The 48,983-nt window shown below is 73.7% G+C and carries 36 protein-coding genes; 12 read left to right on the top strand and 24 right to left on the bottom strand.

The window, feature by feature from the left end:
- Positions 1–152 precede the first annotated feature (152 nt).
- The 3 genes from prfB to ACZ55U_RS31115 all read right to left on the bottom strand — a co-directional run bounded on the left by prfB (position 153) and on the right by ACZ55U_RS31115 (position 4,755).
- A complete protein-coding gene (prfB, locus tag ACZ55U_RS31105) occupies positions 153–1,265 on the bottom strand; it encodes a peptide chain release factor 2 (protein WP_465531427.1) in 1,113 nt (370 codons plus the stop codon).
- Between the two features lie 81 nt (positions 1,266–1,346).
- Positions 1,347–2,600, bottom strand: coding sequence for a serine/threonine-protein kinase (locus ACZ55U_RS31110; RefSeq protein ID WP_465531429.1), 1,254 nt, complete (start codon positions 2,598–2,600; stop codon positions 1,347–1,349).
- 235 nt (positions 2,601–2,835) lie between these two features.
- Positions 2,836–4,755, bottom strand: a complete 1,920-nt coding sequence (locus ACZ55U_RS31115; RefSeq protein WP_465531431.1) for a serine/threonine-protein kinase — start codon at positions 4,753–4,755, stop codon at positions 2,836–2,838.
- A gap of 404 nt (positions 4,756–5,159) precedes the next feature.
- On the opposite strand from ACZ55U_RS31115, the gene ACZ55U_RS31120 reads away from it, so the two are divergent.
- On the top strand, positions 5,160–7,985 hold the full coding sequence (locus tag ACZ55U_RS31120) for an FtsK/SpoIIIE domain-containing protein (protein WP_465531433.1): 2,826 nt from the start codon (positions 5,160–5,162) through the stop codon (positions 7,983–7,985).
- A 776-nt stretch (positions 7,986–8,761) separates the two neighbouring features.
- On the opposite strand, the gene ACZ55U_RS31125 is transcribed toward ACZ55U_RS31120, so the two are convergent.
- On the bottom strand, positions 8,762–9,313 hold the full coding sequence (locus tag ACZ55U_RS31125; protein ID WP_465531435.1) for a hypothetical protein: 552 nt from the start codon (positions 9,311–9,313) through the stop codon (positions 8,762–8,764).
- A gap of 17 nt (positions 9,314–9,330) precedes the next feature.
- Entirely contained in the window at positions 9,331–9,759 is a 429-nt protein-coding gene (locus tag ACZ55U_RS31130; protein WP_465531437.1) for an ATP-binding protein, read from the bottom strand.
- A 200-nt stretch (positions 9,760–9,959) separates the two neighbouring features.
- Between ACZ55U_RS31130 and ACZ55U_RS31135 the strand changes: the two genes are divergently transcribed.
- Together ACZ55U_RS31135 and ACZ55U_RS31140 are read left to right on the top strand one after the other, a co-directional pair.
- The gene (locus ACZ55U_RS31135) at positions 9,960–11,258 is read left to right on the top strand and encodes a tetratricopeptide repeat protein (RefSeq protein ID WP_465531487.1); all 1,299 of its coding nucleotides are present in this window, start codon (positions 9,960–9,962) and stop codon (positions 11,256–11,258) included.
- A 127-nt stretch (positions 11,259–11,385) separates the two neighbouring features.
- The gene (locus ACZ55U_RS31140) at positions 11,386–12,438 is read left to right on the top strand and encodes a tetratricopeptide repeat protein (protein WP_465531439.1); all 1,053 of its coding nucleotides are present in this window, start codon (positions 11,386–11,388) and stop codon (positions 12,436–12,438) included.
- 188 nt (positions 12,439–12,626) lie between these two features.
- On the opposite strand, the gene ACZ55U_RS31145 is transcribed toward ACZ55U_RS31140, so the two are convergent.
- The 11 genes from ACZ55U_RS31145 to ACZ55U_RS31195 all read right to left on the bottom strand — a co-directional run bounded on the left by ACZ55U_RS31145 (position 12,627) and on the right by ACZ55U_RS31195 (position 28,074).
- Entirely contained in the window at positions 12,627–13,508 is an 882-nt protein-coding gene (locus tag ACZ55U_RS31145) for an enoyl-CoA hydratase/isomerase family protein (RefSeq protein WP_465531489.1), read from the bottom strand.
- Positions 13,509–13,567: 59 nt separating this feature from the next.
- Complete coding sequence (locus ACZ55U_RS31150; protein ID WP_465531491.1) at positions 13,568–14,701, bottom strand: cytochrome P450; 1,134 nt, start codon at positions 14,699–14,701, stop codon at positions 13,568–13,570.
- A 369-nt stretch (positions 14,702–15,070) separates the two neighbouring features.
- Positions 15,071–16,558, bottom strand: a complete 1,488-nt coding sequence (locus tag ACZ55U_RS31155; RefSeq protein ID WP_465531441.1) for a cytochrome P450 family protein — start codon at positions 16,556–16,558, stop codon at positions 15,071–15,073.
- 142 nt (positions 16,559–16,700) lie between these two features.
- Positions 16,701–17,291: a GTP-binding protein gene (locus tag ACZ55U_RS31160; RefSeq protein WP_465531443.1), complete on the bottom strand. Its 591-nt coding sequence runs from the start codon at positions 17,289–17,291 to the stop codon at positions 16,701–16,703.
- Complete coding sequence (locus tag ACZ55U_RS31165) at positions 17,266–17,640, bottom strand: DUF742 domain-containing protein (protein WP_465531445.1); 375 nt, start codon at positions 17,638–17,640, stop codon at positions 17,266–17,268. The genes ACZ55U_RS31160 and ACZ55U_RS31165 overlap by 26 nt, the downstream gene beginning before the upstream one ends.
- Complete coding sequence (locus ACZ55U_RS31170) at positions 17,637–18,038, bottom strand: roadblock/LC7 domain-containing protein (protein ID WP_387756852.1); 402 nt, start codon at positions 18,036–18,038, stop codon at positions 17,637–17,639. The genes ACZ55U_RS31165 and ACZ55U_RS31170 overlap by 4 nt, the downstream gene beginning before the upstream one ends.
- A complete protein-coding gene (locus tag ACZ55U_RS31175; RefSeq protein WP_465531447.1) occupies positions 18,035–19,333 on the bottom strand; it encodes a histidine kinase in 1,299 nt (432 codons plus the stop codon). Before ACZ55U_RS31175 ends, ACZ55U_RS31170 begins: the two co-directional genes overlap by 4 nt.
- Positions 19,334–19,732: 399 nt before the next feature.
- Positions 19,733–24,679, bottom strand: coding sequence for an NAD-glutamate dehydrogenase (locus ACZ55U_RS31180; RefSeq protein WP_465531449.1), 4,947 nt, complete (start codon positions 24,677–24,679; stop codon positions 19,733–19,735).
- A gap of 286 nt (positions 24,680–24,965) precedes the next feature.
- Positions 24,966–26,591, bottom strand: a complete 1,626-nt coding sequence (pruA, locus tag ACZ55U_RS31185; protein WP_465531494.1) for an L-glutamate gamma-semialdehyde dehydrogenase — start codon at positions 26,589–26,591, stop codon at positions 24,966–24,968.
- 162 nt (positions 26,592–26,753) lie between these two features.
- Positions 26,754–27,410, bottom strand: coding sequence for an HAD family hydrolase (locus ACZ55U_RS31190; RefSeq protein ID WP_465531451.1), 657 nt, complete (start codon positions 27,408–27,410; stop codon positions 26,754–26,756).
- 154 nt (positions 27,411–27,564) lie between these two features.
- Positions 27,565–28,074, bottom strand: coding sequence for a DUF6912 family protein (locus tag ACZ55U_RS31195; protein ID WP_465531453.1), 510 nt, complete (start codon positions 28,072–28,074; stop codon positions 27,565–27,567).
- A 402-nt stretch (positions 28,075–28,476) separates the two neighbouring features.
- Here ACZ55U_RS31195 and ACZ55U_RS31200 point away from each other — a divergent pair, with 402 nt between their 5' ends.
- Positions 28,477–28,947 carry an Rv3235 family protein gene (locus tag ACZ55U_RS31200; protein ID WP_465531455.1) on the top strand — a complete coding sequence of 157 codons (471 nt, stop codon included), beginning with the start codon at positions 28,477–28,479 and terminating at the stop codon, positions 28,945–28,947.
- A 149-nt stretch (positions 28,948–29,096) separates the two neighbouring features.
- Here the strand turns inward: ACZ55U_RS31200 and secA are convergent, their stop codons facing one another.
- Positions 29,097–31,859 (bottom strand): preprotein translocase subunit SecA, encoded by a 2,763-nt coding sequence (secA, locus tag ACZ55U_RS31205; protein ID WP_465531457.1) that lies wholly within the window; start codon positions 31,857–31,859, stop codon positions 29,097–29,099.
- 242 nt (positions 31,860–32,101) lie between these two features.
- On the opposite strand from secA, the gene ACZ55U_RS31210 reads away from it, so the two are divergent.
- On the top strand, positions 32,102–32,665 hold the full coding sequence (locus tag ACZ55U_RS31210; RefSeq protein ID WP_465531459.1) for a GNAT family N-acetyltransferase: 564 nt from the start codon (positions 32,102–32,104) through the stop codon (positions 32,663–32,665).
- A gap of 58 nt (positions 32,666–32,723) precedes the next feature.
- Positions 32,724–33,959 carry a winged helix-turn-helix domain-containing protein gene (locus ACZ55U_RS31215; protein ID WP_465531461.1) on the top strand — a complete coding sequence of 412 codons (1,236 nt, stop codon included), beginning with the start codon at positions 32,724–32,726 and terminating at the stop codon, positions 33,957–33,959.
- Positions 33,960–33,981: 22 nt separating this feature from the next.
- On the opposite strand, the gene ACZ55U_RS31220 is transcribed toward ACZ55U_RS31215, so the two are convergent.
- Complete coding sequence (locus ACZ55U_RS31220; protein ID WP_465531463.1) at positions 33,982–34,734, bottom strand: response regulator; 753 nt, start codon at positions 34,732–34,734, stop codon at positions 33,982–33,984.
- Positions 34,735–34,937: 203 nt separating this feature from the next.
- Complete coding sequence (hpf, locus tag ACZ55U_RS31225) at positions 34,938–35,630, bottom strand: ribosome hibernation-promoting factor, HPF/YfiA family (RefSeq protein WP_465531465.1); 693 nt, start codon at positions 35,628–35,630, stop codon at positions 34,938–34,940.
- Positions 35,631–35,996: 366 nt separating this feature from the next.
- Between hpf and ACZ55U_RS31230 the strand changes: the two genes are divergently transcribed.
- Entirely contained in the window at positions 35,997–36,725 is a 729-nt protein-coding gene (locus ACZ55U_RS31230; protein ID WP_465531467.1) for a ComF family protein, read from the top strand.
- Between the two features lie 114 nt (positions 36,726–36,839).
- On the opposite strand, the gene ACZ55U_RS31235 is transcribed toward ACZ55U_RS31230, so the two are convergent.
- From ACZ55U_RS31235 to mtrA, 3 genes are read right to left on the bottom strand one after another with little or no spacing between them, the layout of a single operon-like run.
- The gene (locus tag ACZ55U_RS31235) at positions 36,840–38,705 is read right to left on the bottom strand and encodes an LpqB family beta-propeller domain-containing protein (RefSeq protein ID WP_465531469.1); all 1,866 of its coding nucleotides are present in this window, start codon (positions 38,703–38,705) and stop codon (positions 36,840–36,842) included.
- Positions 38,680–40,785: an MtrAB system histidine kinase MtrB gene (mtrB, locus tag ACZ55U_RS31240; protein WP_465531471.1), complete on the bottom strand. Its 2,106-nt coding sequence runs from the start codon at positions 40,783–40,785 to the stop codon at positions 38,680–38,682. The genes ACZ55U_RS31235 and mtrB overlap by 26 nt, the downstream gene beginning before the upstream one ends.
- Before the next feature lies 1 nt (position 40,786).
- Positions 40,787–41,464: an MtrAB system response regulator MtrA gene (gene mtrA, locus ACZ55U_RS31245; RefSeq protein ID WP_030247322.1), complete on the bottom strand. Its 678-nt coding sequence runs from the start codon at positions 41,462–41,464 to the stop codon at positions 40,787–40,789.
- 287 nt (positions 41,465–41,751) lie between these two features.
- Here mtrA and ACZ55U_RS31250 point away from each other — a divergent pair, with 287 nt between their 5' ends.
- Genes ACZ55U_RS31250 through ACZ55U_RS31270 form a run of 5 tightly spaced genes read left to right on the top strand, consistent with a single transcriptional unit; the run spans position 41,752 to position 47,185 of the window.
- Complete coding sequence (locus ACZ55U_RS31250) at positions 41,752–42,927, top strand: DUF7847 domain-containing protein (protein WP_465531473.1); 1,176 nt, start codon at positions 41,752–41,754, stop codon at positions 42,925–42,927.
- Positions 42,928–42,932: 5 nt separating this feature from the next.
- Entirely contained in the window at positions 42,933–43,622 is a 690-nt protein-coding gene (locus ACZ55U_RS31255; RefSeq protein WP_465531475.1) for a DUF4129 domain-containing protein, read from the top strand.
- A complete protein-coding gene (locus ACZ55U_RS31260; protein WP_465531477.1) occupies positions 43,619–44,827 on the top strand; it encodes a DUF4350 domain-containing protein in 1,209 nt (402 codons plus the stop codon). Before ACZ55U_RS31255 ends, ACZ55U_RS31260 begins: the two co-directional genes overlap by 4 nt.
- Positions 44,824–45,834 (top strand): AAA family ATPase, encoded by a 1,011-nt coding sequence (locus ACZ55U_RS31265; RefSeq protein WP_465531479.1) that lies wholly within the window; start codon positions 44,824–44,826, stop codon positions 45,832–45,834. The genes ACZ55U_RS31260 and ACZ55U_RS31265 overlap by 4 nt, the downstream gene beginning before the upstream one ends.
- Before the next feature lie 40 nt (positions 45,835–45,874).
- The gene (locus ACZ55U_RS31270; RefSeq protein ID WP_465531481.1) at positions 45,875–47,185 is read left to right on the top strand and encodes a DUF58 domain-containing protein; all 1,311 of its coding nucleotides are present in this window, start codon (positions 45,875–45,877) and stop codon (positions 47,183–47,185) included.
- Between the two features lie 12 nt (positions 47,186–47,197).
- Here ACZ55U_RS31270 and ACZ55U_RS31275 read toward each other — a convergent pair whose 3' ends face one another.
- Both ACZ55U_RS31275 and ACZ55U_RS31280 read right to left on the bottom strand, forming a co-directional pair.
- A complete protein-coding gene (locus ACZ55U_RS31275; RefSeq protein ID WP_465531483.1) occupies positions 47,198–48,355 on the bottom strand; it encodes an RNA polymerase sigma factor in 1,158 nt (385 codons plus the stop codon).
- Between the two features lie 8 nt (positions 48,356–48,363).
- On the bottom strand, positions 48,364–48,771 hold the full coding sequence (locus ACZ55U_RS31280) for a YciI family protein (RefSeq protein WP_465531485.1): 408 nt from the start codon (positions 48,769–48,771) through the stop codon (positions 48,364–48,366).
- Positions 48,772–48,983 lie beyond the last annotated feature (212 nt).

Here is a 48,983-nt window from a genome sequence, read left to right on the forward strand (position 1 = left end):
GCTCCCTCAAGCCCGAAAGATCATCGCGTCCAACGGCCACGGTCCTCGCAACTCCCACAGATCGCGGGTGTTGCGAGGACCGTTAGAACCCAAGCTCTGCGGTCGGGGGCCTTCCGTGTGTCCGGGTGCCTGCTCGGCGGTGTCCGGGTCGCTTACTCGGCGCTGGTCTCGCGCTGCTTGCGCCAGCGGATGCCGGCCTCGATGAAGCCGTCGATGTCGCCGTCCAGCACGGCCTGCGGGTTGCCCGCCTCGAACGCGGTGCGGACGTCCTTGACCATCTGGTACGGGTGCAGCACGTAGGAGCGCATCTGGTTGCCCCAGGAGCTGCCGCTGTCCTTGAGCGCGTCCATCGCCGCCTTCTCCTCCTGGCGGCGCCGCTCCAGCAGCTTGGCCTGGAGGACGTTCATCGCGGACGCCTTGTTCTGGATCTGCGAGCGCTCGTTCTGGCAGGAGACCACGATGCCGGTCGGGATGTGCGTGATGCGCACCGCCGAGTCGGTGGTGTTGACGCCCTGGCCGCCGGGGCCGGAGGCGCGGTAGACGTCCACCCGCAGGTCGCCCTCGTCGATGTCGACGTGATCGGCCTGCTCGACGACCGGGAGGACCTCGACACCGGCGAAGGAGGTCTGCCGGCGGCCCTGGTTGTCGAACGGCGAGATGCGCACCAGGCGGTGGGTGCCCTGCTCGACGGAGAGGGTGCCGTAGGCGTACGGCGCCTTCACGGTGAAGGTCGCGGACTTGATGCCCGCCTCTTCGGCGTACGAGGTGTCGTACACCTCGGTGGGGTACCCGTGCCGCTCGGCCCAGCGCAGGTACATGCGCATGAGCTGCTCGGCGAAGTCGGCGGCGTCCACGCCACCGGCCTCGGCCCGGATGTTGATCAGCGCCTCGCGGGCGTCGTACTCGCCGGACAGGAGGGTGCGGACCTCCAGCTCCTCGACCGCCTTCTGGAGGGCGACGAGTTCGGCCTCGGCCTCGGTGCGGGTGTCCGCGTCGTCCTCGGCCTCGGCGAGCTCGAACAGCACGCCCAGGTCGTCGATGCGGCTGCGCAGGCTCTCGACCCGGCGCAGTTCGCCCTGGAGGAAGGAGAGCCGACTGGTCACCTTCTGCGCGTTCGCGACGTCGTCCCACAGGGTGGGGGCGGCTGCCTCCTCCTCCAGGACCGCGATGTCGGCCCGGATCTTGTCCAGGTCGAGGACGGCCTCGATCGACCCCATGGTCGTATCGAGGTTCTTGAGCTCTTCGGAAGGATCGACGGCTGCCACGCCCCCAGCGTAATGGTTCCGGGGGTGGTCATGACGACACCCCCGGCTCCCCCGGGCCCCGGGCGGGGGTCAGGGCGGGGGTCAGGGCGCCCGCGGGGCAGTGCCCGTCACCGCCGGACGGTCCGGGTGGCCGCCGTCCGGAGCGGTGGCCGCGAAGGCCGTCCAGGCCGCGGCGGCGCCCGCCAGCAGCAGCACGGTGGCGATCAGCACGGCCAGCAGCCGGCGGCGGCGCAGCAGCGCCTGGCGGTCCCGGCGGTGGCCCGGGGCGACCCGCTGGGCCCGGGACTCGACGGCGTACGCGGCCAGTTCGTCGGCGGAGGGGCGGCGCAGGCTGGTGTGGGTGTCCCGGGTGGAGTCCGGGGCGGCGCCGGGCACCAGCGGCACGGCCGGGCCGCGGCGGCGCTTGTGGACGCCCGGTCCGGCGTCGATCTCGGCGTAGACGGCCTCGCCCGGGGTCAGCTGCTCCTCGGCCGGGGCGCGGCCCTGGCCGGGCACGGCCAGCACCGGCAGGCCGGCCAGCGAGGGCAGCTGCTCCCGCAGCCGGGCGGCCAGCTCGGCGGCGCGCAGCCGGGAGGCCGGGGCCTTGGCCAGGCACTCGGAGATGACCCGCCACAGCCCGTCCGGCAGGCCGGGGATCGGCGGCACCTGCTCGGTGACGTGCCGGCGCAGCACCGCGCCGGTGTGGCCGCCGCCGAACGGGGTGGAGCCGGCCAGCAGCTCGTACAGCACGGTGGCGAGGGCGTAGATGTCGACGGCGGCGCGCGGCTCCAGGCCCTCGATGATCTCGGGGGCCAGGTAGTCGGGGGTGCCGATGATCCGGGTGGCCCGGGTGCGGCGCGGGGCGTCGACCAGGCGGGCCACGCCGAAGTCGGTGAGCTTGGCGCGCGGGGCGCCGCCCGGGCCCGGGGCGGCGGCGAGGTCGAGCAGGACGTTCTCCGGCTTGACGTCGCGGTGGACGATCCCGGCCGCGTGCGCGGCGGCCAGGCCGTCGGCGACGTCGGCGATGATCGAGGCGGCGGTCTGCGGCGGCAGCGCGCCGTCCCGCTCCAGCCGGGAGCGCAGGTCGGTGCCCTGGACCAGCTCCATCACCAGGGCGAGGTCGCTGCCGTCCACGACCATGTCGCGCACACCGACCACCCGGGGGTGGTCGAGGCTGGTCAGCGCGGTGCGCTCCTGGACGAAGCGGCCGACCAGCACCTGGTCGGCGGCAAGGTCCTCGCGCAGCAGCTTGACCGCCACCGGGCCGTCGGGCCCCTCACCGAGCCAGACCGTCCCGGCCGAACCCCGGCCGATCACCTGGTGGACGGTGTACCGGCTGCCGATCTTGCGTGCCAATGCTGCTCCGTGGGCGGCGCGGGAGCGCTCCGGGGGTCCGGCGCGCTCGGTGGGGCGGGACAACAGCGACCAACCTACGCGCCCGGAGGCCCTCCGGGAGCCGCCTGAGGGGCCCGGAGCGGGAGTCTCGGCCGAGAAATCCGCTGAATTGTCGACAAAGCGCCAATATGGCCGTCCCGGACGGGCGGAGCCCCGATCGGCTCCGGAGGGGCCCGGAACGGCCCCGGCGGGCGCGCTAACCGAGGACGCTGTTCACCCAGTCGCGCGCCGAGTCGAACCAGCCCACGGCGTCGTCCCAGTACTGCGGCAGCGACGTGAAGTTCCACAGCGCCACTCCGGCCAGGCCCAGCACCAGCAGCACCATCAGGCAGCCCTTGAGGCAGCCGAGGCCCGGGATGTACATCCGGTTGCGGCTGCGCGGGCGCGGCTCGCGGGCCGGGGCGGGCTCGCGGCGGGCCGGGGCCGGCGGCTCCTCGCGGCGCTGCGGCGGGGCCTCCCGGTACTGCGGCGCGGGCGGCTCGGGACGGCGCGCCACCGGCGCGGGCGCGGGCGGCGGCGGGTAGCCGCCCTGCGGCCGGCCGTACTCGGCCGGGGCCTGCCGGTAGCCGCCGGGCGGCTGCGGTCGGGCGCCGCCCTGGCCGCGCTGCCCGCCCGGACCACCCTGGCCACGGCCCTGGCCGGCCTGGTAGGGCGGCGGGGCCGCCGGCGGGCGCTGGGCGTAGCCGGGCGGGGGCGGGGACTGGCGGTAGCCGCCGGGCGGCTGCTGCGCCCCCGGCCGGCCGCCCGGGGCGCCCTGGCCGGGTCGGCCGGCCTGGCCCCCCTGGCCACGGCCCTGGCCGGCCTGGAAGGGCGGCGGGGCGACCTGCGGCTCCGGGTGGTCCGCGTAGTCCTCCGGGCCGAAGTAGCCGACCTGGGTCTGCTGGTTGCGGTCCCGGGCAGCGCGCAGCTGGGTCTGCCACGGGTGCGGCGCCTCCTCCTTCGGCACCGGCGGCCCGGCGGGCGGGGGCGGCGGTACGGCGGCGGGCGGCATCACCCGGGTGCGGTCCGCGGCGCCCGGCGAGGACGGCGGCGGGGTCTGGGTGCCCATCACCCGGGTGGCCGCGGCCGGGTCGTACTGCGGCCCGCCCGGGGTCGGCGGCAGCAGCTGGGTGCGGTCCTCGGTACCGGGGGCCGGCGGCAGCAGCTGGGTACGGTCCTCGGTGCCCGGGGCCGCCGCGGGCGGCGGCGGCACGGCGGTCGGCTGCGGGTCCGGCAGCAGCAGGGCGCCGACCGCCAGCGCCTCGTCCACCGCCGCCGGGGAGGCGTGCACCCCGACGCCGGCCGCGACCACCCGCAGGGCGCGGGCCAGCGAGGTGGCGCTCGGCCGCTGCGACGGGTCCTTGCGCAGGCAGCGCTCGATCACCGTCCAGAGCGGCTCGGGCATGGTGCCGGGCCGCTGCGGCTCCTGGGCCAGGTGCGCGTGGAGGAGGGCGATCGCGCTGTCGCCCTCGAACGGCTGGCGGCCGGTGACCAGCTCGTACAGCATGATCCCGGCGCCGTACACGTCCACCGCGGAGGTCTGCGGGCGGCCCTCGGCGGACTCCGGCGCCACGTAGGCGGGGGTGCCGACGAACTCGTGGGTGCGGGTGACGCCCGGGGAGTCGGCGAGCCGGGCGATGCCGAAGTCGGTCAGCAGCGGGTGCATCCGCTCGGTGCCGTCCACCACGGTGGAGGAGAGCATCACGTTGGCCGGCTTGAGGTCGCGGTGGACGATCCCGTCCGCGTGGCTGGCCGCCAGCGCGTCCGCGACCTGGGCCATCAGCAGCGAACCCGCGATCGGGCTGAACGGGCCGTTGGCGCGCAGGTACCGGGCCAGGTCGGGGCCGTCCACCAGGTCCATCACCAGGGCCAGCAGCTCGCCCTCGACGACCAGGTCGCGGACCCGGACGATGTTGGGGTGGGACAGCCGCAGCAGCAGCGAGCGTTCGCGCAGGAAGCGCATCACCACGTCGGGGTCGGCGGCCAGCTCCTCGCGCAGCACCTTGATCGCCACCCGCTGCCCGGGCTCGAAGCCCGGCACCCGGACGTCCTCGCGCACCACACCGCGCCAGACGGTGCCGGTCGCCCCCCGCCCGAGGGTCTCATCCAGCAGATACTTGCTGCCGACTGGCCGCACCTGTCGCACTCCTCGCCGTGCCGCCCGCGCGGGGCGCTCCTCCGCCGGTGCGGTGAAGCCTGCCGGGCCCGTGTCTGCGGCCACTCTAACGGTGTCCGTTCGGGTTTTCGGGGGGACTGGCAGGCCATCCGAGCAGGGTTGGGGGACATCCCCTAGGGGAGTGCCCGGAGCCCGTCGCCGGGCCCGCCCGTGGGCCGGACCACCGGCTCCCGGAGCGGCGGTTGACCTGACCCCCCGTCGCCCCCAACATGGCGATGATCGCAAGATCGTCAAATCCGGTACGGTGCGCGGACCGTCCGTGACGGATGGCAGGATGGACACTCGCCACTCGTGTGGCCCAACGGTGCCCCGGCACCGGGAAGCGGCACCAGGCTTCACATCAGCAGAAGGGACCCGCGGGCGAGATGCAGATCCGGCTGACCGTCCTCCGACCGCGCAGCGGCCCGTCCGCCGCCGGCTCCGCCATTCCCTACGTGGACGTGCTGGTCACCGCGCCCGTCGGCACCGCGCTCGGCGCCATCGCGGGCGCGCTCGCCGGCGCCGTGGGCGTGCGCGGTCCACGGGCCGCCACCCACGTGCACCTGTACGCCGGGGCGCACCGGGTCGACGAGCACACCCTGATCGGCCACCCCCCGCTGCTCGACGGCGCCGTCCTCAGCCTGAACGAGCCCGACCCGACCGCCGACGACCCCGACGACACCCCCGCCGCCGCCGAACTGCGCGTGGTCGGCGGCCCCGACGCGGGCGGCGTGCACCGGCTGCACGGCCGGGAGATCCGGGTCGGCCGCTCCGCCGAGGCCGACGTCCCGCTCGACGACCCGGACGTCTCCCGGCTGCACCTCTCCCTGCACCTCGGCGAGGACGGCCGGGTCACCGTCCGCGACCTCGGCTCCACCAACGGCACCACCCTGGACGGCCGGCTCGTCCCGCCCGGCCCGCCGGAGGCCGCCGTCCCGCTGGAGCCCGGCGCGGTGCTGCGGATCGGCGAATCCGCCGTGCAGCTCTTCGAGCCGGTCGCGGAGCCGCCCCGCGCCGCCCTGCCCGACGGCCACGGCCACCTCCAGCTCGCCGCCCCCGGCCCGGCCCGGCCCGCGCCGCCCGTGGTCGAGCCGCCCGCCGCCCCCGAACCCGCGCCCGGCCGCAGCCGCGGCCTGTTCTCCCTGCTGCCCGGACGCGCCGCCGAACCGGCCGGCCACGAGAGCGCCGAGCGCCACCACACCGCCGTACGGCTGCGCCAGACCGCCAACCAGCGCGAGCGCTGGCCCGACCTCGCCACCCTGCTACTCAACGCCGTCGGCCCCGGCCCCCGGCTCTGGGAGCGCGGCCCCGGCCACCCCGACGCGCTCACCCTGCGGCTCGGCACCGCCGACCGCCCCGGCGGCCCCGGCACCACGCCCGGCACCATGCTGCCCTCCGTACCGGTCACCCTCGACCTCCAGACCGCCGGCAGCCTCGGCCTCAGCGGCCCGCGCGAACGCCTGGACGCGCTCACCCGCGCCGTCGTCGCCCAGCTCGCCGCGCTGCACCCGCCGACCGGGCTGAGCCTGGTCGTGGTCGACGCCGACCCCGCCCGCGCCGTCGAGGACCGCGTCGACACCTGGGCCTGGGCCCTGTGGCTGCCCCACCTGCGCCCGGTCGACGGCCAGGACTGCCGACTGCTGATCGGCCTCGACGACGAGCAGGCCACCGCCCGGCTGACCGAGCTCACCGCCCGGCTCAGCGGCCCGAGCGGCCTCACCGGCCACTCCGCCACGGTGGTCGTGGTGGACGGCCGCCCGGCCACCGAGGCCGCCCGGCAGGCGCTCGACCTGCTGCTGCGCCAGGGTCCGGCGGTCGGCATCTTCCCGATCTGCCTCGCCGAACAGCCCGAACTGCTCCCCCGGGGCCTCGGCGCCACCGCCCTGATCACCGGCGAGGTGGGCACCCAGCTCTCGCTGAACCGCCCGGTCGCCCGCGGCCGGGAGACCCTGCACGAGGTCTCGCTGGACGCCGTCTCGGACGCCTGGGCCGAACGGCTGTCCCGCGTCCTCGCCCCGCTGCGCGAAGCCACCCCAGCTGCCCGCGGCCCGCTGCCCGACGCGCTGCGGCTGCTCGACCTGCTCCAGCTCGACACCGTCACCCCGGCCAAGCTGTCCGCCCGCTGGGAGGCCCACGCCGGAGGCATCGGCGCCGCCACCGCGCTGCTCGGCACCACCCGGGACGAGCTCTGCACCCTCGACCTGGCCGACCCCGAACTCACCCTCCCCTCCCCCGACCCGGGCGGCCCGCACCTGCTGATCGGCGGCGCCCGCGGCTCCGGCAAGACCGAGCTGCTGCGCACCCTGGTCGCCTCGCTCGCCGTCTCCGAGCGGCCCGAGCGGCTGGCCGTCACGATCATCGAGGGCCGGGCCACCGACGACGGGCTGGACGGCTGCACCGAGCTGCCGCACGTCACCGGCCGGGTCAACGCCGCCGCCGAACCGCGCGCCGCACTGCTCGCGGCCGAGGCACTGGAGGACGAACTCGCCCTCCGGGAGCGGCTGTTCGACGGACTGGACTTCGCCTCCTGGCACGCCGCCCGCATCCTGGACGGGCAGGGCCTGGACGAACCGGCCCTGGACAGCCGGGGCGTGGGCGCCGTGCCGGTGCCCGCCACCGTGGGCGCCGCGCCGGCGATCCCGGCCCCCCGGGTCATCCCGCCGCGCGGCGCCGAGGCCCCCCGGCCGGGCGGCGCGCCCGCCCCGGCCCCCGCCCGGCTGGTCGTCGTCGTCGACGACTACGACGCGCTGCTCTCCCCGACCTCCCCGGCCGGCCGGCCGCTCGCCCGCGCGCTGGCCGCCGTCGCCCGCCGCGGCGGGCCGCTCGGCATCCACCTCGCCGTCGCCACCGGCCGCCCGGAGGAGAGCGCCGGCACCGAGGTCGACGAGGCCGCCCTGCTGCGGATCGCGCTGCGCACCGACGACCCGGCCGACTCCGACCTGCTGATCCACCTCGGCGACGCGGCCGCCCTGCCCGAGGACACCCCCGGTCGCGGCTATCTCCGGCTGCCCGACGGCGGCGTCAGCGCCTTCCAGACCGCCCGGATCAGCGGCCGCATCCCGCGCACCGCCACCCTGCGGCCCACCGTGGTCGCCATAGACCCCCTCCAGCTCGGCGCCCCGCCGGCCCGCCGGCCGGTCCGTGAACTCGGCAACGGCCCCACCGACCTCGCCCTCCTCGCCAGCGCCCTCCAACGCGCCGCCTCCCGCTGACCCCCACGGGCCCGCCCGCGCAGAGGGCAGCCACAGCACCGGCGGCCGAGCCCCCGCGCGCCGCCGCCCCACCCGTCGCCACAGCCCTCCCCGCACAGGAAGTCGACCGGACCGACTTCCTGTGCGGAGAGCCGGCACCACCGCGTTCCGCAAGGCCGGCCACCGGATCTCCGCTCCCACCGGGACACCAGCACCCGGGCAGCCCGGACCGGAACGGCCGGGCCGCCGAAACCACCGCCGAGCAGCCCTCACGCCGCCCCGCGCCGCCCCCGTCGCCGTGCGGCACAGCCGAAGCGGCGACACACCGCGCACCGTCACGCCCTGCGCGGGAAGCCGGCCGAGCCGGGTTCCCGCGCGGGGAGAGCCGACACCACCGCGCTCCGCAACGCCGCCCACCGGATCTCCGCTCCCACCGGGACACCAGCACCCGGGCAGCCCGGACCGAACGGCCGGGCCGCCGAAACCACCGCCGAGCAGCCCTCACGTCACCCCGCACCGCCCCCGTCGCCACCCCGGCACAGCCGAAGCGGCGACACACCGCGCACCGTCACGCCCTGCGCGGGAAGCCGGCCGAGCCGGGTTCCCGCGCGGACGATGAACGAACCAGGTCGAGGCCACGGTGAACACGCGGCCCCCGCGCAAGCACACGGGCCCGCCCCGGAGATCCCGCGCCGGCCCACCTCCCCCTTCCGCGGAAGCCATGGGCGGCGGCCCGGCGGTCGTCTCGTCCTCCCGGTCCGTGGCACGTCGCGCCGGGTGGAGCCGACTTCCCACGCTCAGAGGTGAGTTGCGCGGGTGCGGCAGTGGGCGAGGGCGTAGGTGATGCGGCGGTCGGACGGGAGGACGGTGGTGAGGAGTTCTCCGGCGGTGACGAGGGTGGACCAGTACAGGGCGGGGTCGCCGGTGCGGGGCAGGGGGTGGGCGGCGGCCAGGGAGAGGTAGGCGGCGGTGAGGTTGCCGGTGGTGAACCAGCGCTGGAGGCCGTGGTGGTGGCCGGGGCGGATGCCGCCCATGGCGTCGACGGCGGTCAGGAAGTGGGCGACGACGGTGCGCTCGGTGGGGGTGAGCTCCTTGGGGACGTCGAAGACGCCGAGGGCTTCGAGGAGTTCACCGACGTCCGCCTCGGAGTCGGGGCGGGGGTCGGCGAGGAGCGCGTCGTGGCACTCCTCCAGGCGGCGGCCGGCCTCGTCCGGGGGGATGGCGAGGGCGGCGCACACGGCCTGGGCGCAGGGCAGGGGCTGGTGGCCGAGGCGGGCGAGGAGGGCGTACGTGGCGGCGGGGGTGGCGCCGCGCGAGAGGGTGTGGCGGGCGAGGGTGACGAGGTGCATGAGGGAGGTCCGGGCTTTCAGGCGGCGGCGGAAGTGGGGGCGGGGGCGATGAGCACCCAGACGAACTTGCCGATACCGCCCGCGCGCGGGCAGCAACCCCACCGCTCCGCCAGCTCGTTGACGAGGAACAGGCCACGCCCGTACTCGTCGTCCGGCGCGGCGGCACAGAGGGAGGGGCGGCCGCTCCCGGCGTCGTGGACCTCCAGCCGGAGACGGGAGTCGACGAGCGCGAAGCGGACCTCGATGTGCCGGTCGTCGGGAGCGTCGCAGTGCCGAACGGCGTTGGCGAACAGCTCGCACAGGAGCAGCTCGGCGGTGTCGGCGTAGCGCTCACCGGCGGGCAGCCCGGAGAGGTAGGCCCGGAGCAAGTACCGGGCGAGGGGCGTGGATTCAGTCCGCGAGTCGAGGCGCGCGACGAACGCGCGGGGCCGGCGGCCAATGAACATGGGGGCTACCTCAAGGGCGCAGAGGGAACCAGCCGCGCCACGTACGGCTGGTGATTGAATGGTGACGAACAGTCAACTATCCCTCCCCGAGGTCGGCTATGGCCGAGGCGGGCCGGGACGTTGAAACCCTTGAAACCCGACCGCAAGGGGGAACCGCCGTGCGAACCGACCGCGCGCCGAACCGCAAGCTCGCCTCGCTGATGACCGAAGCCGCCTGGGGGAACGGCGAGTTGGCGCGGGCCGTCAACCGAACCGGAACCGAGACCGGGCAGCGGTTCAGGTACGACGCCTCGGCCGTCTCCCACTGGCTCGGCGGCACCTCGCCCGCGGCGAAGGCCCTGCCGGTGGTCCTGGAGACGCTGGCGCGCAGGCTCAAGCGGCCGATCACCGCCTTCGAGGCCGGATTCCGCCGGACGCCTACCCCCGCCGACCAGTCGACGGATACGGTGGCAGGACTGGTCGACCTGGGGAGCCTCGACATGGACCCGTCCCGGCGTGGAGTGCTCACGGCAGGCCTGTACTCGGTGGCCCTCACCATTCCGGGCTGGCCCGAGCTGGTGGGCCGCTTCGAGAGACTGCGAACGGACCCCCACCTGCGGATCGGCATGGCCGAGGTCCAGGCGGTCACCGCGATGACCGAGCGGATCAGCGCCCTGGACGACCAGTTCGGCGGCCGGATGGCCCGCCCGATGGCCGCCTCGTTCCTGGTCAACACGATCGTCCCGTACCTGCGCGCGGACGCCACCGAGGACGTCCGCAAGGCCATGCTGTCGGCCGCCGCCGACCACTGCTACCTGACCGGCTACATGGCCGTGGACGAACGCCACGACTCCCTGGCCCAGCGCTACTACCTGAAGGCCCTGGAGCTGGCCGGGCACGCCGACGACCACCTCGGGTACTGCACCACCCTGCGCGGCATGAGTGTCCAGGCCGTCGACCTCGGCCACGGCAGCGCCGCCCTGCGGCTCGCGGAAGCAGCCTCGGCCGCCTCCCCCAAGGCCGGCCCCCGCATGAGGGCCTTCCTCGCCGGCCAGCAGGCCCACGCCCTCGCCCAGACCGGAGACAGGACCGGAGCCCTGCACCACCTGCGGACAGCGGAAGTCGCAATGGAGCAGGCCGAATCCAAAGAAAAGACGTTCGGCTCCTACGATCCCGCCACGCTCTCGTACCACATCGCCCAGGTCAAGTACGAGTTCGGCGACCGTGAAGGCGCGATCCGCGCGCTCCAGCACTCCGCGAAGATCCGACCTGCGGGCTATCGCCGGGGCCGCATGCGCCACCGCTCCATGCTCGCCGAATGGCAGCTGGGAGCAGGCCGGTTGGAAGAAGCCGTCCAGAACTGGCACCTCGCCCTGGACGACTACCCGCACATCCAATCCGGCCGGGCCGACGACCGCTTCCGCTCGATGCTCTCCGCGACCCGGCCGCACCACCGCAACCCCCACGTACGCGGGCTCCTCGAACGCGCCCGCCCCATGGCGCGCAGCCGCCTCGCCTGACCTGAGCGCGGTCGAAGACCCACTGGTCTCGGCGGAGACGCTGGCGCGCAGGCTCAAGCGGCCGATCACCGCCTTCGAGGCCGGATTCCGCCGGACGCCTACCCCCGCCGACCAGTCGACGGATACGGTGGCAGGACTGGTCGACCTGGGGAGCCTCGACATGGACCCGTCCCGGCGTGGAGTGCTCACGGCAGGCCTGTACTCGGTGGCCCTCACCATTCCGGGCTGGCCCGAGCTGGTGGGCCGCTTCGAGAGACTGCGAACGGACCCCCACCTGCGGATCGGCATGGCCGAGGTCCAGGCGGTCACCGCGATGACCGAGCGGATCAGCGCCCTGGACGACCAGTTCGGCGGCCGGATGGCCCGCCCGATGGCCTCCTCGTTCCTGGTCAACACGATCGTCCCGTACCTGCGCGCGGACGCCACCGAGGACGTCCGCAAGGCCATGCTGTCGGCCGCCGCCGACCACTGCTACCTGACCGGCTACATGGCCGTGGACGAACGCCACGACTCCCTGGCCCAGCGCTACTACCTGAAGGCCCTGGAGCTGGCCGGCCACGCGGGCGACCACCTCACGTACTGCACCACCCTGCGCGGCATGAGCGTTCAGGCCACCAATCTCGGGCACGGCAGCGCCGCCCTGCGGCTCGCGGAAGCAGCCTCGGCCGCCTCCCCCAAGGCCGGCCCCCGCATGAGGGCCTTCCTCGCCGGCCAGCAGGCCCACGCCCTCGCCCAGACCGGAGACAGGACCGGAGCCCTGCACCACCTGCGGACAGCGGAAGTGGCGATGGACCAGGCCGAGTCGAGCGCGAAGGTCGTCGGCCGCTACGATCCGGCCGCCCTCGCGTACCACGTCGCCCAGGTCAACTACGAGCTCGGCGACCGCGATGGCGCGATCCGCGCGCTCCAGCACTCCGAGAAGCTCCGCCCCTCGGTGTACCGCGGATCCCGCGTGCGCGCCCTCTCCATGCTCGCCGAATGGCAGCTCGGAACCGGCCGGTTGGAAGAAGCCGTCCAGACCTGGCACCTCGCTCTGGACGACTACCCGCACATCCAGTCCGGCCGGGCCGACGACCGCTTCCGCTCGATGCTCTCCGCGACCCGGCCGCACCACCGCAACCCCCACGTACGCGGGCTCCTCGAACGCGCCCGCCCCATGGCGCGCAGCCGCCTCGCCTGACCTGAGCGCGCTCGCCGGAGAGGCGCGGCCGGCACGGCCTTCCCACCGGTACACGGCGCCTGGCCCCGACGAACCCGGCGGCCGTCGGGGCCCGGCCGAGCCGTCAGGGCGTCAGACGCGCCCACAGTCGTTTCCCGTGCCCGGGGAAGGGGCCCGTGTCCGACGACGCGGGCCCCTTCCGGCGCTGGTCAGTGCGCGGGGGGCCGGTCGGCGAGACTACGGGTGTAGTGGGCGGCCGCGAGTACGGAGGCCATCAGCTCGGAGTCGAGCACGGAGGCGTCGGCCATCCGGTTCGCCGCCGCGTGGGAGGCCAGCAGCGTCTTGGTGACCCGCAGCGCGGCCTCGGGGCGGCGCGCGATCGGCCTGGTCCACTCGGCGACCGCCGCGTCCAACTCCTGCTCCGGGACGACGCGTTGGAGGACGGCGAGCTCACGCGCCTCCACCGCGCCGACCGGGCGGCCGGTGAGGATGATCTCGCGGACCCGGGCGGCGCCGACCTCGTTGATCAGCCGGGGCAGCAGGCCGCCCCAGGCCACGGGCAGACCGAGGGTCAGCTCGGGCAGCCGGAAGACGGCGTTGTCGGCGCCGGCCCGCAGGTCGCAGGCGAGCGCCAGGGCGAAGCCGGCGCCGGTCGCCCGGCCCTGGACCCGGGCGACGGTCACGGCGCGGCTGTTGGTGAGGGCCTCGCAGACCTTGCGGGCCTTGTCCCCGTACCTCCGTATGCCGCCGCCGGTCGGGTCCTCGCCGAGGCCCGCGGCGAGTTCCCCGCGGTCGCCGCCGAGGCAGAAGTCCCGGCCGGCTCCGGACAGCACGATCACCCGCACCGTCGGGTCGGGTTCGGCGAGAACGGCGAGGAGTTCGTCCAGCATGGCCGTGGTGACGGCGTTCCCGGTGCCCGGGCTGTCCAGCTCGACGTGGAGCACCGGGCCGCGCTGCTCGGCGCGGACCGTACGGGCCACAGCGGGCTCGGGAGCGGCGGGCTCGGGGACGGCCGGCTCGGGAGCGGCGGGCTCGGGCTGGGTGTACCAGCCGCCGGGCGGCGTGGGGTGCGTCAGGTACGGCGGCTGCATCGCGGAGCCGGACGGCAGCGTCGCGGGCGCGGGGTACTGGGAGGCCTGAGGCGAGACGTTCATGCGGTCACTCTCAGGGACGTCACCCGGTGGAAGACCATCCGGGGTGCGTACTCGGGCCGACTGGCCGCCCGCAGGGCCGGGAAGCGCTCCAGCAGCTGCCCCAGCAGGGCCCGCGCCTCCATCCGGGCCAGGCCCGCCCCCAGGCAGTAGTGGGCGCCGCCGCCGAAGGTGAGGTGGCTGCCCCGGCGGAGCACGTCGAAGGTGTGCGGGTCCGGGTTGCGGCGGGGATCGCGGTTGGCGGCGCCGTACATCACGTGGACCATGGTGTCCTTGGGCAGGAACGTTCCGGCCAGCACGATATCCTCCCCCGCCACCCGGCTGTTGACGCGGATCGGCGGGTCGTAGCGCAGCGCCTCCTCGATCGCGTCGTCGATGTGCTCCGGGTGCTCCCGCAGCCACTGCCACCGGCCGGGCGCGCTGAGCAGCAGCCACACCATCGAGGAGAGCAGCGTCGCCGTGGTCTCCAGCGAGGCGATGGTGACGAACATGGTGAGCTGGTAGACGACCCGGTCGGTGGCCTCGCGGTCGGACTCCAGCGCGTCCCAGGTGCGGATCCAGCGGGCGATCAGGTCGTCGCCGTCCCGTTCGCGGCGCTCCCGGACGAGGCGGGTGAAGTACTCGCGCAGGTCCATGGTGGCCTGCTCGGAGATCGCCAGCTGGCTCTTGGTGGGGAGCAGTTCCTGGGCGTGCACCTGGTTGTGGGTCATCGTCAGGATGTGCGGGTAGTCCTGCGGCCCGATGGACAGCCAGCGCCCGACGGTGTTGATCGGCAGCCGCTCGCTGACCACGGTGGCGAAGTCGGCCTCGCCGTCCGCCTGTATTCGCTCGGCCAGGCGGTCGAGCAGCTCGGTGACGTCCGCCTCGATGCGCGGCTCCATGTCCCGGAGGGTGTTGCGGTCGAAGAGGTTCCCGAGGCTGCGCCGCTGCCGGGTGTGCTCCGGGGCGTTGAGCCGGGACAGGGTGCCGCTCATCTCGCGGGTGGCGACGGCCTCCCAGCGCTCCGTCCGGGTCTGCCGCGCCTGCCAGGCGAAGTCCGGGACGAGCCAGTTCCGGCCGCGCAGGACCTGGTCGCACGCGTCGTACCCGGTGACCAGGTAACCGCCCCAGGGCGCCGGGACGAGGTCGCCCAGCGCCCGCAGCCCGTCGTAGACCGGACGCGGATCGGCGAGCCCCTCGGCCGACCGCAGCCTCCGCAGCAGTGGCACGGCGGCACGGCGGTCCACGCTTCCGTCCGGGGTCTCCGGATCCGCGGGGCGGGCTTCCAACATGGCGGTCACACGGGGCTCCTTGCGCGCGGGCGGTCAGTACGGCGGCGATCTACCCAGCAACAGCGCGCTCAAGCGTCGATCAGTGTTGCCCCCGTCACGTACAGCACCGCAAACGGAACCCGTCCCTCGCTTTGTCGGCAGGACGGAACCGGAGGGCGCGTCGGATGCCGACGGCCCGTCCGGTCCGGACCGGCGGCCCGCCCCGGAGCACGAGGGCGGGCCGCCGGGCACTCAGAGCCGGAAGACGTCCAGGAAGGAGCTCCACCACCCCTTCTTCTGCGGATGCTGCGGGTGCTGGGGGTGCTGCTGCGGGTGCTGCGAGTGCGGGGAGTGCTGCGGGTGCTGCTGCGGAGCCCGGACGGACCCGGCGGCACCGGCGGACCCGGCGACGCCGCCCTGCGGGTACCCCGGAGCCGGCTCGGCGCCACCGCGCGCCCAGCCGGACGGCGACCCGCCCGGGGCCGGGTCCGCGCCCACGGCCGACGCCGTGGTGCGGGCGGGCGCCGGGCTGAACCGCACCGGCAGCGCGACCAGGCCGCGCTGGAACGGCCCCGGCCGCCACTCCACGCGCTCCGCCGGCACCGCGAGGGTGATGTCCGGGAGCGCGTTGAGCAGGCACTCGATCGCGCTCAGGGCGATCAGCTGGGCCGGGGACTTCGCGGGGCAGGCGTGCGGGCCGGCGCCCCAGGCCAGGTGGGCCCCCTTGCTGAGGGTCAGCCGGGCGTCGGTCAGCGCCGGGTCGCTGTTGGCGGCGGCGAAGCTGATCACCACCGGACTGCCCGCGTCCACCGGGACGCCGCCCATGTCAAGGTCCTGCATCGGGTAGTGCGTCGCGTAGTTGGCGATCGGCGGGTTGTTCCACAGCACGTCGTCGAGGGCGTCCTCGATCCGCAGCCCGGAGCCGCCCTCGCCGGACAGCAGCAGGAGCAGCGCGTTGCCGATCAGGTTGCGCTCGGGCTCGACGCCGGCGCCCATCAGCATCACCAGCTGGTCCTTGAGCTCCTCGTCCCGCAGCCCCGCCGGGTGCTGGACGAGCCAGGAGGTGATGTCGTCGCCCGGCTGGCGGCGCTTGAGCGCGACCAGGTCCATCAGGCAGGAGGTCAGCTCCTCGTTGGCCTCGATCACGTCCTGGCCGTCGAAGAGCGCGGACATGCTGCGGGTCAGCCGGTCGCCGATGTCGGCCGGGCAGCCGAACAGCTGGTTGAACAGCAGCAGCGGCAGCAGCTTGGCGTAGTCGTTGATCAGGTCGGCCCGGCCCAGCGGGCTGAACTGGTCGATCAGGTAGCCGGCGATCCGCTCGACGTGCCGGTTGAGCCGGTTGTCGTTGAGCCGCTCCAGGCTCTCGGTGACGGCCTTGCGCAGCCGCAGGTGCTCGGCGCCGTCCGTGAAGAGGCAGTTGGGCCGGTAGAACATCATCGGCAGGACGGGGCTGTCCATCGGCACCCGCCCCTCGTTCAGCGCCGCCCAGCGCCGCGAGTCCCGGGCGAACATCCCCGGGTTCTGCAGCACCCTCAGCGCGGCCTCGTGCGAGGTGACCAGGGTGGCGTCCACACCCGGGGCCAGCTCCACCGGCGCGGCGGGGCCGTGGGCCCGCAGCTTGTCGTAGACCGCGCCGGGATCGGCGGAGAAGAGGTCCCCGTAGAGCGGTGTGCTCACGCCGGCGTGCATCGGGCAGCCCGGCGGAGACGACTGGGAGGCGGATCGCTGCGGAGATTCCATGGGTCGTTCCTTGGAGGTGGCCCCGGGCGGATGCGGCCCCGGGAGACGTGAGGGGAGGGAGGCGTGGGGGAGGTCGGGGCGCCCCGGGGCCGGGAGACCGAGGCCGCGAGGCCGGCAGACCCGAAGCCGGGAGGCCCCGAGGTCAGGAGGCCCTGTCGAGCAGGTGCCGGACGAGCGTCAGCAGGGCGTTGGCCGAGGAGCGCTGGTCCCGCGCGTCGCAGAACACCACCGGCGTGTGCGGCAGCAGGTCGAGCGCCTCGCGCAGCTGGCCCTCGGTGTAGTCGCTCCGCTGGTCGAAGCTGTTGACCGCCACCGCGTAGTCCAGGCCGTACTGCTCGATCAGGTCGATGACGGGGAAGGTGTCCGCGAGGCGGGTGGGGTCGGCCAGCAGCAGCGCGCCCAGCGCCCCCCGCGCCATGTCCTCCCAGAGCTGCATGAACCGCTGCTGGCCCGGCGTGCCGAACAGGTACAGCACCAGGTCGTCGCCGAGCGTGAGCCGGCCGAAGTCCAGGGCGACGGTCGTGGTCTTCTTGTCCGGTACGCCGTGGAGGTCGTCGACGCGGACGGACGCCTGCGTCATGCTCTCCTCGGTGCTCAGCGGGGCGATCTCCGACAGCGCCCGGATGAGCGTGGTCTTGCCGACCGCGAAGTGCCCGACGACGAGGATCTTGACGGCGGTCGTCACCGCGCCCGGGACGTAGATGTCCTCAGGCGAACCGTCGTTGAAGTCCATGCAGTACCTTCTCTAGAAGTCTCGGATCCGGGGCCTGGGCCGGGGGCGGGGCCGAGCGGCGCAGCAGCCGCCCCTCGTGGATCAGGTCCGTCAGCAGCAGCCTCACGACCCCCACCGGCAGTTCCAGCCGCGCCGCGACCTCGGCCACCGAGAGGTAGCCGCCGGAGCACAGCCGCCAGATCGCCTGGGTCTCCGGGCTCGCCAGGGCGGGAAGGTCCTGGTCGGGACCGACGGTGACCAGGGTGATCAGAGACAGGTCCTCCGCACGCGGTAACTCGCGGCCGCCGGTGATGACGTAGGAGCGGATGAAGCCGCCGGTGACCCGCTGTTCCTCGCCGCCCGCCGTCATGAGCCGCTGAGTGTGCTCTGGCGCGGCGCCGCCGACATCGCCCGTCCGAGCGCGCCCACCTGCTGCTGCATCCGGAAGGACATCGCTTCCATGTCGACGTCGGGCGCGGTGGAGGCCGCCAGGTACGCGCCGCTGCCGGCCGCGATCAGGAAGATCCAGCCGTGGTCGTACTCCAGGAGGGTCTGGCGCCAGGCGCCGCCCCCGCCCCCGACGAACGGCGCGACCGCGCGGCTCAGCGACTGCATCGAGCTCATCGCGGCGGCGTTGGTCTCCGCCTCGTCCCGGCCTATCTCGCTGGAGCGTTCGAGCAGGAGGCCGTCGGCGGAGACGAGGATAGCGTGCCGGGCGCCGGGTACCTGGAGTACGTCGTTGAGCACCCAGGAAAGATCGCGGCTCACTGGATCTCGGTTCCTTCCGTGGTCATGGTGTTGCGCCCGGACAGCGTGCCGCGCTGGAACGCGCCGAGACGGGACGGCGTGTTCTGGCCGAGGCCGCGCACCGGGTCCGCGGCCCGGGCGGGCTCCTGCGGGGAGGGGACGACCGACACCGGGCGCTGGCGGCGGCGCCGGGGCAGCTGTCCGTCCGAGGTCATCTCCGGCTCCGCCGGCGGGGCCGGCACCGGGGCCAGGGCCGGCCCCGGCTCGGGCAGCGACACGAGCCGCTGTCCGGGGGCCTGCGTCCAGGCCTGGGCGGGCTGTTGGGCGGGGTTCTGCGTCCAGGCCTGCGCGGGCTGCTCGGCCGGCGCGACCTGGTAGTCGGTGTGCTCGGCGGCCGGCGGGGCCGCGACCTCGCTGCTGAGCAGCTCGGCCGGCAGCAGCACCACGGCCCGCACGCCCCCGTACGGGGAGACCGAGTCGACGGAGACCCGGAAGCCGTAGCGGGCGGCCAGCATGCCGGAGACGGCGAAGCCGAACTTCGGGGGGTTGCCCAGCTCGGTGAGGCTGATCGGCGCGCCCGGGTTCAGGAGCACCGCCGCGCGGTCCTTCTCCTCCTGGCCCATGCCGAGGCCGGCGTCGTCGATGATCAGGCAGACGCCGGTGGGGACGGCCTGGACGCTGACCTCCACCGGGGTGTCCGGGGCGGAGTAGTTGGTCGCGTTGGCGAGCAGCTCGGAGAGGACGACGGCGACCGGCTCGACGACCTTGCTGGCGAGCGAGACGCTGACCCGGGAGTGGATCCGCACCCGGTCGAAGTGCCGGATCCGGCCCTGGGCGCTGCGGACCACGTCGAAGACCGAGGCGACGTTCTCCCGGCGGCCCAGCCAGCCGCCGCACAGCACCGCGATGCCCTGGGCGCGCCGGCCGAACTGGCTGTTCGTGTGGTCGATCGTCATCAGGTCGGCGAGGATCTGCGGGCTGTCGCCGTACTTGCGCTGCACCCGGTCGATGACGATCTGCTGCTCGTCGGCCAGGCCCTGGAGGGTCCGCATCGCCGCCTTGAGGACGGCCTTGGTGTCCTCCTCGGCGTCCCGGCGGACGTCCGTCAGCTCGGCCGCGTGCTGGTTCCGCAGGTGCTCGTGCAGAGCGGCGAGCTCGTCGCGCTGCCGCTGGGCGAGGGCGCTCGCCTCCTCAAGGGAATCGTTTCGCCGCCGCAGGGCGAGGTTCGTCCTGCGGGCTTGGAGGGCCGCTCCGACGGCTACGAGCATCACCACGATGAAGACCCAGAAAAAGGGTTCCTGCACAAATGACGTCATGAAACTCTCTTCAGGTGGCATCGCGTGGAGCCGCTCCGGGCCCCGAAACGCGAATGGGACTGGCGGCCTGAACCTCCCCGAAAGGCACCTGATGCCACTACGCATCGGGGTGCGCTCCGGTACGAGACCTGCGGCGACGCCTATCGCGGAGTCAGCCTACTGCAACTCCCGGCAGGTCAGAACAGCCGTCAAAAAGGGCAGTTGGGGCGAAATTCCACGACTCGTCGGCAATCCTGGTGAGAAATGGCGAAGCTCGTGACGCGAAGCCGACCAGACGTGCACATCCTGCGCACACCCGGCGGGCCGCCCCCGGGGGCCGTCCCGCCGCCACCGTCCGCGCGCACGACGACGGCGGGCCCGCGTCCGGATGGACGCGGGCCCGCCGTGCTCACGGAGCCGTCAGCGCATCGAACCGGTGCGCAGCAGGGTGCGGATGACGCGCATCGCGACCGAGAGGCTGGACAGCTCGTAGTTGTCCGAACCCCTTATGTCGTCGAGGGTGGTCTTGGCGCGGTTCAGCAGGGTCGCGTTGAGCTCGGCCCAGGCGGTGTACCGCTCCTCCGGGGTGGCGCCCTCGGGGCCGCAGGCCAGGATGTCGGCGGTCAGCGCCGCGTGCGCCGCGAAGAGGTCCTCGCGGATCGCGGCCCGGGCCATCGACGACCAGCGGTCGGTGCGGGGCAGCTCGATGATGCGGTCGAGCAGGTGCGAGATCTGGAGGCGGTCGCCCAGGTCGTAGTAGAGGTCGGCGACCTCGGCGACGTCCTTGCCGGAGCGGTCGGCGACCTCGGCGATGTCCAGGGTCGGGAAGACCGAGGAGAGGCCGGCGATCCGGGTGGCCAGCTCCTGCGGCACCCCGGCCGAGGCGAGCTCCTCGTACACCGACTCGAACCAGGCCAGGTCATCGCCGCGCAGCGGCTTGGGCAGCGAGGCCCAGACCTGGTTGACCCGGTCGTGGAAGAACTCGATGGTGCCGGCGATGTCGAGCGGCTGGCGGCGGTTGTTGAGCATCCACCGGGTGGCGCGCTCGACCAGGCGGCGCGAGTGCAGGCGCATCTTGGTCTGCACCCGGGCCGGGACCTTGTTGTCCAGGTCCTCGATCTCGGCCCAGATCGGCTCCAGGTCGAAGACGGCCCGCGCGGCGGTGTGCGTCCGGGCGATCTCCTCGTAGGTCGCGCCGGTCTCCTCCTTCAGGCGGAAGGCGAAGGTGCAGCCACCGCGGTTGATCGTGTCGTTCACGATCAGGGTGGTGATGATCTCGCGGCGCAGCGCGTGGTTGTCGATCGCGTCGGCGAACCTCGTCCGCAGCGCGGTCGGGAAGTACTCGTGCAGCGAGGCGCGGAAGTACGGGTCGTCGGGCAGCTCGGTGGTGAGCAGCTCCTCGGCCAGGATGATCTTGGTGTACGCGAGCAGGACGGACATCTCGGGCTGCGAGAGGCCTCGGCCGTTCTGCTGGCGCTCCCGGATCTGGCGCTCGGTGGGCAGGAACTCCAGCCCGCGGTCGAGCCGGCCGGCCGCCTCGAACCGGTTGATCATCCGGGCGTGGACGTTGACCATGCTGTGCGCCTGGGCGACGGCGTTGGCCAGCACCACGTTCTGCGCGTAGTTGTTGCGCAGCACCAGGCGGCCGACCTCGTCGGTCATCTCGGCCAGCAGGGCGTTGCGCTGCTTGACCGTCATGTCGCCCTCGGCGACGACCTGGTTGAGCAGGATCTTGATGTTGACCTCGTGGTCCGAGGTGTCCACACCGGCGGAGTTGTCGATCGCGTCGGTGTCGATCCAGCCGCCGGTGCCCTCGGGGCCGCCGCTGGCCGCGTACTCGATGCGGCCGAGCTGGGTGCAGCCGAGGTTGCCGCCCTCGCCGATGACCCGGGCCCGGACCTGCTCGCCGTTGACGCGGATGGCGTCGTTGGACTTGTCGCCGACCTCGGCGTTGGTCTCGGTGGAGGCCTTGACGTAGGTGCCGATGCCGCCGTTCCAGAACAGGTCGACCGGCGCCTGGAGCACGGCCCGCATCAGCTCGGCCGGGGTCAGCTTGGTCGCCTCGACGCCCAGCGCGGCCCGGACCTGCGGGGTCAGCTGGATCGACTTCGCGGAGCGCGGGAACACCCCGCCGCCGGCCGAGATCAGCGACTTGTCGTAGTCGTCCCAGGAGCTGCGCGGCAGCTCGAAGAGGCGGCGGCGCTCGGCGTACGAGACGGCCGCGTCCGGGTTCGGGTCGAGGAAGATGTGGCGGTGGTCGAAGGCGGCGACCAGGCGGATGTGCTCGCTGAGCAGCATGCCGTTGCCGAAGACGTCGCCGGACATGTCGCCGATGCCGATGACGGTGAAGTCCTCGGTCTGGGTGTCGACGCCGAGCTCGCGGAAGTTGCGCTTGACCGACTCCCAGGCACCGCGGGCGGTGATGCCCATGCCCTTGTGGTCGTAGCCGGCCGAGCCGCCGGAGGCGAACGCGTCGCCCAGCCAGAAGCCGTAGGACTCGGCGACGCCGTTGGCGATGTCGGAGAAGGTCGCGGTGCCCTTGTCGGCGGCGACGACCAGGTAGGTGTCGTCCTCGTCGTGGCGCACCACGTCGGCCGGGTGCACGACCTCGCCGCCGACCAGGTTGTCGGTGATGTCCAGCAGCGCCGAGATGAAGGTCTTGTACGAGGCGACGCCCTCGGCCAGCCAGGCGTCACGGTCCACCGACGGGTCCGGCAGCTGCTTGGCGACGAAGCCGCCCTTGGCGCCGACCGGGACGATGACGGTGTTCTTGACCATCTGCGCCTTGACCAGGCCCAGGATCTCGGTGCGGAAGTCCTCGCGCCGGTCGGACCAGCGCAGACCGCCTCGGGCGACCTTGCCGAAGCGCAGGTGCACGCCCTCGACCTGCGGCGAGTAGACCCAGATCTCGAACGCCGGGCGCGGGGCCGGCAGGTCCGGGATGGCCTTCGGGTCGAACTTCACCGACACGTAGGAGTGCCACTCGCCGGAGGCGTCGCGCTGGAAGAAGTTGGTCCGCAGGGTGGCCTTGATGAGGTGCAGGAAGGAGCGCAGGATGCGGTCCTCGTCCAGCGACACGACCTCGTCGAGGGCGCCGGACAGCTCCTCCAGGATGCCCTCGGTCAGCTCCAGGGCGCCCGAGCGGTGGCTGGGGCTCAGCCGGGCCTCGAACAGGTTGACCAGCAGACGGGTGGTGTGGGTGTTGTTGCGGAGCGCGTCCTCCATGTAGTCCTGGGAGAACGTGGAGCCCGCCTGGCGCAGGTACTTGGCGTACGCGCGCAGCATCATCGCCTGGCGCCAGGTCAGCCCGGCGGTCAGCACCAGCTCGTTGAAGCCGTCGTTCTCGGCCTTGCCGGTCCAGGTGGCGGCGAAGGTCTCCTGGAAGCGCTCGCGGGCCTCGTCGGTGAGCTCGGTGGCCTCGCGCAGCTTCAGGCCGAAGTCGTAGACCCACGCGGTGGTGCCGCCGGAGCGGCGCAGCGCGTACGGGTGCTCGTCCAGCACCTCGACGCCCAGGCGCTGGAGCACCGGCAGGACCTCGGTGAGCGAGATCGGGCCGCCGACCCGGTAGATCTTGAAGCGGCGCTCGTCGTCGCCGGCGCCGACCGGCTGGTACAGGTTCAGGCGGAAGTCGCCCTCGCCGTGCAGCGACTCGATCTGCTTGATGTCGGCGACGGCGGTGCGCGGCGGGAAGTCGGCGCGGTAGCCGTCGGGGAAGGCGTTGGCGTACTTGTGGCCGAGTTCGGCGGCCTTCTCCTCGCCCAGCTCGATGTGCAGCTGGTCGTGGAAGCCGTCCATCCAGAACCGGGCGGCCTCGGCCAGCCGGTTCTCGATCCGCTCGATGTCCGTGTCGGTGAGCTTCGGCAGCTCGGTGCCCGGGGCGACCCGGACGACGAAGTGCAGGCGGGTCAGCACCGACTCGGTGGCGTACACCGTGTAGTCGATGGTGGCGCCGTTCAGCTCCTCCTTGAGGATGTCGGTGATCAGCAGCCGGATGCGCGTGGTGTAGCGGTCGCGCGGCAGGTAGATGAAGGCCGAGAAGTAGCGGCCGTACTCGTCCTGGCGCAGGAACAGCCGCAGCTTGCGGCGCTCCTGGAGGTAGAGCACGCTCGTCGCGATGGAGAGCAGCTCGGAGGCCGGGGTCTGGAAGATCTCGTCCCGCGGGAAGGTCTCCATGATCTGGAGCAGGTCGCGGCCGTCGTGGCTGTCGCTGGAGAAGCCGGACTCCTCCAGGACCGCCTGGACCTTGCGGCGCACGACCGGGATGCGGGTGACCGACTCGGTGTACGCGGCGGAGGAGAACAGGCCGAGGAAGCGGCGCTCGCCGATCGGCTCGCCGGCGGCGTTGAACTTCTTCACGCCGACGTAGTCCAGGTAGGCCGGGCGGTGCACGGTGGCGCGGCTGTTGGCCTTGGTCAGGACGAGCAGCTTCTTCTCGTGGGCCTTGGCGCGGACCGGCGCGGAGAGCCGGCCGAAGGCCTCGCTGACCGCGTGGTGGGCGTCGTCGTGGCCGTGCGGGTCGGAGCGCAGGATGCCCAGGCCGGTCCCGGCGACGGCCTTGAGGACCTCCTCGCCCTCGTGCTCGACCAGGTCGTACTCGCGGTAGCCGAGGAAGGTGAAGTGGTCGTCGGCGAGCCAGCGCATCAGCTCCCAGGCCTCGCCGACCTCCTGCTCGGGCAGGCCGGCCGGGGGCTGCTCGGCCAGTTCGTCGGCCAGGCGCAGCGCGCTCTCGCGCATCTTGCCCCAGTCCTCGACGACCTCGCGGACGTCGCCGAGCACCCGGCGCAGGTCGGACTCGATGGCGCGCAGGTCCTCGCGGTCGGTCTCGCGGTCGATCTCGATGTGCATCCAGGACTCGACGGTCGCGTCGGCCGGCCACTCGGCTCCGGCGGCCTGGCTGCGCGAGCAGGCGTCGATGTCCAGGATCTCCAGCAGCTTGCCGGTGATGTCACGGCGGACCAGCAGCTGGGGGTGGATCACGATGTGGATCGCGCGGTCCTGGCGGGACAGCTCGTTGGTGACGGAGTCGACCAGGAAGGGCATGTCGTCGGTGACGACCTCGACCACGGTGTGGCCGCAGGACCAGCCGTTCTCCTCGACCGAGGGGGTGTGGACCCGGACCTCGGCGGTGCCCTGCGGGCGCTTGAGGCCCAGGCGGTAGTGGGAGGCGGCCGCGCCGTAGACGTCGACCGGGTCGCGGTCGACCAGGTCCTCGGGCGCGGTGTGCAGGTAGTAGTGGTGCAGGTACGCGGTCAGAGCGCCGTTGCTCAGGCCCTCTCCCGGCGCCGCTCCCCCCACCTGGCTGTTCTCAGCGGCTGCGGCTGCCTTCTTGAGCAGCTCGGCCTTGGCTGCGTCCAGCTTGGTCTGCATGACTTCTTGGCTCCTGTCGCGCGCCGTTGCGTGACTCGGTGGTGTGTGGATGTACACCGACGGGTCACCGCAATCCTGCCGCACCATCCGACTGAAAGGGGCTCATGGCGACGCATGAAATGTCCTCCCAGCGGGTAGGACGACACGTTCGCCCTGCAAGCCACCCGACGACGCCAGCCAGCCTAACCGGATCAATCGAAGGTGGACAGGGACAGCGAGGCGCAAAGTCGTAGCAAGTCAGGTCCGTCCTGGACAGCATGTCCAATCCGGAGCCCGATGTTCACTCTCAGCCCAGATGCGGGTATCCGTGGTGGGTCGGAGGGACGAAGGTTTCCTTGATCGACCGGGCCGAGGTCCAGCGCAGCAGGTTCTGGGCGGCGCCCGCCTTGTCGTTGGTTCCGGAGGCCCGGCCGCCGCCGAAGGGCTGCTGGCCGACGACGGCTCCGGTGGGCTTGTCGTTGATGTAGAAGTTCCCGGCGGTGAAGCGCAGCGCCTCGACGGCCTGGGCGATGGCGTAACGATCCTGCGCGATCACCGAGCCGGTCAGGCCGTACGGGGCGCCCTCGTCGACCCGGCGCAGCACGTCGTCCCAGCGGGAGTCCTCGTAGACGTGGACGGCGAGGATCGGGCCGAAGTACTCGGTCCGGAAGATCTCGCCCCGGTGGTCGGAGGAGACCAGGACGGTCGGCCGGACGAACCATCCGATCGCGTCGTCGTACTGCCCGCCGGCCGCCAGTTCGATCGTCGAGTCCGCCTTCGCGCGGTCGATGGCGTCCCGGTTCTTCTCGAAGGCGCGCCGGTCGATCAGGGCGCCCATGAAGTTGGACAGGTCGGTCACGTCGCCCACCGCGAGCGCGTCCACCTGGGACACGAAGTCGTCCTTGATCTTCAGCCAGAGGCTGCGCGGCAGGTAGGCGCGGGAGAGCGCCGAGCACTTCTGGCCCTGGTACTCGAAGGCGCCGCGGATCAGCGCGGTCCGCAGGATCTCCGGGTCGGCCGAGCGGTGGGCCAGCAGGAAGTCCTTGCCGCCGGTCTCGCCGACGATCCTCGGGTAGGTGCGGTAGGTGCCGATGTTGGCGCCGATGGTCTGCCACAGGGACTGGAAGGTCGCGGTCGAACCGGTGAAGTGCAGCCCGGCGAGCGCCGGGTCGGCCAGTACGACCGGGGAGACCTGGAGGCCGTCGCCGGTCACCAGGTTGATCACCCCGGGCGGCAGCCCGGCCGCCTCCAGCAGCCGCATCAGGTGGTACGCGGCCAGGGTCTGGGTGGGCGCGGGCTTCCAGACCACGGTGTTGCCCATCAGCGCGGGGGCGGTCGGCAGGTTGCCGGCGATCGCGGTGAAGTTGAACGGGGTGACCGCGTAGACGAAACCTTCCAGCGGGCGGTGGTCGGTGCGGTTCCACACGCCGGGTGAGGAGATCGGCTGGTCGGCCAGGATCTGCCGGGCGAACCTGACGTTGAACCGCCAGAAGTCGATCAGCTCGCAGGCGGAGTCGATCTCGGCCTGCTGCACGGTCTTGGACTGGCCGAGCATGGTGGCCGCGTTGAGCGTCTCCCGCCACGGGCCGGACAGCAGGTCGGCGGCGCGCAGGAAGACCGCCGCGCGGTCGTCGAAGGAGAGCGAGCGCCACTGCCGCCCGGCGGCCAGCGCCGCGTCCACCGCCGCCCTGGCGTCCTCCCGGGTCGCGTTGCCGAGCACGCCGAGCTTGGCGGCGTGGTGGTGCGGCTGGACGACCTCGATCCGCTCGCCACCACCGAAGCGCTGCTCACCGCCGATGGTCATCGGCAGCGGGACCTGCTCGGCCGCCAGCTCGTCCAGCCGCCGGACCAGCCGCTCCCGCTCCGGGCTGCCGGGGGCGTACGAGCGCACCGGCTCGTTGGCCGGGGTCGGCACCTCGGTGACTGCGTCGATGGGCATGGCGGGCTCCGTCCTGGCGGCTGGTCGGCTGTGCCACCAGCCTGACCAGCCGGGGCGCGATCCGCCCGTTCAGACACGCGGACGGCGGACGTGGCGCCCGCCACGTCCGCCGCCACGGCCGCCCCGGCCGCCCGCCGCCGGGCCGGGCCCGGGGGCTCAGCCGACCAGCCGGCCGGCCAGCTCGACCGCCTCGGCCAGGCTGTCCACCACCGGGACGCCGACCGGCTCCAGCTTCTCCCGGGTGTGCGAACCACCGGTGTAGAGCACCGCGTGGGCGCCCGCGCCCAGGGCCGCCAGGGCGTCGTCCGCCGCGTCGCCGATCAGCACCGTACGGGCCGGGTCGACCTGCTCGCCGAGCGCGGCCAGGTGCCGGGTCAGGTGCTCCGCCTTCTTACCGCCGGACGGGCCGCTGCGGCCGTCCACCCGCAGGAAGTTCCCGGCCAGGCCGAAGGCGTCGACCAGCGGGACCAGCCGGTCGTGGTCGTACATCGACAGCAGCGACTGGCTGTGCCCGGCCGACTGCCAGCCCGCCAGCAGGTCCCGCGCGCCCTCGGTCAGGCCGCAGGCCGGGCTGAGCTCGCGGTAGCGGACGTGGAAGACGTCGTCGAGCTCCAGCCACTCCTGCGGGGAGGGCATCCGCCCGAGCAGCCGCTCGTAGAAGCGGGGGATCGGGATCTCGTACTGCTCGCGGTACTCCTGCAAGGTCATCGGTGCGACACCGATGGTCGCGAACGCGGCGTTGCTCGCCCCGAGCACCGCCTCCATGTCGTGGAAGAGGGTGCCGTTCCAGTCCCAAACGATGTGAGTGCGCACGGGGCCAAACGGTAACCCGGACGGGCGACACGCCGGTAGGACGGAACTCACGCGGGCGGGCCCGGGCGATCGGGGCTCACGAGGGCAGGGCTCGGGCGGGCAGCGCTTGGGCGGGGCAGCGCTCGGGCGGGCATTGGCGTCACGCCAGCAGGTCTCACGCCAGCAGCGAGGGGATCTCCTGGGTCGCGTACCAGAGCAGGTCGTGGTCCTCGGCGCCGTCCACGGTGAACTGGGCGTCCTGGTCGCCGGCGTCGGCCGCGGCCACCGCCGCCACCGCCGCCGCGACGTCCGTGACCACCTCGTCGTCGGCCACGTCGGCGTGCACCGCGGCGGCCTTGGCCAGCCGCACCGGGCCGGCCAGCACCACCCGGCCGAGCGAGGCCTGGTCCTGGTACTCGTCGCCAGGGAAGGGGCGCACCGAGGCGTCGGCCACGTCCAGCGCCACCACGACCCGGCGGCGCGGGGCGTCCGGGTCGCCGGCCAGCAGCCGCAGCGAGGACTGGGCGGCCCGGTTCAGCGCCGCGTACTCCAGCTCCTCCAGGTCGTCGCTGACGTACCACTCGCGCAGCGCGGGCGTCACGGCGTACGCGGCGGACTGCTCCAGGGCGCCGCCCTCGTGCGCCGCCGCCAGGCCGGTCAGGGTGGTGGGCACGTACACGCGCATCGGTGGCACTCTCCGGTTCGTCCAGCGGGGTTCGTCCAGCGGCACAGCTTCTCCAGCGCCCCCCAGAATAAGCGCCGCCGGGGCGCCCGTGATCACCCTCGGTACGGACGGGCCCGCCCACCGCCGGGGCACGCCCGGCGGGCACGGCGTGAAGGGGCGACCGGGCGCCGCCACCCGGTCCGCCCAGCCGGAGCGTCCCCTTTCGGGCCCCGCGGCCCGTTCCCGCCCGTCAACCCGGCGCCGGTGAACGGCCCGCCCGGCCCGTCGCCGCACTGGCCGGTTCCCCCGGATAGGTGAAACCCGGGGCCTGTCCCGGCCGGGCCGGAATCCCGTTGCCGCTCCGCGCGGAACGCCTCCAACCTGGCCCCGTCCGTACCCGCACCACCCGGCCGAGGAGCACCCGTGACCACCCCGTTCGGCGACCACCTGACCACCCGGCTCACCGCCCGTCCGCACCGCCGCCCGCGCGCCACCGGCGGCTGCGACCAGGCCGGGCGCCGACCGCGCCACCCGCGCGCCGCCTGCGCCGCCGCCCCCTCCCCCGGCCCCGACCCCGGCGCGCTGGCCTCGCGGTTCGCCCACCGGCTGGTCGAGGTGCTCACCGGCGCCCGGCCCTCCGGCCAGCTGATGCGGCACACCAGCCTGGACGGCTACGGACAGCTCGCCTCGCTGGTCCGCACGGGAGCGCTGCGCCGCGGCGGCGCCGCCGTCCGGCCCCGGCTCGGCCCGGTGCACGACCGCTCCCCCTCGCCGGACGCCGTCGAGGCCTGCGTGCGGGTCGACCTCGGCCGGCGGCACCACGTGGTGGCCTTCCGGCTGGAGCAGCGCGGCCCGTCCGGACAGTGGCAGTGCACCGCCGTGGAGGCCCGGTGAGCGCCCTGTCCCGCCCCCGGCGGTACCGAACGGCGCAGGGCGCCGTCCCGGTCCGGGAACGGCGCCCTGCGAGGCGTCCTGGGTGTCGTCACGCCCGGTGTCCGGCGCCCCGCCGAGGCGGTGCGTCCCGGCCCGGCGCCGTGACCGGCTCAGGCCTTGCGGCGGCGGCCCTTGGCCGACTTGGCGGCCTTGCGGCGCTCGGCGCGGGTCAGCCCGTCGCCCTCGTCCTCCGGCGCGAGGTCCTCGAAGTCGCCCTCGATGACACCGCCGCCGATCTCGTCCGAGGGGGCCGTGTAGTGCAGCCGCTGCGGCTTCGGGGCCTCCAGGCCCTTGGCCTTGATCTCCGGGCGGGCGGCGTCCTTCTCCAGCTTGTCGAGCGCCACCTGGGCGTCCTCGACCGGGACCTCCTCGACCTGCTGCTCGACCTGGACCTCCAGGTTGAACAGGTAGCCGACGGACTCCTCCTTGATGCCCTCCATCATCGCGGTGAACATGTCGAAGCCCTCCCGCTGGTACTCCACCAGCGGGTCGCGCTGCGCCATGGCCCGCAGGCCGATGCCCTCCTGGAGGTAGTCCATCTCGTAGAGGTGCTCGCGCCAGCGGCGGTCCAGCACCGACAGCACGACCCGGCGCTCCAGCTCACGCATGATCTCCGAGCCGAGCTGGTCCTCCCGGGCGCCGTACTGGGCCTGGATGTCCTCCTGGATGGACTTGATCAGGAACTCGGGGGTCATCCCGGCCTGGCCGCCGGCCTCCTCCTCCAGCTCCTCCAGGTCCAGGGTGATCGGGTAGAGCTGCTTGAGCGCCGACCAGAGCTTGTCCAGGTCCCAGTCGTCCTCGAAGCCCTCACCGGTGGCCGCCCGGACGTACGCCTCGACGGTGTCGTCCATGAAGTGGCCGACCTGCTCCTGGAGGTCCTCGCCCTCCAGCACCCGGCGGCGCTCGCCGTAGATGACCTCGCGCTGGCGGTTGAGCACCTCGTCGTACTTGAGGACGTTCTTGCGGATCTCGAAGTTCTGCTGCTCGACCTGGGTCTGGGCCGAGGCGATGGCGCGGGTGACCATCTTGGACTCGATCGGCACGTCCTCGGGCACGTTCGCCATCGAGAGCACGCGCTCGACCATGCCGGCCTTGAACAGGCGCATCAGGTCGTCGCCCAGCGACAGGTAGAAGCGGGACTCGCCCGGGTCGCCCTGACGGCCGGAGCGGCCGCGCAGCTGGTTGTCGATGCGGCGCGACTCGTGCCGCTCGGTGCCGAGGACGTAGAGGCCACCGGCCTCCTTGACCTCCTCCTGCTCGGCCTTCACCGAGGCCTTGGCCTTCTCCAGCGCGGCCGGGAACGCGGCCTCGTACTCCTCCGGGGTGTCCGTCGGGGTCAGCCCGCGCTGCGCCAGCTCGGCGGCGGCCAGGTGGTCGGCGTTGCCGCCCAGCATGATGTCGGTGCCACGGCCGGCCATGTTGGTGGCGACGGTGACGGCGCCCTTGCGGCCGGCCTGCGCGACGATCTGCGCCTCGCGCTCGTGGTGCTTGGCGTTCAGCACCTCGTGCGGGATGCCGCGCTTGCGCAGCTCCTGCGACAGGTACTCGGACTTCTCGACCGACACGGTGCCGACCAGCACCGGCTGGCCCTTCTCGTGCTTCTCGGCGATGTCCTCGACCACGGCGGCGAACTTGGCCGGCTCCGACTTGTAGATCAGGTCGGGCTGGTCGATGCGCAGCGGCGTCTTGTTGGTCGGGATCGGCACCACGCCGAGCTTGTAGATCTGGTGGAACTCGGCGGCCTCGGTGGTGCCGGTACCGGTCATGCCCGCGAGCTTGTCGTACAGGCGGAAGAAGTTCTGGAGGGTGATGGTGGCCAGGGTCTGGTTCTCGTTCTGGACCTCCACCCCTTCCTTGGCCTCGATCGCCTGGTGCATGCCCTCGTTGTAGCGGCGGCCGGCCAGGATGCGGCCGGTGTGCTCGTCGACGATCATGACCTCGCCGTTCATCACGACGTAGTCCTTGTCCCGCTTGTACAGCTCCTTCGCCTTGATGGCGTTGTTCAGGAAGCCGACCAGCGGGGTGTTCACCGACTCGTAGAGGTTGTCGATGCCCAGGTAGTCCTCGACCCGGGTGACGCCCTCCTCCAGGATGCCGACGGTGCGCTTCTTCTCGTCGACCTCGTAGTCGCGGTCGATCTTCAGGCGCAGCACCAGCTTGGCGAAGTCGGCGTACCACTTGGTCGCCTGGTCCGCCGGGCCGGAGATGATCAGCGGGGTGCGGGCCTCGTCGATCAGGATCGAGTCGACCTCGTCGACGACCGCGAAGTTGTGGCCGCGCTGGACGAGTTCGTCCTTCGACCAGGCCATGTTGTCGCGCAGGTAGTCGAAGCCGAACTCGTTGTTCGTGCCGTACGTGATGTCCATCGCGTACTGGCGCTTGCGCTCGGCGGGCGTCATGCTGCCCAGGATCACGCCGACTTCGAGGCCGAGGAAGCGGTGCACCCGGCCCATCCACTCCGAGTCGCGCTCGGCGAGGTAGTCGTTGACGGTGATCAGGTGGACGCCCTTGCCGGTCAGCGCGTTCAGGTACGCGGGCAGGGTGCCGACGAGGGTCTTGCCCTCACCGGTGCGCATCTCGGCGACGTACCCGAAGTGCAGGGCGGCGCCGCCCATCAGCTGGACGTCGTAGTGGCGCTGGCCGAGCACGCGCTTGGCGGCCTCACGGACGGTGGCGAACGCCTCGGGGAGGAGGTCGTCCAGGGTCTCGCCGTCCGCGAGCCGCTGCTTGTACTCGTCGGTCAGTGCGCGCAGCTCGGCGTCGGTGAGGTTGACGAAGTCCTCTTCGATGGAGTTGACCTGGGCAGCAATCCGCTGCAGCTTGCGAAGGATCTTGCCCTCGCCGGCGCGCAGGATCTTGTCGAAGACGGACACTTGAGCGGGCTCCTTGCCTGTATTGGCACTGGACGACTGCACGGGGGGTCCACCCCACCGCACGGGCCATCGTATGCGAGGAGTCCAATCCCCCGGGAGGTGCGTCAGCACGGTATTCCCGTGTCACCCGCCCGGGCACATGGCCCGATAGCACCGTCCACCGGGACAAAACGGTCGGCGGGCCGTGGAGTTGGGCACCCGGCCGGATGCCCGTCCCCCATCCGCGGCGGAATAATCCGTTCATGGACGAACCCCTCCCCGCCGAGCTGCCCACACTCACCACCGACCGCCTGGTGCTGCGCGCCCCGCGGGAGGAGGACATCGACGCGGTCTTCGCCGCCTGCCAGGACCCGGAGATCCAGCGCTGGACGATCGTCCCCTCGCCCTACCGGCGCGAGGACGCGGAGTACTTCGTGCGCGACCTCGCGCCCGAGGGGCGCCGTACCGGAGCCAACCGGATCTGGTGCGTGTTCGAGCGCGGGTCCGGCGCGTTGGTCGGCTCCCAGGCGCTCGTCCTGCGCCCCCACGACCCGGGCTCCGCCGAGATCGGGTGGTGGGCCACGAAGGAGTTCCGGGGCCGCGGCTACACCACCGAGGCCGCCCGCGCCGTCTCCCACTACGGCCTGCGCGGACTCGGACTGCGCCGCCTGGAGTGGCAGGCGTACGTCGGCAACGAGGGCTCCCGCGCGGTCGCCGAGAAGGCCGGGTACCGCTTCGAGGGCACCTTGCGCTCGTACGCCGAGCAGCGCGGCGTCTTCCACGACGCCTGGGTCGCCTCGCTGCTGGCCGAGGACCTGGCGGGCTGACCCCGGGCCCGGGCACCGCCCGGGGCCGCTGTCGGTGCCCCGGGCTACGCTCCCCGGCATGACCGCCGCTGCCGCCAGTCCCGCCCCCTCCGCGGGCCCCGCCCCCGCTCCCGTCGCCGTCCTCGGCGCGGACGAAGCCCGCCGGATCGTCCTGCGCGCCCAGGGCCTGCTGGGCACGCCGGACCGCCGGGCCGGGGTGCGCGGGGTGCTGCGCCACCTGGGCGCCGTCCAGTTGGACACCATCTCGGTGCTCGCCCGCTCCCACGAGCTGGTGCCCTACGCCCGCCTCGGCGCGGTCGGCCGCCCGGCCGTCGAGGCGGCCTACTGGGGCGGCGGCACCAGCTTCGAGTACTGGTCGCACGCGGCCTGCGTCCTGCCGATCGAGGAGTGGCCGCTCTTCGCCTTCCGGCGCCGCCGCTACCGCGACCGCGGCCACGTCTGGAACCAGCGGGTCGCCCCCGAGACCCACCGCGCCGTGCTCGACCGGCTGCGCGCCGAGGGGCCGTTGACCTCCACCGAGCTGGGCGGCGCCAAGAGGACCTCCGAGTGGTGGGACTGGTCCGACACCAAGATCGCGGTGGAGCGCGCGCTGGCCTTCGGCGACGTGGTCTGCACCGAGCGCCGGAGCTGGAAGCGGGTCTACGCGCTGGCCGAACAGGCCGTCCCGGACGCCCTGTTCGGCCGGGATCCGTCGGACGAGGAGTGCGTGCGCACCCTGGCCGCCCAGAGCGGCGCCGCGCTCGGCGTGGCCACCCGGGCCGATCTGCTGGACTACCACCGACTGCGCCCCGAGCAGTTGGACCCGGTGCTCGCCGACTGCGGGCTCGTCCCGGTCGAGGTGGCCGGCTGGGGCCCGGACGGCGCCCCGGCCCCGGCCTGGGCCGATCCGGCCGCCCTCGCCACCGCCCCGCGCGGGCGCCACCGCACCACCCTGCTCTCGCCGTTCGACTCGCTGATCTGGGACCGCCCCCGCACCGAGCGGATCTTCGGCATGACGCACCGGCTGGAGGCCTACACGCCCAAGCACAAGCGGGTGCACGGCTACTTCGCGATGCCGCTGCTGGCCGGCGGCCGCCTGGTCGGCCGGGTCGACCCGGCCCGCGAGGGCCGCACCCTGGTCGCCCGGCAGGTCTCGCTGGAGGGCGGCCGGGACGGCGGCGCACGGCACGTCGAGGCGCTGGCGGCGGCGCTGCGCGAGGCGGCCGCCTGGGTCGGCTGCGAGGAGGTGCGGGTCGGGACGCTGCACGACGAGCGGCTGCGCCCGGCCCTGGAGAAGCTGCTGGCGAGCGGGTAGGGACGGGCAAGTCCCGCCCGGCTCACCCTATTTCGAGGATCTTCTCCCGCATCGCGTACACCACGGCCTCCATCCTGGAGTGCAGCTGGAGCTTCTCCAGGATGTTGCGCACGTGGTTCTTCACGGTGTTCTCGCTGATGAACAGCTCCTTGGCGATCTCCCGGTTGTTCATCCCGGTCGCCACCAGCTTGAGCACCTCCAACTCCCGGTCGGTGAGCCGGGGTGCGGGCACCAGGTCCCGGTCGTCGGAGCGGCGCTGGATCATCGACTTGAACTCGGTGAGCAGCTTGGACGCCATCGACGGGCTGATCTGCGACTGGCCGTCGGCGACCGCGCGGATCGCGGTGGCGACCTCGTCGGTGGAGATCTCCTTGAGCAGGTAGCCGGTCGCCCCGGCCTTGATCGCCTCGTAGAGGTCGGCCTCCTCGTCGCTTATCGTCAACATGATGATCTTGGTGCTGGGCGCCACGTCCTTGATCGCCGTGCAGGCCTCGATCCCGCTGCGGCGGGGCATCCGGACGTCCATGAGAATGATGTCGGGCAGCAGGTCGGCGGCCTTCAGCACGGCCTCGGCGCCGTCCCCCGCCTCGCCCACGACCTTGATGTCCGGCTCCTCCGCGAGGACGATCTCCAGCCCCCGGCGGAACAGCGCGTGGTCGTCCACCACCAGCACACGGATCGGCTCACCCCGGCGCGGCTCGTACGCGGGCTCCTCCTCCGCCCCCAACGGCAGCCCTGGCCCGACCCCGGGCCCCAGCCCGAAGTGATCCCCCATCCGCTCCTCCCCCTTCGCGGGTCGTCGTGCGCCAATCATTCCACGCTCCGACGCCCCCACGGTCACGCTCCGGTGCCGATTCCCCCGCATCGGGTGACCCCTTCGCCCGGGACACGACGGCGTTCGAACCACCCTGCGCCGAAACGCCGGTGACCCCGGCGGCCACGGCCGCCGGGGTCACCCCTCCATCACCGCTCGGACGGTCAGTCCTCGCCGTCGAACCCGTTGATCGCGCCGCCGGCGCCACCGCCCGGCCCGGCCGAGAGATCGGTCTGCAGGTGGATGACGCCGTAGTCGTAGCCGCGCCGGCGGTAGACCACGCTCGGCAGGCCGCTGTCCTTCTCCACGAAGAGGTAGAAGTCGTGGCCGACCAGCTCCATCTCGTAGAGCGCCTGGTCCAGCGCCATGGGGGCGGCCGGGTGGGTCTTCTCCCGCACCACCAGCGGGCCCTCGCCCTCCACTTCCAGGGATCCGATCTTGGTCTTGGGGACGGCGTTCGTCTCGCCCTCCAGCGCCGTCTCGTCCGGCAGCGCGGCCAGGGCCGCGGTCGCCTCGGCGACGCTGATCGGGGTGCGGCCGTTCGCGCCGCCCTTGTGCACCCGACGCCGGTCCGCGGACTTGCGCAACTGCGCGTCGAGCTTCGCCGAAGCCAGGTCGAGCGCCGCGTACGGGTCCCCCGCGGCGGCTTCGGCCCGGATCACGGGCCCGCGGCTGCGGAGAGTGATCTCCACCCGATCGGAGCGGTCGGCCTGCCGCGGGTTGTGCTCCTTGGACACCTCGACGTCGAGGCTGATGGCCTTGGCGTCGAACTTCTGGACCTTCTCCAGCTTCTCGGCCACGTGCTCGCGGAACCTCTTGGGCACCTCGGTCTTGCGGCCCTTGACGACGATGTCCACGCAGAACTCCGATCCCTCGTGCTGACGCCGATCCGGGTGCTACCGGACCGGGCTGAGACCCAGCTGGACCAGCCCATCCACTGCCGACCCCCCGCCCCCACCGCCAGCGGCGGGAAACGACTGGCCCTCACCTCACTTCCTCCCCACCAGGGACGGTTGAAACCCCCTGGGCCTTATCGAACACCTCACACGGGTTTTTCGCCTCCTCAGGCGATAAGGAGGGTATGACCCGATATTGCGCTCGGGCGGTCAAGCTGGTGACCCCTGTCTACCCCCTCCCGGGTGAAGTATGGGTAAATACCTGGACAACGCCCCCCATACGGCGCACTCTGTGCTGACTCTCCGTGCCTGCCGCCAGGAGCAGCCGTGCCGCCGTCCCCCTCCCCCGCCCGCCCGCCGTCCGTCCGCGGGCCCCTCGGCCACGCGCTGGCCGGGCTGCTGGACGTCCTGCTGCCCGCCGACTGCGCGGGCTGCGGCGGCGAACGCGCCCAGCTCTGCCCGGCCTGCCGGCACGTGCTGGCCACCGCACGGCCCGCCCCCACCCTGCTGCCCTGGACGCACGCCGCCGCGCCGTACACCGGCCAGGTCCGGCAGTTGCTGCTCGCGCACAAGGAGCGGGGCGCGGTGCGGCTGGCCGGGCCGCTCGGCGAGGCCCTCGGCCGGGCGGTGCGCTCCGCCCTGGGGGCACGGGCCGGGGCCGCGCCGCTGCTGCTGGTCCCGATGCCCTCGACGCGCTCGGCCGTCCGCGCCCGCGGGCACGATCCGACGCTGCGGCTGGCCGGCGCGGCCGCCCGCTCGCTGCGCCGGGCCGGCCTGGACGTCCGGACGGCGCCACTGCTGCGGCACGCCCGGCCGGTCGCCGACCAGACCGGGCTGAACGCGGCCGAGCGCCGCCGCAACCTGCACGGCGCGCTCACCGTGCTGCCGCGCGCCCGGACGGGGCGGGCGGGCCTGGCGGGCCGTCACCCGGTGCTGGTGGACGACCTGGTGACCACCGGGGCCAGCCTCGCCGAGGCGGCCCGGGCACTGGCGGACGCCGGGCTGCCGGCCCGGGCGGGCGCCACGGTCGCGGCCACGGTGCGCCCGGCCGGCTGAACCGGCGGCCGAACGGGGCGGCCCCGGCCCGACGGCCCGTCGGGCGGGCGACCCGCCGCCCCTACGACCCGTCGGCCGGACGATCCCTCAGCCGCCCCCTCAGCCCCCCAACCCTCAGCCGGGGTAGAAGAACGAGCGCGGCTTGTCGACCAACTGGGCTTCCCGCCACTGGTTGTTGAGCAGCCGGTAGACCTTGGCGTCCGCCACCGCGAGCACCGGCGGCGCCTGGGTGAGCACGTCCCCGCGGGACTCCGAGGCCGAGACTGTCCGCATGCTCTCGCCGATCCCCAGCTGGGTGTCCGAGCTCTGCGAGCCGTCGGTGCTGATGTAGTGCAGCTGCTGGGTCCGGTCGGCCTCCTTGCCGAGCACCAGCAGTTGGTCGGTCTCCGCCCAGGACACCGAGGCGACGTCGGTGAGGGTGGGGGCCGCCCGGCGCAGCCCGGTGATCTTCGCGGTCGGCGCGTCCCTGGTGCCGCCGTGCACCACCAGCCCGAACATCAGTGAAGTGGTGGCCACGCCCGGGGTCTTGACCACCAGGGCGATCCGGGCGCCGTCCGAGGCGATCTTGAGCGATTCCACGGTCTGCCCGGTCAGCCCCTCGACCGGCACGGTGTACGACTTGTTGCCGCGCACCATCACCACCCGCGGGCTCTGCTTGTTGCGGTCCACCACCCAGAGGTCACCCCGCCCGTCCCAGCTGGGCGAGCCGAAGCCGTCGTCCTTGTCACCGCCCTTGGCCGGCGAGCTGAGCACCGGCTCGCCCATCACGGACCCCTCCGCCAGCGGCACCGAGTAGACCTGGTGGCCGTCCCCGCTGACCGCGGCGGCCACGGTGCCGTCCCTGCTGACCGCGATGGTGCCGAGCGGCGGCGTGCCGTTCGGCTGCGGCTTGCCCAGGGCGCCGTGGACCGGGTCGCCGGTGCGCCCCTCGTCGGTCAGCATCATCAGCACGCCGTTGTCGGCGCGCTGGTAGTACGGCTGGGTCGAGGCCCGCCCGGCCAGCGCGCCGGGGCCGGTGGACGGCTGGTCGCTGCGGCTGGCCGTGCAGGAGCCGTGCCCGCCCTTCAGCTCCAGCCGTTCGACCTGGCCCTTGCCCTGGTCGGCGAGCGTGTAGAAGAGCTGGGTCGCCATCCGGCGGCAGGCCATCGGCTCGCCGACGTCCGCGTTGCCGAGCTGCACGTGGGCGACCCGGCTGTCGTCGATGGTCACCGACTCGACCGTGGCGCCGGCCGGGAACGCCGTCCCGACCACCGGAGCGAGCCAGCTGGAGGGGCCGTGGACGAGCGCCCGGGCGGCCGAGATGAGCGGGTTTATCCGGCGCCGCAGGTAGATCGGGTCGGCGATCAGCACCTCCTGGCCGGTGTTCCCGGAGACCACCGCCGACGGGTCCGGCGCGGCGTAGAAGAACCGTTCGACCTGCCGGAAGCTGTTCCGGAAGTTGGTCTCGTTCATGATCACGCCGGGCGGCAGCTTGTCGATCCGCCACTCGCCGTTCTCCCGGACGAAGGTGAAGTCCGAGGAGACGTTGTTGTTCTGGCCGGCGACCAGCAGGTACGAGTGCTTCTCGTCGACGGTGGCGACCAACTGCCCGCTCACCGCCGCGGAGACCTGGGTGTCCGCGGCGCTGACGTCCTGGCCGGCCGGGATGGTGGTGGCGGAGAGCACCTGGATCCCGGCGTCCGGGTTCCAGGTCGCGGCGGCGCTCTCGGTGAGGTACTTGCGCGCCGTGTCGTAGCCCTCGTCGGCGGTCACCGCGTCCAGGAACCCGGTCAGCAGCTCGGTCGGCTTGGCCCCCCGGCCGGGCGCCACCGGGTAGACCCGGGCCTGGAGGTTCTTGTCGGCCGGGCCCTGGGACAGCTCCACCTTGGTGATGCCGCCCGAGTCGGGCATGGCCGCGCAGCCGCTCGCCACCAGGGCGCCGAGCAGCGCGCCGACCGCCGCCAGGAGCCGCGGCTCAGTCCTGTTGCTCGTCCTTCGCACGCTGCGACCCCTCCGCGTCCGTCGTCCCACCCGTCGCGTCCGGCTCCGCCGTCCGCTGTGCCACCGACGGCCGTCCCGGCGTCGGGTCCACCATCACCTGGGCGCCGGTGGCCCCGTAACCGCCCGCCGTCCACACGTCCGAAGGGTCCGACCGCGGCCCCTCGGGCAATCGGCGCCGGCCCAGTCCGGGGCCGCCGATGTTCAGCACCCCGCCGAGCCCGCTGCCGAGGCCGTTGCCCGCGCCCTCCGGCGTCTCCGCGTGCTCGTCGACGGCGGCCGTCGCCGTCGCGCCGGCCGGGCTGATCGCCCTCCGGTACGGCGTGCCCTGGGCGCCCAGGCCCCGGTTGTTGCGGGAGTCCTCCGGCTCCAGCCGGAACGGGGCCCGGGTGATCTCCCCGCCGCGGGTGCGCGGCAGGGTGAGCCGGAAGTGCGAGCCGCCGCCGGGCTCGCCCCAGGCCTGGAGCCACCCGCCGTGCAGGTGGGCGTCCTCGACCGCGATCGACAGGCCGAGGCCGGTGCCGCCGGTGGTCCGCACCCGGGACGGGTCGGCCCGCCAGAAGCGGTGGAACACCCGGGACGCCTCGCCCGGCTTGAGGCCGATGCCGTAGTCGCGCACGCCGACGGCGACCGCGCCGTCCGCGGAGCCCAGCCGGACCACCACGTCGCGGCCCTCGCCGTGCTCCAGCGCGTTGACCACCAGGTTGCGCAGGATGCGCTCGATCCGGCGGGAGTCCACCTCCGCCAGCACCGGCTCGCCGTCGCCGCGGATCACCACGGCGCTGCCCTTGGCCTCGGCGAGCGGTTCGGCGGCCTCCACCACCCGGCCGACGATCTCGCGCAGGTCGACCGGCTCGGCGTCCAGGATCGCGGCACCGGCGTCGAAGCGGCTGATCTCCAGCAGGTCGGCGAGCAGCGACTCGAAGCGGTCCAGCTGGCCCTGGAGGAGTTCGGCCGAGCGGGCCGCCATCGGGTCCAGGTCCTCGCGGCTGTCGTAGATGAGGTCGGCGGCCATCCGGACCGTGGTCAGCGGGGTGCGCAGCTCGTGCGAGACGTCCGAGACGAAGCGCCGCTGCACCCGGGACAGCTCCTCCAGCTGGCGGATCTGCGTCTGGAGGGCGTTGGCCATCCGGTTGAAGGACTCCCCGAGGCGGGCGATGTCGTCCGTCCCGGTGATCTTCATCCGCTCTTCCAGGTGCCCGTCGGCGAGCCGCTCGGAGATCCCGGCGGCCATCCGGACCGGGGTGACCACCTGGCGCACCACGACCCAGGCGATGCCACCCATCAGGATCACCACGAACACGCCGGCGGTCGCCAGGGTGCCGGTGACCAGGTTGAGGGTGTCGGTCTCCTGGCCGAAGGAGAACACGTAGAACAGCTGGTACGGCGTCCCGGCCGGGCCGGCGAACTGCATGCCGAGGGCCAGCCCGGGCTCGGACTTGACGCTGCTGTCCGGCGAGCGGTGGATCCGGGTCGGCTGCTCGAACATCTGGCCGGGCTCGGCGAGCAGCTTGGCCCGCAGGGTGTCCGGGATGCTGATCGGCTGGATGTCGCCCGAGTAGCGCGGCGCGAAGCCGGCGGTGTCCGGGGCGACGGTGCCGGTGCCGGGGGCCATCGCGATCACCGAATAGACCGTCTGCCCGCTCCCGGCCAGGTCGTTGACCTGCCGCAGCAGCCAGGTGCCGGTCTCGTCGACGGTCGGGTCGCCGGTGCCGCGCAGCTTCTGGTCCCGGGCCTCGTCGATCTTCTTCTGCTCGACCTGGAAGCCGATCCGGGCCTGCGCGCGGGCGGCGTCCGTCTTGGTGCCGAGCAGCCCGTTGCGCACCTGCGCCACCACGACCACGCCCAGCACCAGGACGACCGCGATGGACGCCAGCAGGGAGACCGCGACCACGCGGAGCTGGATCGACCGGCGGTAGAGCGCGGTCACCCGGTGCACGGGGCGGCGCAGCTGACGCCGCACCAGCCCGACCGCGCCGGAAGGGCCGCGGCGGCGGGTGGTCGAGCTCAGCACGTCGCCGCGCACCGCACCCGCCCCGTCGGTCGCGGAACCCGACGGGGTGTCGTCTGCCCGCTCCGTCACGTCAGCTGGGTCCGGCCTTGTAGCCGACGCCGCGGACGGTCACCACGATCTCGGGGCGCTCCGGGTCCTTCTCGATCTTGGAACGCAGGCGCTGCACATGGACGTTGACCAGGCGGGTGTCCGCCGCGTGGCGGTAGCCCCAGACCTGCTCCAGCAGCACCTCGCGGGTGAACACCTGCCAGGGCTTGCGGGCCAGCGCGACCAGCAGGTCGAACTCCAGCGGGGTCAGCGGGATGCCCCGGCCGTCCCGCTTCACCGAGTGGCCGGCCACGTCGATCACCAGGTCGCCGATGGTCAGCTGCTCGGGGGTGGGCTCCTCGGCACGGCGGAGCCGGGCACGCACCCGGGCCACCAGCTCCTTGGGCTTGAACGGCTTGGTGACGTAGTCGTCGGCACCCGACTCCAGGCCCACGACGACGTCGACCGTGTCGGTCTTCGCGGTCAGCATCACGATCGGGATGCCGGACTCCGCCCGGATCTGCCGGCACACGTCGATGCCGTCCCGGCCGGGCAGCATCAGGTCGAGCAGGACCAGGTCGGGCTTGGTCTCCCGGAACGCCGCTAGCGCCCTGTCCCCATCCGCGACGAAAAACGGCTCAAAACCCTCACCACGCAGCACGATGCCGAGCATCTCGGCCAGTGCGGAGTCGTCATCAACGACGAGGACGCGTCCCTTCATGCGTCCATCTTCTCATTACCGGATTGTGACCTGCCGCACAGCAGTACCAATGCTCCAGAACGGCCAACTCACTCGCCGGTGCATTCCGGCCATACCGGGCGATTGTCCCCCGCCGGAGCGCCCGGGGAGCCCTCGCGGACCACCACCCGGCCCACCGCGCACGACCGTTGCCGGTCAGCAACCGGATCGCCGTGGGGCCGGTTTCCGCCCCCATGGCACGATGGGCGCTGCGTGCGGGCGGAAGATCCGTCCGCGGTCGCGCCCGTGACGCCCTCCGAGGAGCAGTGATGACCGACACCCCGGGCTGGGCCTCGCCCAGCTCGTCCGAGCCGCCCCGCGACGACGCCCGGCCCCCGGCCGACGCGCCCGCCGCCGCGCCCGGGCCGTCGGCACCACCGCAGCCCGCCCCCGGCTGGACCGGCCCGGCCGGCGCCCCCCGGTGGGGACAGCCGTGGGGACAGCAGCCGCCCGGCGGCCACCACCCGTACGGCTGGGGCGCCCCGGCGAGCCCCAAGCCCGGCGTCATCCCGCTGCGCCCGCTGAGCTTCGGCGAGCTGCTGGACGGCGGCGTCACCACCGTGCGCCGGCACTGGCGCACCGTGCTCGCGCTGTCCCTCGGCATCGCCGTGCTCGCCCAGGCCTGCAGCATCCTGGTCGACCTGCTGGTCAAGGGCCGGACCGGCGAGGCCACCCCGACCCTGCGGCTGCTGGCCGACGTGCCGTTGCAGCTGCTGCTCGGCGTGATCGTCACCGCCCTGCTCACCGTCGTGGTCAGCCGCGCCGTCCTCGGCCGGTCCACGACCGCCAGGGAGGCCTGGAACGACGCCCGGCCCCGGATGGTCCAGCTGCTCGGGCTGACCGTGCTCACCGCCCTGATCGGCCCCGGCGTGGCACTGCTCGGCTTCGCCCCGCTGCTCGGCTACTCCGCCGGCGGCTCGGGCTCCCCCGCGATCACCGGCCTGCTGGCCCTGGTCGGCCTGCTGGCCATGCCGGTCGCCCTCTGGCTCTACGTGCGCTTCAGCCTCGCCGCCCCCGCCCTGATGCTGGAGAAGCAGGGCGTGCTGACCGCGCTGTCGCGCTCGCGGCGCCTGGTGCGCGGCGCCTGGTGGCGGGTCTTCGGCATCACCCTGCTGAGCCACGTGCTGGCGCTCGTCGCCACCGTCGTCATCGCCGTCCCCTTCCAGATCCTCGGCCTGGCCCTCGGCTTCGAGGACCTCGACGCCCAGGGACTGCCCGACACCGTCGACCAGAGCGCCGCCATGGTGATCCTCCTGGCGGTCGCCGGCATCATCGCCGGCACCTTCACCACCCCGTTCATCGCCGCCGTCGGCGTGCTGGTCTACATCGACCAGCGGATCCGCCGCGAGGCCCTGGACATCGAGCTCGCCCGCGCGGCCGGACTGCCCGAGCACGGCGCCACCGGCTGGGGCGGGCCGGGCGATCCCACCGCGGCGAGGCGCTGAACCGGATGCCTACCTGGGGGGACAGGCTCCTCGTCGCGGGCGGCGCCCCGGTCACCGTCCCACGGGACCCGGCGCGCGACGCCGCCCGTGACGAGCTCCTCGACGCGGAGTACCACAAGCACGACCCGTCCGTCCTGAAGCGGATCGCGGACTGGGTCTACGACCACCTCGCCGACGCGCTCGACAGCATCTCCGGCGACGGCACCACCGGCACCACCGGGCTGATCCTCTTCCTGATCGTCGCGGTGCTGATCGGCGCCGCCCTCTGGTGGCGGCTCGGCGCACCCCGCCGAGCCGCCCGCACCGCCCAGGACGTGTACGGCGACGGCGGACCGCGCAGCGCCGACCAGTACCGGGCGGACGCCGCCGGGCACGCCGCCGCCGGACGCTGGTCCGAGGCCGTCCGCGAGCAGATGCGCGCCCTGGTCCGGAGCCTGGAGGAGCGCACCCTGCTCGACACCCGCCCCGGCCGCACCGCCGACGAGGCCGCCGCCGAGGCCGGACGGGCCCTGCCCGAGCACGCCGCCGCGCTGGCCGCGGCCGCCCGGACCTTCGACGACATCGCCTACGGCGAGCGCACCGCCGACCAGGCCGCGTACCGGCTGCTGCACGAGCTCGACCGGACGCTGGAGCGCACCCGCCCCGTCCTCGCACCCGCCCCGGCCCCGGCGCCGACCCCAGGAGGAGCGGCATGACCGCCCCCGCCCCCGCACCGTCCCCCGCCGCCACCCCGACCAGCCTCACCCCCACCGCCCGGGGCCTGTGGCGCCGGGCCCGCTGGTACCTGGCCGTCCTCGCCGCCCTGCTGATCGGCGCCGCCGCCGTGTCCGCCCTCGGCCAGGACCACCGCTACCCGCCGCTGGACCCGCGCTCGTACGACCGCGACGGCGCCCACGCCGTCGTCGCCCTGCTCGAACGCCAGGGCGTCAAGGCCGGATTCACCTCCGACCCGACCGCCGCCCCGGCCGGCCCGGACACCCTCGTCCTGCCCGAACCCGACCTGCTCAGCCCCGCCCAGCTGCGCGCCGTCGCCGCCGCCCGGCACCGACGGCTGGTGCTGGTCGCCCCCGGCCCGGCCGCGCTCACCGCCCTCGCCCCCGGCATCCGGCCGTCCGACGACACCGGGGGGCTGCCGTACGCCTCCGTCCGCTCCACCCCCGCGGAGTGCACCCTCCCCGAGGCCGTCCGCGCGGGCAGCGCCCAGCAGGGCGGCATGCTCTACACCAGCGGCAGCCGCGGCGAGGGCTGCTACCCGCGCGGCCACGGCTACCCGCTGGTCGGCATCCCGGTCGGCGACGGCGGCCACGACGTCATCGTGCTCGGCAGCGGCGCCTTCCTCAGCAACGGCCGGCTGGCCCAGGACGGCGACGCCGCCCTCGCCCTCGGCCTGCTCGGCTCCCAGCCCCGCCTCACCTGGCACCTGCCCGACTACTCCGTCCCCCTCCCCGAAGGCGCCCGCACCAAGACCTTCGGCGACTACCTCCCGCGCGGCTGGCACTGGGCCGGCTACCAGCTCGCCGTCGCCGCCGTGCTCGCCGCCCTGTGGCGCGGGCGCCGGCTCGGCCCGGTGATCAGCGAGAACCTGCCCGTGGTGGTCCGCGCCGCCGAGACCACCGAGGGCCGCGCCCGGCTGTACCGCCGGGCCAAGGCCCGCGGCCGCGCCGCCGACGCCCTGCGCACCGCCGCCGCCCACCGCCTCGCCCCGGCCCTGGGCGTCCCGCTCCGGGCCGGCGCACCCGACCCCGACGCGCTCTGCGTCGCCGTGGCCGACCGGCTGCCCGAACGGCCCGCCGGGGACGTCCGGGCCCTGCTGTACGGCCCGCCCCCGACCGACGACGCCGCGCTGCTGCGGCTCGCCGACGACCTCGACGCCCTCGAAAGGCAGGTACGGAACCCGTGACCGACCAGGCAACCGCCCAGCTCCGCTCCGTCCCCGGCACGGCACCCGCTACCCCCGCCACCGACCCGCGCGCCGCGCTGACCGCCCTGCGCGCCGAGATCGGCAAGGCCGTGGTCGGCCAGGACGCCGCCGTCACCGGCCTGGTCGTGGCACTGCTCTGCGGCGGCCACGTCCTGCTGGAGGGCGTCCCCGGCGTCGCCAAGACCCTGCTGGTGCGCACCCTGTCCACCGCGCTCAGCCTGGAGACCAAGCGCATCCAGTTCACCCCCGACCTGATGCCCGGCGACGTCACCGGCTCGCTCGTCTACGACGCCCGCACCGCCGAGTTCTCCTTCCAGCCCGGCCCGGTCTTCACCAACCTGCTGCTCGCCGACGAGATCAACCGCACCCCGCCCAAGACCCAGGCCGCCCTGCTGGAGGCCATGGAGGAGGGCCAGGTCACGGTGGACGGCGAACCGCGCGCACTGCCCGCCCCGTTCCTGGTCGCCGCGACCCAGAACCCGGTCGAGTACGAGGGCACCTACCCGCTGCCCGAGGCCCAGCTGGACCGCTTCCTGCTCAAGCTGATCCTGCCGCTGCCCGACCGCGACCAGGAGTTCCAGGTGCTCTCCCGGCACGCCGCCGGCTTCGACCCGCGCGACCTCGGCGCGGCCGGCGTCCGCCCCGTCGCCGGGCCCGAGCACCTGACCGCCGCCCGCGAGCAGATCGCCCGGCTGACCGTCTCCCCCGAGGTCCTCGCCTACATCGTCGACCTCTGCCGGGCCACCCGGAACTCCCCCTCGCTGTCCATCGGCGTCTCCCCGCGCGGTGCCACCGCCCTGCTCGCCGCCTCCCGCGCCTGGGCCTGGCTGGCCGGCCGCGACTACGTCACCCCGGACGACGTCAAGGCGCTCGCCCTGCCCACCCTGCGCCATCGGATCGCGCTGCGCGCCGAGGCCGAGATGGAGGGCGTCACCGCCGACTCCGTCATCCAGGCCGTCCTCGCCCAGACGCCCGCACCCCGCTGACCCCACCGCCCCCGTTCCGTTCCCGAAGGAGCGCAACCGCATGGCCCTCACCGGGCGAACCGCCCTGCTCGCCGCGCTCGGCGCGCTCGTCGTGGGCCTGCTGCTGCCGTCCCCCACCGGGATCGGCCTGGTCACCGGCGCGGTGCTGATCGCCGTCGCGGTCGACCTGGTGCTCGCCGCCCCCGTCCGCACGCTGCGGATCGAACGGGGCGGCGACACCACCGTCCGGCTCGGCGAGAGCGCCACCGTCGAACTGACCGTCACCAACCCGTCCGGCCGGGCACTGCGGGGCCTGCTCCGGGACGCCTGGGCCCCCTCCGCCTGGCGCCCCGGCACCGCCGAGGCCGCCTCCCGGCACACCCTGGCCCTGCCCGGCGGCGAACGGCGCCGGACCACCACCGTGCTCACCCCCACCCGCCGCGGCGACCACCACGCCCACCGGGTGACGGTCCGCTCGCTCGGCCCGCTCGGCCTGGCCGGCCGCCAGGGCTCGCACCTCGTCCCCTGGACGGTCCGCGCGCTGCCCCCGTTCACCAGCCGCAAGCACCTGCCCTCCCGGCTGGCCCGGCTCCGCGAACTCGACGGCCGCACCTCGGTGTTGACCCGCGGCCAGGGTACCGAGTTCGACTCCCTGCGCGAGTACCTGCCCGGCGACGACGTCCGCTCCATCGACTGGCGCGCCAGCGCCCGCCGCAGCACCGTCGCCGTCCGCACCTGGCGCCCCGAACGCGACCGGCACATCCTCGTCGTCCTCGACACCGGCCGCACCTCGGCCGGCCGGGTGGGCGACGCCCCCCGGCTGGACGCCGCCCTGGACGCCGCACTGCTGCTCACCGCCCTCGCCACCCGGGCCGGCGACCGGGTCGACCTGCTCGCCCACGACACCCGCAAGCGCGTCGCGGTGGCCGGCAGCTCGGCCCACGAGGTACTGCCCGCCTTCACCAACGCGATGGCCGGCCTGGAGCCCGCGCTGCACGAGACCGACATGCGCTCGTTGGTCTCCACCGCCCTCAGGATGACCCCGCACCGCTCCCTGATCGTGCTGCTCACCGGCCTGGACGCGGCACCCGCCGAGGACGGCCTGCGTCCGCTGCTGCCGTTGCTCACCAAGCGCCACGAGGTCGTCCTCGCCTCCGTCGCCGACCCCCGGCTGGACGAACTCGCCGCCGGGCGGGGCACCCTGGAAGCGGTCTACGGCGCGGCCGCCGCCGAACAGACCCGCGCCGACCGCCGCGCCACCGCCGAGCGCCTCACCCGGCACGGCGTCACCGTCCTGGACGCCCCGCCGACCCGGATCGCCCCCGCCCTCGCCGACACCTACCTGGCGCTGAAGGCGGCCGGCCGGCTCTGAGCCGGTCTTCGCTCACCCGTGCCGACGCCGCCTCAACTCCTCGTTGAGCCGGGCCGCCTGACGCGTCAGATGGTCGCGCTCCGCGAGGTTGGGGGCCTTCAGCGCCGCCTCCGCGTACAGCCGGGCCGCCGTCGCCGCGTCCCCCGCGCGCTCGTGGAGGTACGCCGCAGCCGCGGTGTACCGGGGCAGCGCGTCGTCCAGCTCCGCGAGCGCCGCCAGCCCGGCGCGCGGACCGTCGGCCTCACCGACCGCCACCGCACGGTTGAGCCGCACCACGGGGCTCCCGGTCAGCCGGACCAGCTCGTCGTACCACTCGACGATCTGCACCCAGTCCGTCTCCTCGGCGGTGGGCGCGTCGGCGTGCAGCGCCGCGATGGCGGCCTGGGCCTGGAACTCGCCCAGCCGGTCGCGCGCCAGGGCGGCCTGGAGAACGGTGACGCCCTCCCGGATCAGTCCGGTGTCCCAGCGCCCGCGGTCCTGCTCGGCGAGCGGTACCAGGCTCCCGTCGGGTCCGGTCCGGCCGGCCCGCCGGGCATGGTGCAGCAGCATCAGGGCCAGCAGACCCGCCACCTCGGGGTGGTCGATCACCGCCGCGAGCTGCCGGGTGAGCCGGATGGCCTCGGCCGCCAGGTCGACGTCCCCGGAGTAGCCCTCGTTGAAGACCAGGTAGAGCACCCGGAGGACGGTGGCGACGTCCCCCGGCTGGTCGAACCTGACGGTCGAGACGGTGCGCTTGGCCCGGCTGATCCGCTGAGCCATCGTCGCCTCGGGCACCAGGTAGGCGCGGGCGATCTGCCGGGTGGTGAGCCCGCCCACAGCCCGCAGCGTGAGGGCGACCGCCGACGAGGGCGTCAACGAGGGGTGGGCACACAGGAAGTAGAGGCGGAGCGTGTCGTCCACGGCGGCCGCGGGCCCCGGCTCGGGCTCCTGGTCGACCAGGTCCTCCCGGCGCCTGCGGGCGGCGTCCGACCTGGTCGCGTCCAGGAACTTCCGCCAGGCCACGGTGACCAGCCAGCCCTTGGGATCGCGCGGCCGCTCGGCGGGCCACAGCCGGACGGCCTCGACCAGCGCCTCCTGGACGGCGTCCTCGGCCGCCGCGAACTCGGCTCCGCGGCGGACGAGGATGCCGAGGACCCTCGGCGTGAGGTTCCTCAGCAGGGCCTCGTCCATGGGGGCGCTCACTCCGTGCAGTTCGGCGGCATGGCCAGGAACGGCCGCAGCTCCAGCCACTCGTGGATGGGCCTCCCGCCGGCGCCGGGGGCGGCGGACAGCTCCGCGGCCAGTTCGAGGGCGCGCTCGTAGCTGTCGACGTCGATCACCATCCAGCCGGCGATCAGGTCCTTGGTCTCCGCGAACGGCCCGTCGGTGACCGGCGGCCGCCCCTCGCCGTCGTAGCGGACCCAGGTGCCCTCGGGCGCCAGCGCCTGGGCGTCCACGAACTCACCGGTCGTCTCCAGCCGGGCCGCGAAGTCCCGCATGTACGTGATGTGCGCCGAGACCTCCTCGGGCGTCCACTGGTCCATGGGCGTGCAGTCGGCCGCAGCCGGGGCGCCTCGGTAGTGCTTCAGCAGCAGGTACTTGGCCATCGTCGTCTCCTCCGGAGCTGGTGCGACCCATTGTGGCCGCGTTCATCCCGGGGACGGTGCTGGGCACGGGTTCTCGACACGGCCGGCCAAGATTTTTTGCACCGGGGACCGGGATGGCCCGGAAACGCGAAGAACCCCCACCCGGAAACCGGATGGGGGTTCATTCACAAGAATTGTTCGGCGGCGTCCTACTCTCCCACAGGGTCCCCCCT

Source organism: Kitasatospora sp. NPDC034533 (genome assembly GCF_055575155.1).

What these genes read in the sequence shown, in the direction of transcription:
- ACZ55U_RS31120 (WP_465531433.1), top strand. Translation starts at nt 5,160, where the DNA reads ATGCAGATCCGGCTGACCGTCCTCCGACCGCGCAGCGGCCCGTCCGCC.
- ACZ55U_RS31270 (WP_465531481.1), top strand. Translation starts at nt 45,875, where the DNA reads ATGGCCCTCACCGGGCGAACCGCCCTGCTCGCCGCGCTCGGCGCGCTC.
- ACZ55U_RS31250 (WP_465531473.1), top strand. Translation starts at nt 41,752, where the DNA reads ATGACCGACACCCCGGGCTGGGCCTCGCCCAGCTCGTCCGAGCCGCCC.
- mtrA (WP_030247322.1), bottom strand. Translation starts at nt 41,464, where the DNA reads ATGAAGGGACGCGTCCTCGTCGTTGATGACGACTCCGCACTGGCCGAG.
- ACZ55U_RS31195 (WP_465531453.1), bottom strand. Translation starts at nt 28,074, where the DNA reads ATGCGCGTGTACGTGCCCACCACCCTGACCGGCCTGGCGGCGGCGCAC.
- ACZ55U_RS31160 (WP_465531443.1), bottom strand. Translation starts at nt 17,291, where the DNA reads ATGGACTTCAACGACGGTTCGCCTGAGGACATCTACGTCCCGGGCGCG.
- ACZ55U_RS31275 (WP_465531483.1), bottom strand. Translation starts at nt 48,355, where the DNA reads ATGGACGAGGCCCTGCTGAGGAACCTCACGCCGAGGGTCCTCGGCATC.
- ACZ55U_RS31260 (WP_465531477.1), top strand. Translation starts at nt 43,619, where the DNA reads ATGACCGCCCCCGCCCCCGCACCGTCCCCCGCCGCCACCCCGACCAGC.
- ACZ55U_RS31280 (WP_465531485.1), bottom strand. Translation starts at nt 48,771, where the DNA reads ATGGCCAAGTACCTGCTGCTGAAGCACTACCGAGGCGCCCCGGCTGCG.
- ACZ55U_RS31180 (WP_465531449.1), bottom strand. Translation starts at nt 24,679, where the DNA reads ATGCAGACCAAGCTGGACGCAGCCAAGGCCGAGCTGCTCAAGAAGGCA.
- ACZ55U_RS31210 (WP_465531459.1), top strand. Translation starts at nt 32,102, where the DNA reads ATGGACGAACCCCTCCCCGCCGAGCTGCCCACACTCACCACCGACCGC.
- ACZ55U_RS31255 (WP_465531475.1), top strand. Translation starts at nt 42,933, where the DNA reads ATGCCTACCTGGGGGGACAGGCTCCTCGTCGCGGGCGGCGCCCCGGTC.
- ACZ55U_RS31125 (WP_465531435.1), bottom strand. Translation starts at nt 9,313, where the DNA reads ATGCACCTCGTCACCCTCGCCCGCCACACCCTCTCGCGCGGCGCCACC.
- ACZ55U_RS31175 (WP_465531447.1), bottom strand. Translation starts at nt 19,333, where the DNA reads ATGACGTCATTTGTGCAGGAACCCTTTTTCTGGGTCTTCATCGTGGTG.
- ACZ55U_RS31145 (WP_465531489.1), bottom strand. Translation starts at nt 13,508, where the DNA reads ATGCAGCCGCCGTACCTGACGCACCCCACGCCGCCCGGCGGCTGGTAC.
- ACZ55U_RS31220 (WP_465531463.1), bottom strand. Translation starts at nt 34,734, where the DNA reads ATGGGGGATCACTTCGGGCTGGGGCCCGGGGTCGGGCCAGGGCTGCCG.
- ACZ55U_RS31155 (WP_465531441.1), bottom strand. Translation starts at nt 16,558, where the DNA reads ATGGAATCTCCGCAGCGATCCGCCTCCCAGTCGTCTCCGCCGGGCTGC.
- ACZ55U_RS31135 (WP_465531487.1), top strand. Translation starts at nt 9,960, where the DNA reads ATGACCGAAGCCGCCTGGGGGAACGGCGAGTTGGCGCGGGCCGTCAAC.
- ACZ55U_RS31215 (WP_465531461.1), top strand. Translation starts at nt 32,724, where the DNA reads ATGACCGCCGCTGCCGCCAGTCCCGCCCCCTCCGCGGGCCCCGCCCCC.
- ACZ55U_RS31130 (WP_465531437.1), bottom strand. Translation starts at nt 9,759, where the DNA reads ATGTTCATTGGCCGCCGGCCCCGCGCGTTCGTCGCGCGCCTCGACTCG.
- ACZ55U_RS31165 (WP_465531445.1), bottom strand. Translation starts at nt 17,640, where the DNA reads ATGACGGCGGGCGGCGAGGAACAGCGGGTCACCGGCGGCTTCATCCGC.